Source organism: Flavobacterium sp. 83, from assembly GCF_000744835.1.
Lineage (GTDB): Bacteria > Bacteroidota > Bacteroidia > Flavobacteriales > Flavobacteriaceae > Flavobacterium.
The window spans coordinates 1,384,117-1,441,787 of record NZ_JQMS01000001.1 but is presented as its reverse complement, the minus strand read 5'-3'; the positions used below and the strand labels follow the sequence as shown (position 1 = coordinate 1,441,787).

At 32.9% G+C, this 57,671-nt stretch carries 56 protein-coding genes (2 of these 56 only partly in view); 28 read left to right on the top strand and 28 right to left on the bottom strand.

The window, feature by feature from the left end:
• Together T410_RS06310 and T410_RS06305 are read left to right on the top strand one after the other, a co-directional pair.
• A protein-coding gene (locus T410_RS06310; protein WP_035669602.1) for a 1-deoxy-D-xylulose-5-phosphate synthase crosses the window boundary here: on the top strand, positions 1–431 show its 3' portion. The gene continues 1,351 nt to the left of window position 1, outside the view; the window shows 431 of its 1,782 coding nt (coding positions 1,352–1,782); its start codon lies beyond the left edge, outside the window; it ends in the stop codon at positions 429–431.
• Between the two features lie 38 nt (positions 432–469).
• Positions 470–1,498, top strand: coding sequence for a DUF3078 domain-containing protein (locus tag T410_RS06305; protein ID WP_035669600.1), 1,029 nt, complete (start codon positions 470–472; stop codon positions 1,496–1,498).
• A 3-nt stretch (positions 1,499–1,501) separates the two neighbouring features.
• On the opposite strand, the gene dgt is transcribed toward T410_RS06305, so the two are convergent.
• From dgt to T410_RS06265, 8 genes are all read right to left on the bottom strand, one after another.
• Entirely contained in the window at positions 1,502–2,848 is a 1,347-nt protein-coding gene (gene dgt / locus T410_RS06300; protein ID WP_035674185.1) for a dGTP triphosphohydrolase, read from the bottom strand.
• A gap of 87 nt (positions 2,849–2,935) precedes the next feature.
• Positions 2,936–3,433 (bottom strand): RDD family protein, encoded by a 498-nt coding sequence (locus tag T410_RS06295; RefSeq protein WP_035669597.1) that lies wholly within the window; start codon positions 3,431–3,433, stop codon positions 2,936–2,938.
• A 42-nt stretch (positions 3,434–3,475) separates the two neighbouring features.
• Positions 3,476–4,318 carry a DNA damage-inducible protein D gene (gene dinD / locus T410_RS06290; RefSeq protein WP_035669596.1) on the bottom strand — a complete coding sequence of 281 codons (843 nt, stop codon included), beginning with the start codon at positions 4,316–4,318 and terminating at the stop codon, positions 3,476–3,478.
• Positions 4,319–4,350: 32 nt separating this feature from the next.
• A complete protein-coding gene (locus T410_RS06285; RefSeq protein WP_152556934.1) occupies positions 4,351–5,364 on the bottom strand; it encodes a hypothetical protein in 1,014 nt (337 codons plus the stop codon).
• Between the two features lie 55 nt (positions 5,365–5,419).
• Positions 5,420–6,046: a hypothetical protein gene (locus T410_RS06280; protein ID WP_035669592.1), complete on the bottom strand. Its 627-nt coding sequence runs from the start codon at positions 6,044–6,046 to the stop codon at positions 5,420–5,422.
• 20 nt (positions 6,047–6,066) lie between these two features.
• Complete coding sequence (locus tag T410_RS06275; RefSeq protein WP_035669589.1) at positions 6,067–8,481, bottom strand: ribonucleoside-diphosphate reductase subunit alpha; 2,415 nt, start codon at positions 8,479–8,481, stop codon at positions 6,067–6,069.
• 327 nt (positions 8,482–8,808) lie between these two features.
• Positions 8,809–9,786: a ribonucleotide-diphosphate reductase subunit beta gene (locus tag T410_RS06270; protein ID WP_035669586.1), complete on the bottom strand. Its 978-nt coding sequence runs from the start codon at positions 9,784–9,786 to the stop codon at positions 8,809–8,811.
• A gap of 249 nt (positions 9,787–10,035) precedes the next feature.
• Positions 10,036–10,602: a DUF3109 family protein gene (locus T410_RS06265; protein WP_035669584.1), complete on the bottom strand. Its 567-nt coding sequence runs from the start codon at positions 10,600–10,602 to the stop codon at positions 10,036–10,038.
• A gap of 257 nt (positions 10,603–10,859) precedes the next feature.
• Between T410_RS06265 and T410_RS06260 the strand changes: the two genes are divergently transcribed.
• The 3 genes from T410_RS06260 (at position 10,860) to T410_RS06250 (ending at position 12,372) form a co-directional block, all read left to right on the top strand.
• Positions 10,860–11,438 (top strand): MarC family protein, encoded by a 579-nt coding sequence (locus T410_RS06260; protein WP_035669581.1) that lies wholly within the window; start codon positions 10,860–10,862, stop codon positions 11,436–11,438.
• A 123-nt stretch (positions 11,439–11,561) separates the two neighbouring features.
• A complete protein-coding gene (locus tag T410_RS06255; RefSeq protein WP_035669579.1) occupies positions 11,562–11,765 on the top strand; it encodes a hypothetical protein in 204 nt (67 codons plus the stop codon).
• Between the two features lies 1 nt (position 11,766).
• Complete coding sequence (locus tag T410_RS06250; protein ID WP_035669577.1) at positions 11,767–12,372, top strand: FAD-dependent oxidoreductase; 606 nt, start codon at positions 11,767–11,769, stop codon at positions 12,370–12,372.
• A 20-nt stretch (positions 12,373–12,392) separates the two neighbouring features.
• Here the strand turns inward: T410_RS06250 and T410_RS06245 are convergent, their stop codons facing one another.
• The 3 genes from T410_RS06245 to T410_RS06235 are packed head-to-tail and all read right to left on the bottom strand — an operon-like array spanning position 12,393 to position 15,000.
• On the bottom strand, positions 12,393–13,967 hold the full coding sequence (locus T410_RS06245) for a S41 family peptidase (protein WP_035669576.1): 1,575 nt from the start codon (positions 13,965–13,967) through the stop codon (positions 12,393–12,395).
• A gap of 1 nt (position 13,968) precedes the next feature.
• Positions 13,969–14,400, bottom strand: coding sequence for a dCMP deaminase family protein (locus T410_RS06240; protein WP_035669575.1), 432 nt, complete (start codon positions 14,398–14,400; stop codon positions 13,969–13,971).
• 6 nt (positions 14,401–14,406) lie between these two features.
• Positions 14,407–15,000 carry a HupE/UreJ family protein gene (locus T410_RS06235; protein ID WP_035669573.1) on the bottom strand — a complete coding sequence of 198 codons (594 nt, stop codon included), beginning with the start codon at positions 14,998–15,000 and terminating at the stop codon, positions 14,407–14,409.
• A gap of 189 nt (positions 15,001–15,189) precedes the next feature.
• On the opposite strand from T410_RS06235, the gene T410_RS06230 reads away from it, so the two are divergent.
• Positions 15,190–15,621 carry a TerB family tellurite resistance protein gene (locus T410_RS06230; RefSeq protein WP_035669570.1) on the top strand — a complete coding sequence of 144 codons (432 nt, stop codon included), beginning with the start codon at positions 15,190–15,192 and terminating at the stop codon, positions 15,619–15,621.
• A 46-nt stretch (positions 15,622–15,667) separates the two neighbouring features.
• On the opposite strand, the gene fbp is transcribed toward T410_RS06230, so the two are convergent.
• The gene (gene fbp / locus T410_RS06225) at positions 15,668–16,687 is read right to left on the bottom strand and encodes a class 1 fructose-bisphosphatase (RefSeq protein WP_035669567.1); all 1,020 of its coding nucleotides are present in this window, start codon (positions 16,685–16,687) and stop codon (positions 15,668–15,670) included.
• Positions 16,688–16,857: 170 nt separating this feature from the next.
• On the opposite strand from fbp, the gene T410_RS06220 reads away from it, so the two are divergent.
• The 5 genes from T410_RS06220 to T410_RS06200 all read left to right on the top strand — a co-directional run bounded on the left by T410_RS06220 (position 16,858) and on the right by T410_RS06200 (position 24,123).
• On the top strand, positions 16,858–17,334 hold the full coding sequence (locus T410_RS06220) for a GNAT family N-acetyltransferase (RefSeq protein WP_035669563.1): 477 nt from the start codon (positions 16,858–16,860) through the stop codon (positions 17,332–17,334).
• A gap of 79 nt (positions 17,335–17,413) precedes the next feature.
• On the top strand, positions 17,414–18,670 hold the full coding sequence (locus T410_RS06215) for an aspartate kinase (RefSeq protein WP_035669561.1): 1,257 nt from the start codon (positions 17,414–17,416) through the stop codon (positions 18,668–18,670).
• Positions 18,671–18,754: 84 nt separating this feature from the next.
• On the top strand, positions 18,755–22,186 hold the full coding sequence (locus tag T410_RS06210; RefSeq protein ID WP_035669559.1) for a hypothetical protein: 3,432 nt from the start codon (positions 18,755–18,757) through the stop codon (positions 22,184–22,186).
• An 86-nt stretch (positions 22,187–22,272) separates the two neighbouring features.
• Positions 22,273–22,881, top strand: coding sequence for a hypothetical protein (locus T410_RS06205; RefSeq protein ID WP_035669557.1), 609 nt, complete (start codon positions 22,273–22,275; stop codon positions 22,879–22,881).
• A 177-nt stretch (positions 22,882–23,058) separates the two neighbouring features.
• Positions 23,059–24,123 (top strand): glycosyltransferase, encoded by a 1,065-nt coding sequence (locus T410_RS06200; RefSeq protein WP_035669555.1) that lies wholly within the window; start codon positions 23,059–23,061, stop codon positions 24,121–24,123.
• 100 nt (positions 24,124–24,223) lie between these two features.
• Here T410_RS06200 and phoU read toward each other — a convergent pair whose 3' ends face one another.
• From phoU to T410_RS06155, 9 genes are all read right to left on the bottom strand, one after another.
• Positions 24,224–24,901, bottom strand: coding sequence for a phosphate signaling complex protein PhoU (gene phoU, locus T410_RS06195; protein WP_035669553.1), 678 nt, complete (start codon positions 24,899–24,901; stop codon positions 24,224–24,226).
• Positions 24,902–24,982: 81 nt separating this feature from the next.
• Entirely contained in the window at positions 24,983–25,741 is a 759-nt protein-coding gene (gene pstB / locus T410_RS06190) for a phosphate ABC transporter ATP-binding protein PstB (protein ID WP_035669552.1), read from the bottom strand.
• A 48-nt stretch (positions 25,742–25,789) separates the two neighbouring features.
• A complete protein-coding gene (pstA, locus tag T410_RS06185) occupies positions 25,790–26,734 on the bottom strand; it encodes a phosphate ABC transporter permease PstA (RefSeq protein WP_081897813.1) in 945 nt (314 codons plus the stop codon).
• Positions 26,735–26,737: 3 nt separating this feature from the next.
• Complete coding sequence (gene pstC, locus T410_RS06180) at positions 26,738–27,955, bottom strand: phosphate ABC transporter permease subunit PstC (protein ID WP_035669550.1); 1,218 nt, start codon at positions 27,953–27,955, stop codon at positions 26,738–26,740.
• Positions 27,956–28,032: 77 nt separating this feature from the next.
• Positions 28,033–28,866, bottom strand: coding sequence for a phosphate ABC transporter substrate-binding protein (locus T410_RS06175; RefSeq protein ID WP_035669548.1), 834 nt, complete (start codon positions 28,864–28,866; stop codon positions 28,033–28,035).
• 174 nt (positions 28,867–29,040) lie between these two features.
• A complete protein-coding gene (locus tag T410_RS06170; RefSeq protein ID WP_035669545.1) occupies positions 29,041–29,874 on the bottom strand; it encodes a phosphate ABC transporter substrate-binding protein in 834 nt (277 codons plus the stop codon).
• Positions 29,875–29,914: 40 nt separating this feature from the next.
• Positions 29,915–31,270 carry a hypothetical protein gene (locus tag T410_RS06165; RefSeq protein ID WP_035669542.1) on the bottom strand — a complete coding sequence of 452 codons (1,356 nt, stop codon included), beginning with the start codon at positions 31,268–31,270 and terminating at the stop codon, positions 29,915–29,917.
• Positions 31,271–31,416: 146 nt separating this feature from the next.
• Complete coding sequence (locus T410_RS06160) at positions 31,417–32,541, bottom strand: cell wall metabolism sensor histidine kinase WalK (protein WP_051929365.1); 1,125 nt, start codon at positions 32,539–32,541, stop codon at positions 31,417–31,419.
• A gap of 69 nt (positions 32,542–32,610) precedes the next feature.
• A complete protein-coding gene (locus tag T410_RS06155; protein WP_035669540.1) occupies positions 32,611–33,294 on the bottom strand; it encodes a response regulator transcription factor in 684 nt (227 codons plus the stop codon).
• A 225-nt stretch (positions 33,295–33,519) separates the two neighbouring features.
• Between T410_RS06155 and T410_RS06150 the strand changes: the two genes are divergently transcribed.
• The 4 genes from T410_RS06150 to T410_RS06135 all read left to right on the top strand — a co-directional run bounded on the left by T410_RS06150 (position 33,520) and on the right by T410_RS06135 (position 39,296).
• Entirely contained in the window at positions 33,520–36,321 is a 2,802-nt protein-coding gene (locus T410_RS06150) for a TonB-dependent receptor (RefSeq protein ID WP_035669538.1), read from the top strand.
• Between the two features lie 199 nt (positions 36,322–36,520).
• A complete protein-coding gene (locus T410_RS06145; RefSeq protein ID WP_035669537.1) occupies positions 36,521–37,711 on the top strand; it encodes a hypothetical protein in 1,191 nt (396 codons plus the stop codon).
• 118 nt (positions 37,712–37,829) lie between these two features.
• Positions 37,830–38,168 carry a T9SS type A sorting domain-containing protein gene (locus T410_RS06140; protein WP_035669535.1) on the top strand — a complete coding sequence of 113 codons (339 nt, stop codon included), beginning with the start codon at positions 37,830–37,832 and terminating at the stop codon, positions 38,166–38,168.
• Positions 38,169–38,315: 147 nt separating this feature from the next.
• Positions 38,316–39,296 carry an acyltransferase gene (locus T410_RS06135; RefSeq protein ID WP_035674175.1) on the top strand — a complete coding sequence of 327 codons (981 nt, stop codon included), beginning with the start codon at positions 38,316–38,318 and terminating at the stop codon, positions 39,294–39,296.
• 57 nt (positions 39,297–39,353) lie between these two features.
• Here the strand turns inward: T410_RS06135 and tyrS are convergent, their stop codons facing one another.
• Complete coding sequence (gene tyrS / locus T410_RS06130; protein ID WP_035669534.1) at positions 39,354–40,652, bottom strand: tyrosine--tRNA ligase; 1,299 nt, start codon at positions 40,650–40,652, stop codon at positions 39,354–39,356.
• A gap of 91 nt (positions 40,653–40,743) precedes the next feature.
• On the opposite strand from tyrS, the gene T410_RS06125 reads away from it, so the two are divergent.
• A complete protein-coding gene (locus T410_RS06125) occupies positions 40,744–41,739 on the top strand; it encodes an NAD-dependent epimerase/dehydratase family protein (protein ID WP_035669532.1) in 996 nt (331 codons plus the stop codon).
• Here the strand turns inward: T410_RS06125 and T410_RS06120 are convergent.
• From T410_RS06120 to T410_RS06110, 3 genes are read right to left on the bottom strand one after another with little or no spacing between them, the layout of a single operon-like run.
• Positions 41,736–42,182, bottom strand: coding sequence for a DUF4296 domain-containing protein (locus tag T410_RS06120; RefSeq protein ID WP_035669531.1), 447 nt, complete (start codon positions 42,180–42,182; stop codon positions 41,736–41,738). The genes T410_RS06125 and T410_RS06120 overlap by 4 nt on opposite strands.
• Positions 42,183–42,193: 11 nt before the next feature.
• Entirely contained in the window at positions 42,194–43,534 is a 1,341-nt protein-coding gene (locus T410_RS06115; protein WP_035669529.1) for a dihydroorotase, read from the bottom strand.
• A 12-nt stretch (positions 43,535–43,546) separates the two neighbouring features.
• Positions 43,547–44,272, bottom strand: coding sequence for a polyprenol monophosphomannose synthase (locus T410_RS06110; protein WP_035669527.1), 726 nt, complete (start codon positions 44,270–44,272; stop codon positions 43,547–43,549).
• Between the two features lie 105 nt (positions 44,273–44,377).
• Between T410_RS06110 and T410_RS06105 the strand changes: the two genes are divergently transcribed.
• From T410_RS06105 to T410_RS06090, 4 genes are all read left to right on the top strand, one after another.
• Entirely contained in the window at positions 44,378–45,049 is a 672-nt protein-coding gene (locus T410_RS06105; RefSeq protein WP_035669525.1) for a DUF4271 domain-containing protein, read from the top strand.
• A gap of 13 nt (positions 45,050–45,062) precedes the next feature.
• Complete coding sequence (locus T410_RS06100; protein ID WP_035669523.1) at positions 45,063–45,812, top strand: uroporphyrinogen-III synthase; 750 nt, start codon at positions 45,063–45,065, stop codon at positions 45,810–45,812.
• A 349-nt stretch (positions 45,813–46,161) separates the two neighbouring features.
• Positions 46,162–46,362, top strand: a complete 201-nt coding sequence (locus T410_RS17320) for a hypothetical protein (protein WP_369793014.1) — start codon at positions 46,162–46,164, stop codon at positions 46,360–46,362.
• 40 nt (positions 46,363–46,402) lie between these two features.
• Positions 46,403–46,759 (top strand): hypothetical protein, encoded by a 357-nt coding sequence (locus T410_RS06090; RefSeq protein ID WP_035669521.1) that lies wholly within the window; start codon positions 46,403–46,405, stop codon positions 46,757–46,759.
• A 41-nt stretch (positions 46,760–46,800) separates the two neighbouring features.
• Here T410_RS06090 and T410_RS06085 read toward each other — a convergent pair whose 3' ends face one another.
• Together T410_RS06085 and leuS are read right to left on the bottom strand one after the other, a co-directional pair.
• Entirely contained in the window at positions 46,801–47,490 is a 690-nt protein-coding gene (locus T410_RS06085) for a zinc metallopeptidase (protein ID WP_152556933.1), read from the bottom strand.
• 195 nt (positions 47,491–47,685) lie between these two features.
• A complete protein-coding gene (gene leuS / locus T410_RS06080; protein ID WP_035669519.1) occupies positions 47,686–50,577 on the bottom strand; it encodes a leucine--tRNA ligase in 2,892 nt (963 codons plus the stop codon).
• Positions 50,578–50,799: 222 nt separating this feature from the next.
• Here leuS and T410_RS06075 point away from each other — a divergent pair, with 222 nt between their 5' ends.
• From T410_RS06075 to truB, 4 genes are read left to right on the top strand one after another with little or no spacing between them, the layout of a single operon-like run.
• Entirely contained in the window at positions 50,800–51,675 is an 876-nt protein-coding gene (locus T410_RS06075; RefSeq protein WP_035669516.1) for an ABC transporter permease, read from the top strand.
• 46 nt (positions 51,676–51,721) lie between these two features.
• Complete coding sequence (locus T410_RS06070) at positions 51,722–51,964, top strand: DUF3098 domain-containing protein (RefSeq protein ID WP_035669513.1); 243 nt, start codon at positions 51,722–51,724, stop codon at positions 51,962–51,964.
• Positions 51,965–52,765, top strand: coding sequence for an undecaprenyl-diphosphate phosphatase (locus T410_RS06065; RefSeq protein WP_035669509.1), 801 nt, complete (start codon positions 51,965–51,967; stop codon positions 52,763–52,765).
• On the top strand, positions 52,765–53,463 hold the full coding sequence (gene truB, locus T410_RS06060) for a tRNA pseudouridine(55) synthase TruB (RefSeq protein ID WP_035669506.1): 699 nt from the start codon (positions 52,765–52,767) through the stop codon (positions 53,461–53,463). Before T410_RS06065 ends, truB begins: the two co-directional genes overlap by 1 nt.
• Before the next feature lie 368 nt (positions 53,464–53,831).
• Here the strand turns inward: truB and T410_RS06055 are convergent, their stop codons facing one another.
• Complete coding sequence (locus T410_RS06055; protein WP_035669503.1) at positions 53,832–54,434, bottom strand: thioredoxin family protein; 603 nt, start codon at positions 54,432–54,434, stop codon at positions 53,832–53,834.
• 106 nt (positions 54,435–54,540) lie between these two features.
• Between T410_RS06055 and T410_RS06050 the strand changes: the two genes are divergently transcribed.
• The 4 genes from T410_RS06050 to T410_RS06035 form a co-directional block, all read left to right on the top strand.
• Positions 54,541–55,320 (top strand): patatin-like phospholipase family protein, encoded by a 780-nt coding sequence (locus T410_RS06050; RefSeq protein ID WP_035669500.1) that lies wholly within the window; start codon positions 54,541–54,543, stop codon positions 55,318–55,320.
• A gap of 68 nt (positions 55,321–55,388) precedes the next feature.
• On the top strand, positions 55,389–56,096 hold the full coding sequence (gene pyrH, locus T410_RS06045) for a UMP kinase (RefSeq protein WP_035669498.1): 708 nt from the start codon (positions 55,389–55,391) through the stop codon (positions 56,094–56,096).
• Between the two features lie 49 nt (positions 56,097–56,145).
• The gene (frr, locus tag T410_RS06040) at positions 56,146–56,709 is read left to right on the top strand and encodes a ribosome recycling factor (RefSeq protein WP_035669496.1); all 564 of its coding nucleotides are present in this window, start codon (positions 56,146–56,148) and stop codon (positions 56,707–56,709) included.
• A 116-nt stretch (positions 56,710–56,825) separates the two neighbouring features.
• A protein-coding gene (locus T410_RS06035; RefSeq protein ID WP_035669494.1) for a DUF5686 family protein crosses the window boundary here: on the top strand, positions 56,826–57,671 show its start. 1,653 nt of this gene lie beyond the right edge of the window; 846 of the gene's 2,499 nt are visible here — the first part of the coding sequence; it begins with the start codon at positions 56,826–56,828; the stop codon falls past the right edge of the window.

Here is a 57,671-nt window from a genome sequence, read left to right as displayed (position 1 = left end):
ATTGGCAAAGTCAATATTTGGGGAGCTATGAAAAAATAAAAATCGGAAAAAGTATTTGCATAAAAGAAGGCACGAAAGTAGCCGTATTATCCAACGGCACAATTGGAAACAATGTTACTTTGGCTATTGCCAAAATAATTCATCCTGAAAACATTGCGCATTACGACTTCCCTTTCGTTAAACCATTAGATGAAAACACATTACATTTCATTTTTACTAAATTTGAAAACATAATAACAATTGAAGATAGTGTTATCAAAGGCGGTTTTGGAAGTGCGATTCTGGAGTTTGCAGCCGAGAATAATTATACCTCAAAAACAACAGTTCTTGGTGTTCCAGATGAATTTATAGAACAGGGAACTGTTACTGAATTACAACAATATTGCAAAATTGACGTTAAAAGTCTTGAAATACTTTTTTCAAGCTATTAAAATAATTATTTTGCAGCCTTAAATTTAAAACCCTCATAATGAAATTACTATCCTACTTTATTTTTTCCTTTATAGTTACAATTTCTACTAATAGTTTTTCTCAAGAAACAACAATACCAGAACTCACAGCTGCTTCAACACTCGTAAAAGTGACTCCATATACTCCATTAGCTGTGGCATTAAAAATACAAACAAAAACATATTATCTTCCTTTGTCACATTGGATAAAAAAAAACACTTTGAGCTTTGACATATCAGAAATTGCTTTTGTCAATTGGAGTGCTGGGGGTACAAGTTCAATATCAGGGCTTTTTAAAGGTAATTTTTTAAGGGTTTATAATCGAGAAAACTACAAATGGTCCAATGAACTTATTGTTCGCTATGGTTTAAATAAGCAAGACGGAATTGAAGTTAGAAAAACTGATGATGCAATTCAATTCAGTTCTACATTTGGTTATCGCCAAGATACCATGTCTAACTGGTATCACTCTGCAAAGTTTAATTTCAATAGCCAATTTACCAATGGATATTCCTATCCCAACAAGGAAATTGCTATTTCAAAACCATTTGCACCAGCTTACATTTTTATGGGAGTAGGAGCTGAAAATGTAAACAAAGAGAAAAAAAGAACATTTTACGTTTCGCCTTTTACATTTAAAACAACTTTGGTTTTAGATCAAAGATTGGCAAATCAAGGAGCTTTTGGAGTTACAAAAGCTATCTATGACGCAAACGGTGTTTTAATTAGTGAAGGTAAAAAATCCAAAACGGAACTTGGTTTTTTAATGACTAGTTTTTATAAAAAAGAAATTGCCAAAAATATCAATTTAGAAAATCGCTTGAGTTTATACTCTGATTATATTAATAATTTTGGTAATGTCGATGTGGATTGCGATTTACTATTAGACTTAGTTGTAAATCAATACGTAAAAGCGAATATAGGAACGCGTATTGTTTATGATGACGATATAAAATCAAAAAAAGAAGTCGATGGCGCACAAGTTACACAAGGTGCTAAAGCCCAACTAAAACAGCTGTTGGGCGTTGGAATCGTTTATATTTTTTAAAAATTAAGCCTTCTTTCTACCATTGATGGTTTCAAATAATTCGAGCGCATTCCCATCTGTCAAAAGCGATACATAATGACAAATATGAAGCAACCTTCCATAAAGGTTTTCCTTTTCTAAGTGATGTTTCTCGGGTAACATTTTGAGGATTAAGGAATCATAGTTAGAAGCATTTCCGTCGAATTTATTATTGAAAGCGGTGATGAATTTATCTAATAAAGTTTGTATAATTTGATACCCAACGATTTCTTTCTCGATAACTTCTCTACTTTGGTAAATATTTTTGACGCTGATTTTTATAATGTCGTCCATCTGCGCTTTGTATTTACTCTTGTCCATAATTGCAAAAGGAAATTTACCTTCCAGAATTAATGCTTCATTTTCGATGAAAACTTTGACCGCATCATTAATTAAACTCCCAATTGCCAAAGCACGTAAATAACTTATTCGGTCTTCTTTCGTCTCTAATGTTTTATATTTAGAAGTATCAATGCTGTCTTTTACCAATTTTATCAAATATTCCAACGCGAAATCTTCGGAAACTAATCCTAAATTGATTCCATCTTCAAAATCAATAATGGTGTAGCAAATATCATCTGCAGCTTCGACTAAATAAGCCAAAGGATGTCTTTCGAAACCTATATTATCTCCAGATTTATTTGGAATCAAACCCATATCAGAAGCCACATTTTGAAAAAAAGCTTTGTCCGTTTGAAAAAAACCATATTTTTTATCGGCAATAGCTGCGGTTGGTTTTTTCGGTAAGCTTTCTTTTGGGTATTTCATAAAAGCACCGAGAGTGGCAAACGAAATTCGAAGCCCGCCGTCAATTCCGGGACGACTTGCCGTAAGTACCGAAAATCCATTGGCATTCCCTTCAAAATCAATTAAATCCTGCCATTCTTTTGCCGTAAGCTGGTCTTTGTATTGCTGTCCTTTCCCAATTGAAAAATATTCTCCAATCGCTTTTTCACCAGAATGCCCAAAAGGAGGATTCCCAATATCATGAGCTAATGATGCTGCAGCAACAATAGCACCAAAATCATTCATGTGATAGCCATGAACCTCTTTCAAGTGTGGATATTTTTCTATAATTTTTTTACCTACCAATCGTCCTAAAGAACGACCTACAACCGATACTTCTAAACTGTGCGTCAATCGGGTATGTACAAAATCAGTTTTTGATAAGGGAATAACTTGTGTTTTATCCTGTAAACTTCTAAAAGCGGATGAAAAGATAATACGGTCATAATCAACTTCAAAACCCAAACGGGTATCGTCTTGTTCTACACGCAATCTTTTGCCTTTGTCGCCTTGTCGTCTTAGTGATAAAAGTTGTTCCCAGTTCATCATTTTATTTTTGGTATTTAGAAGGAGCGAATATAAAGAAAATGATGTGTTTAAAAACAAAAAAGCAGTCTAAAAATGACCGCTTATTTATCTTTTCTTATTTCCATATTCCACAGAAAACATTTTCTTTTTAGCAACAAACTCATGCTTTTTCACAACATAAGTTGCGGATAAGGTATCATGCAATCCTCTTTCTGTTTTACCTAAAAATGAAAAAGGATCAATAGGATTTAAACGGGATACGGTTCGTATCATAAAATTTTTGGTGTTTGGTTTCGAACCATCGACTCTTATCACAATAGTTTTAGTAAAATACTTAGCGAATGTTCTGGAGAAATACATCTCTGTAAATAAATAGTAAAAAAACAAAATGATAAGTCCAAAGAACAAATTTTCAATCAAACTCAAGGATTTAATCCAGTTCGACGCCCCATAACTATTGGTTGTATCTCCAATTATATTAATGGTGGCAACAATGCTTATTGCAATAATATAGATAATTAACACATCGATTATGAAATTCAGCAGACGCTGGCTTTTGGAAGCTAATAAATCATCTGTAACAGTAAATTTTTTATTTTCCATGATAGTGATTTTATAATGATAACTATCTCAAATATAGCAAAATTAGGTCAATTTATCAGGATTTTTACTTATACTTTTTGTCTCAGAGTTTACTCTTCTTTCTAATTTTTTAATATCTTCTTCTGGCGGAAGATTTTCAGGTACAATCTTTCTGTCCAATAATAATTTTCTTACTCCCAAATTATTTTTAACATGCTCAGAAGAAATACTTCTTTCTGACGACAACCCTTTATATTTTGTATTAAAAACGGTAATTTCAGTAGCAAAATCTTTTGCTTTTATGACGATTGTTGGAAGAAAATCAGCAAGTGGTCTGCTTTCCGGTACACCAAGTCTCTTTTTCATTTGTGAAGTGTTTTTCCCTCCAAATAATGCTTGATCTCCTTTACTCCTGATTATACCAAAATTTTTATCATTCCCTGTTTTTTCAAAAATAAGTTCCGATAATTCCTTTTCAGATAAAGTTAATTTTTGCCTAGCATTTAACCTTTCCCAATCATCAATTCTTTTAGCTATCAACTCAAATTTTCTTGTTTGAATTGCAAAATAATTTTGAGCAAAAGCAATTTGTTCTTTTCTCGGATCACCATTTTGAGCGATTAAATAACAAGCATAACGAGTAAGCATTATGTCATCAATTTCTCTTTCTGTTCCAGAACCAATTACAACCATTTTGTTGACGTCAACAAAATGGTCTAATATAAGATTATCAGAGACTTCACAAGAAGTTTTTGCTTTAGAAATTACTTTATTGAAATTCCTCCATTCTGAATATCCTAAAAGATGTTGAATATCTCTCGCAAACCAAAATTCAATTCCATTTTCGGTGGTTTGTGAATAGTCTTCAAAATCATTCGTCAAACTTTTTATTAACTCGTTTTTCATAAGCCATATGATTTAATAAATTGAAAATTTCTTTATCTAACTTCGTTCAACATCCCTTTAAACATTGAAAATAAAGGTCTGATTATATAAAGCAAAATAAGCGAACCTAGAAAAGCAAAAACCACATTAAATTTGATATTATAAAAATTCAACTCTTTTAATTCAAATTCAAGTTTTGTTTTTTTGATTCCATCTTCAGAAAATACTTTTACATAGTCAATTATCATATTGTTTAAATCCTCTGAACTTGATTCGCTGTAAATTAATTGTTTAACATTTCTTTCTATTTGTGTCTTTCTATTAATACTGAACCTAACATTATATATTTCCTTTAAAACATTATCAACTACTTTTTGAAAATCTTTATAATATCCACTTAAATCCAAGTTTAATTTTCTGGTAGATTTTTTTATTTTGATACCATATTCATCAACATTCCCTTTTAATATATCTCGAGCTCCTGATAAATCGAGAGGAGGTCTTTCCCCTTTTAATATTGTTCCGTCAGAAGGTGGAACAAAATTATTGCTTCGAATTTCTGAATCTTTTTCTAAAACTTCATAATTCTGTTCCCAAGGTTTTTTTGAGTCATTATTTAATATTTCATATACAAATGGAGGTCTTTTATTCAACTCTTCTTTAAGTATGTCAAATGAATTATTAATCTCTGAAATTTGATTTTCTAACCGTTTTTTTCTAATTTCAGAATACTCATTTTTACCATATGAAAACAAAATCGTTCCGGCTATAATAGAAACGAAAAAAAAGAGAACATATAATTCTTTTTTTGCCTTTTTCTTGTAAACATTGGATTCTAAGGAACTCATTGCCTCTAAATATTTGCATACAAAATAAAATGATATTGTAGGAACGATAAGGTAAATTAGAAATCTAAAATAGCTCATTGTACCATAACCATCAGACATTATACTTGAATGAAAAGTGTAGTTGTCATTGTTTTGGTAAGGAACAAAATAAACACAAATCAATACGATTATTGAGATGTAAACTAGAAATGCAATTTTTTGAAAGATATTGAGTTTCATAAGATTTGGGTTTAAAAAAAAGCTACCATTTATATGATAGCTTTTCAATTAAAAGTTATTGATTTAAAAAATCATCTAAATCGTCTTTTTTTTTCAATTCTAGTCTTCTTCTATTTAGTAATTCTAAAATAGTTACTCCAAGTTGAATATTCTCTTCGGAAATTCCCTTATTTATTTCATTTTTTCCAAATTCTAAATAATTCTTTAAAATTTCCTTTTGTTTATTAAATAAAATCTTCTTTTCAGGAATTAATTCGTTTTCTTTTTTTTCTTCTTCTCCCCAATATATTGTTGTTGGTAATTCAACTTCAATTCTGTCTTTATTAAAAGTACCTATAATATGACTATCAATTTTAAAATCTACTGGTTTTTTAAATAATAAATCTTTTGCACCTGATGAAGATACTTTTAACGAAATAGTAATATAGCCATTTAGATCACTATCACTTCTACCTTCAGAGAGAAAAAGGAATTTTGGTACGGGCTTGGTGTTATTAATACTAATTTCACTACTGTTGATGTCAAATTCTAAAGCCTTAAATTCATAATCATTGAAAATTTTCTTTTGGTGTAATAATATATTATCTTCAGTTATGGATGTTAATTTTTCAATGTCACTGGTGATTTTTTTTATTAGTTCATTAGTTACATCTACACTTTCTTTACTAAACAATATTTCCATTTTTTCCTTTTTTAAAATCTTTATGACCCACACATTTCACATTCGTCTGGACCTGCGTTTTTAGCCAATTCAATCATTGCTCTATATTCTTCAGCCGTCATTTCTACTTGTTCCGCTACTACAGGAACTGCGATTGGCTGCTCTTTAATCTCGATTGGCTCCGCTTTTTTGTCGTTGTTCAATGTGAATTTAATCGCATCCACCGCAGCTTTTGTTCTTAAATAATACATTCCCGTTTTCAATCCGGATTGCCAAGCGTAGAAATGCATCGATGTCAATTTAGAATAATTGGCATTTTGCATGAATAAGTTCAACGATTGTGATTGATCCACAAAATAACCACGTTGACGAGACATATCAATAATGTCTTTCATAGACATTTCCCAAACAGTTTTGTACAATTCTTTCAAGTCTTGCGGAATGTTTAAGGCTTGAACAGAACCATTATTTCGCATTAATTCTTGTTTCAAAGTTTCGTTCCACAAACCACGCTCCACTAAATCGTGTAATAAATGCTTGTTTACCACAATAAATTCACCCGAAAGTACTCTTCTGGTGTAAATATTAGAAGTGTATGGTTCGAATGCTTCATTGTTACCCAAGATTTGAGAAGTTGAAGCCGTTGGCATTGGCGCCACTAACAATGAGTTTCTCACTCCATGTTCCATTACTTCTTTTCTTAAAGAAGCCCAGTCCCAACGCCCTGATAAATCCTCATCTTTCATTCCCCACAAATTGAACTGAAATTCTCCTTGTGACATTGGCGAACCTTGGAAAGTAGAATAAGGCCCTTCTTCTTTAGCCATTTCCATTGAAGCGGTAACGGCTGCAAAATATAAGGTTTCGAAAATTTCTTGGTTCAGCTTTTTAGCTTCGTCACTTGTAAATGGCAAACGCAACATAATGAAAGCATCGGCTAATCCTTGTACTCCAAGACCAACTGGTCTGTGACGCATATTTGAATTTTCGGCTTCTTTTACCGGATAATAATTTCTGTCAATAACTTTATTCAAGTTTCTGGTCACGCGTTTTGTAACGGTGTACAGCAAATCGTGATTGAATTTTTTGTTTTCCACAAACATTGGCAACGAAAGTGAAGCCAGGTTACAAACCGCAATTTCATCTTTCGAAGTGTATTCCATAATTTCGGTACACAAATTCGAAGAACGAATTGTACCAAGATTTTTTTGGTTTGATTTTCTGTTGGCTGCATCTTTGTACAACATATAAGGCGTTCCAGTTTCAATTTGTGATTCCAGAATTTTTTCCCACAATTCGTGTGCTTTGATGGTTTTTCTACCTTTTCCTCGTTTTTCATAATCAATGTACATGGCTTCAAATTCTTCGCCATACACATCATACAATCCTGGACATTCATTAGGACACATTAACGTCCAATAACTATCTTCCTGCACTCGTTTCATAAATAAATCCGAAGTCCACATCGCAAAAAATAAATCTCTTGCACGCATTTCTTCTTTTCCGGTATTCTTTTTCAAGTCTAGGAATTCGAAAATATCCGCATGCCAAGTTTCGATGTAAATAGCAAAACTACCTTTACGTTTTCCTCCACCTTGGTCTACATAACGTGCAGTATCATTAAAAACACGCAACATAGGAACAATTCCGTTAGACGTACCGTTTGTTCCACGAATGTAAGAACCAGTAGCACGAACATTATGAATAGAAAGCCCAACTCCACCAGCTGACTGGGAAATTTTAGCAGTTTGTTTCAACGTGTCATAAATCCCGTCAATACTGTCGTCTTGCATGGCCAAAAGGAAGCAAGAAGACATTTGCGGTTTTGGAGTTCCAGCGTTAAACAATGTTGGTGTCGCATGTGTAAAGAACTTTTTCGACATTAAGTCGTATGTTTCTATCACTGATTTCAAATCATCTAAGTGAATCCCAACAGACACACGCATTAACATATGTTGCGGACGTTCTACGATTTTACCGTTTATTTTTAGCAAATACGATCTTTCCAAGGTTTTAAAACCAAAATAATCGTAGTTGAAATCTCTATTGTATATAACATGTGAGTCTAAAAACTCAGCATTTTCCATAATTACTTTATGTACTTCTTCCGAAAGTAACGGAGCATATTGACCGTTTCTTGGATTTACATAATTGAACATATCATTCATCGTTTCCGAGAAAGATTTTTTTGTATTCGAATGTAAATTTGAGATTGCAATACGAGCTGCTAATTGAGCATAATCTGGATGCGCAATTGTCATTGAAGCAGCAGTTTCGGCAGCAAGATTATCTAATTCAGATGTTGAAACACCATCGTAAAGCCCCTCAATTACTCGCATTGCCACTTTCACAGCATCAACCAAATCATTCAAACCATAACATAGTTTTTTAATTCTATCTGTGATTTTGTCGAACATTACCGGCTCTTTGTGGCCATCTCTTTTTACTACGTACATACTTTTGTTTGTTTTTTAAAACAGAGAATCCCTTCACTGTTTTTCGTTATTTGTAATTTATGCTAAAGTTATTTCAGCATCTTTTTTTGGAAGCTATTTACTTCGTCAGTTCGCTGCGCTCGTGTCCAGATATCCATTGCAAATGAAATTCACTGAACTCTTATGGAAATAAAAGCAAAGTGAGGTAATCTTTTTATTTTTTAAAGAAAAAAATAAAAAGGATTTCCACTACTATCTGGGCTATTACATCAGAAGCATGAAGAAATTCAATGTAATTCAAACCACAATGGCAAAATAAATCGCGATGGTTCGAGAAAAATTAAAATATTAAAAATCAGCGTCAAAACTAATTTTCTGAGCATCCTCATCCGTATTCATAACTCCTGACTTTTGATATTCAGCAACTTTCTTTTCAAAGAAATTTGTTTTCCCTTGAAGCGAAATCATATCCATAAAATCAAACGGATTTGAAGTATTGTATTCTCTGTCGCAACCTAATTCCACTAATAAACGATCAGCAACAAATTCCAAATATTGTGTCATTAACACTGCATTCATTCCTATTAAACTCACAGGAAGTGATTCAGTGATAAATTCTCTTTCAATATTTAAAGCATCAACGATAATTTCGCGGATTCTTTCTTTTGAAACTTTATTAACTAAGTGGTGGTTGTGTAAATGCACTGCAAAATCACAGTGAACACCTTCATCACGAGAAATCAATTCGTTAGAGAATGTCAAACCTGGCATTAACCCACGTTTTTTCAACCAATAAATAGAACAAAAAGCTCCCGAAAAGAAAATTCCTTCCACAGCTGCAAAAGCAATCAATCGCTCCGCAAACGAATCAGACTCAATCCATTTCAAAGCCCAGTCTGCTTTTTTCTTAATCGCCGGAAAAACTTCTAAAGCATTGAATAATTCATCTTTCTCTGCTTCATCTTTCACATAAGTATCAATCAATAAAGAATACGTTTCGCTATGAATGTTTTCCATCATGATTTGAAAACCATAAAAGAATTTTGCCTCAGCATATTGCACTTCGTTCACAAAGTTTTCAGCCAAATTCTCGTTTACAATTCCATCTGAAGCAGCAAAAAAAGCAAGAATATGTTTTACAAAATAACGCTCTTCATCTGAAAGTTTATTATTCCAGTCATTTAAATCTTGCGATAAATCAATTTCTTCAGCAGTCCAGAAACTAGCTTCCATACTTTTATAAAATTCCCAAATATCGTGGTGTTTGATAGGGAAAATCACAAAACGATTTTTATTTTCTTGTAAAATTGGTTCAACTTGCGCCATTATAGTAGTTTATTTTTTGAGATTTTATGCTTTATGTGGATTACAAAGATTGTGAAATATTGCCGATATTAAAAGTCAAACTTATTCACAATCGGACCTAGTTTTTAACAAATAGAAAAAATAAGGATAATTTTATTTAAATTTTAAAAAACTGTATATCAGCTATTTAAAATTTATAAAATACCGTAAACCACCGTAAAATATAGGGTTTTAAAAATAGAAAACAAGAAGTTTTTATTCTATTTTGAATTATTTTTTTAGTTCTTGTGCGACTATTTCAAGCTCCGCATACCAGTCCTCACCAAACTTTCTAACCAAAGCTTCTTTGACAAATTTATATACTGGCACTTCAAGTTCTTGGCCTAAAGAACAGGCTGGATCGCAAATGTCCCATTTGTCATAATTAACCGCAGCAAATTCAGTAAAATCTTTCACTCGAATAGGATACAAATGACAAGAAACTGGTTTTTTCCAGTCAATTATACCTTGGTTGTACGCTTGTTCGATTCCACAAAGCGCAGTTTTGCCGTCAAAAATTACATAAGCACAATCTTTATTGTCAATCAGCGGTGTTTCTAAGTCGCCATCAGTTCCTTTTACCCAAGTTCCTTGAGCTTCGATAGCGGCAATTCCTTGTTTACGAAGAAACGGTTTTACCTTAGGATAGATTTCTTCCAATATCTTAGTTTCCTCTTCGCTTAATGGAGCTCCGGCATCACCATCTACGCAACAAGCCCCTTTACAAGCTGACAAATTGCAAACAAAATCTTTTTCTAGTATGTCTTCTGAGACGATGGTTTTTCCTAATTGAAACATTATTTTGGGGTACTGAGATTATAAAGCGCAAAGGTAGTTAAAGTAATTTGTAATTTTTTAGATAAAAACCAACTTTAACTTTCAAACCAAACAAACCGTTATATTGACAACAACAAGCTAAAAGTGAATACAATAGAAATAAAAAAGACAAAATATTAGTTTTTTTATAATCGAAAAAAGTGTCGAAAAAAAATCTTAATACAGTGCTCTTTTAAACAATAATATAACAAAAAGTTTAACTTTGTAAATAAAAAGCTATGATAGGATTTGACATCAGAGAAATTGTTACCGTAAGTATGGTGCTTTTTGCAGTAATTGACATCATAGGTACTATTCCAATTATCATCGATTTAAGAGCAAAATTTGGTCATATTGAATCCGAAAAAGCATCTTTGGCTTCAGGAGCAATTATGATTGTCTTTCTTTTTATAGGGGAAGAATTTTTAAATCTGATTGGCATTGATGTTCACTCCTTTGCGGTAGCAGGATCCTTTGTCTTGTTTTTTCTGGCACTAGAAATGATTTTAGGCATCCGATTGTATCGAGATGAAGCAGCCAGCTCAGCTTCAATAGTCCCAATAGCCTTCCCACTTGTTGCCGGAGCAGGAACCATGACCACTTTATTATCATTAAAAGCTGAATTTCAAACTGTCAATATTATCGTTGCTATTATTTTAAATATTACTTTAGTTTACATTGTTTTGAAATCCTCTGCAAGAATTGAAAGACTTTTAGGAGAAAATGGCCTTGGAGTGATCAGAAAGACATTTGGAGTTGTACTTCTGGCTATAGCTGTTAAATTATTCGCTGCTAATGTTAAAGGTTTGTTTGTCTAAAATAAATTTTCATAAATTTACCCCATAACGCAATAATATAAAATAATTTGATTTTATTTGGGACTTGATTTCTAAAATCAATAGTTCTAAACGTAATTTTTTATATTAAAAACAAAACATATCATGAAAATCTTTACTAACATACTGGTGTTTTTAGCAATCGCTTTAATCATATTTAATGTTACCTTGCTTGATTTCAGAAATCCGTTTAAAGGAGACAGTGTTGTCGCTTTTATTGGGATTGCAGCCTCTTTTTGTGCTGTTTTGATTCTTCTTATCTTTAGAATGTCAAAAAAAATAGAAGAAAAATCAAACGATAAGTTCTAACATGCTTGATGTTCTAATTATTGGCGGTGGCGTTTCCGGAATGTCATGTGCACTTGTATTGGGTTCTGCAAAAAACAAACCCTTTGCCATTGATAAAAAAATTGGTGTTTTCACCCATCAAAAAGCATCGGCACTTCAAGACGCATTGTTTAATAATGCTTACGGAATAATTCCAGGCAAATTAGGTTCCGAATTATTAACGGAAAGCATTCAACATCTTTCAGAAACCTATCCACACATTACACAAATTCCGAATGAAAAAGTGCTGAAAATTGAAGGCATTTTTCCTGAATTTACCGTGACTACAAACAAGGGCTCTTACAAAACTAAAATAATCGTCATAGGCATTGGGTCTGCAAACACTTTTGCAATAGATGGATTAATGCATTATGTAGAGCCACACCAAAAAGCACTTCCTGAGAAACAACGAATCCAACTCAAAAATAGCGACCACAAAGTTACTGACGGGATTTATGTCATAGGAACTTTAGCGGGCTGGAGAAGCCAACTGGCCATTGCTGCCGGAAGTGGTGCAGCCGTTGCAACTGACATCCTAACTTTATGGAATGGTGGGACACAAACACATTGCCACGATAGTATTAGGTAATTAGAGTTTTAAATTTGTTTCTACTTCTGATTTAAAACCGCTTTAATCATCGCATCTTCTTTCAAAGCAATTTCATAATAAAATTTTTCACCATACAATTGTCTTGCAAATTCTGCGGCAAGGTATCGTTTTGCTAATGATTTGCTTTTTCCAAATTTAAGATCCAATCCGTTATCAAAAATATACTTTTGGAAAGCATTGAAGTATAGGTCTGTTTCGTCCATTTTAGCTGTGAATTGTTGAAAAGTCAATCCGTTAAATACACTTCTATTTTTATCTAATTGTTCAAATACAAAATGTCCAACAACACCCGATTGTAATAAATAAGCAGTAGTTTCATTTCCATGTTCTACTTCAAGCGGCACAAAAACATCCGGTACAATTCCGCCGCCGCCGTAAACAATTTTACCTTTTTTGGTTTTAAATTTTAAAGATTCCGAAACTTTTATACTGTCTTTTTCATACAACTCCCCGTTTACAAAACGCGTGTCTGATTCTTTGAAATAAGCATCATTCCCTTTCGAATATGGCTTTTGGATCGAGCGACCCGTTGGCGTATAATACCTTGCAATTGTTAACCGAACGGCTGAACCATCTTCAAAATCCATTTCACGTTGGACTAATCCTTTCCCAAAAGAACGGCGACCCACAATAGTTCCTCTGTCATTATCTTGAATAGCTCCCGCCAGAATTTCACTTGCAGATGCACTATTTTCATTAATTAACACAAACACATTTCCGCTTTCAAAACTCCCTCTTTCAGTTGCAAAAGTTTTATCTATATTCCCTTTTTTATTTTTGGTGAAAACAATTAATTGTTTGTCTTTTAGTAATTCATCGGCAATTGCAATTGCTTCTTCCATATAACCGCCACCATTATCCCGAAGATCTATAATTAATGATTTAGCACCTTGCTTTTTCAAGGCATCTAAACCTGTTTTAAACTCTCCATAAGTAGTTTCGGCAAATCGATTTATTTTTATATAACCGGTATTATTTTTTAAAAGCATGGAAATATCAACGCTTTTCAAAGGAATAACATCCCGTTTTACTTTTAATTTAATTTTTTTTCGTTCTGATTTTCTGTAAAGCGTAAGTTCAATCTCGGAACCTACAGACCCTTTTAATTTAGAAAACAAACTGTCATTTGGCAATTTCCGGCCAAACAATTTGGTTTTGTCAGCATATAAAATTCGGTCACCAGCTTTTATCCCAGCTTTTGCCGAAGGGCCATTTTCAACTGGTTTTATTATCGCCACAGAATCGTTGTACATATAGAAATTGACACCTATACCCACAAAATCTCCTTTCATGCTTTCAACTACTTCTGCTTGCTCACTTGGTGGAATGTAAACAGAATGAGGATCCAATTTTGCCAAAATATTATCAACAGTCAGACTTACAATAGAATCTGTATTAATATTATCAACATATTCATCATCAATAAAATCAATTAATTTATTAAGTTTATTCTTTGAACTATTTTTAGCAAAAAATTGGCTTTGATTTGGAGCATTCAACAACCCGCCCAGAACAACTCCCAGACCAAGAGCTACACTGATAAATATAGGCAAGTATTTATTATCGATTTTCATTTTATTCTTCTAATACTGGAATATGTTCTACTTCAACTCCTGCTTTTATCAAAAACTGAATTCCGGAATCATCGCGATATCCATTGTGGTACACCACTCTTTTTATCCCGGATTGATGAATTAATTTACTGCATTCTTTACAAGGCGAAAGTGTTATATATAAAGTAGCTCCTTCACAAGACTGTGTGGATCGAGCTACTTTTAGAATAGCATTTGCTTCAGCATGCAACACATCCCAACGTGTTAACCCTTCTTCATCTTCACAGCAGTTTTCAAATCCTGAAGGTGTACCATTATACCCGTCAGAAATAATCATACGGTCTCTTACAATAATTGCACCCACTTGTTTTCTTTTACAATAAGACAAAAGTCCCCATTCAGTGGCGATTCTAAGATATGCTTTATCGTATTTATTTAATTTTTTTGATTCCATTATTTTTTATCTAATCCAGATTTCATTTTCAATAATCATTGGCAAAACTACTCCTATTATAAATGCTGACATCACTAAAGTCCAATCACGTTTAGAAAATCTAAAAACAGATTGAACAATATAAGATAATACCAACACTACAAAAACAACAATAATTTGAGCCGCTTCTATTCCTAATGCAAATTCGCCCAAAGGCAATAATTTAGAGGTTGCACTTCCGCCCAAAATGGATTTAAAATAGTTTGAAAAACCCAAACCATGAATAATTCCAAAGAAAAGTGTTATAAAAAAAACTAAATTTATACTTTCTTTTTTACTGGATTTACCAGCCGTAAAAAGATTAAACAGCGCCGTTATCAATATTGTTATTGGTATTAACAACTCCACAACATTTACTTTTATTGCAATTATTCCAAAAACAGAAAGTACTAAAGCCACAGTATGTCCAATTGTAAATAGCGTTATCAAGAGAACTATCCGCTGCCAATCCTTGAAAGAGAAAGGAACGGCTAATGCTATTAAAAACAAAACATGGTCATATGCATGAATATCTAAAACATGCTTTAATCCTATTTGAAAGTAAATCCAAAAATCTGACATAGGCTATTTATTAAATTGATATGGGGTTGTAAACTTACGATTAATTTTGAAAATGAATGTTTTGAAAATATAAATCATTCTTTAAACAAGGATTTAAAATACTTTGATTAACAAATCAAAATTTTAAATAAAATTAAAATCAATAATTTAAAAATAGATTTATCTTTGTAAGATAAAAAATTAATAATTATGTCATTTTCAGATTTATTTGATAGCGAATTCAAACAAAGAAATAAAGGTCATTTTTCAGCCATAGTTCGTGTCGCGCTTGCCGATGAAAAGTTTGCTCCAGAAGAAAAATTATTTTTAGACAAACTGGCCGTTAGACTAGAAATTTCTCCAGAAGAATATGCGGAAATTTTAGAAAACCCATTAAAATATCCTATTAATGCTCCTTATTTGCACGAGCAAAGATTAGAACGTTTGTTTGATCTAGCCAGAATGGTTCATGTGGATCATCATTTAGGAGACAAACAAGAATTATTGTTAAGAAAAATTGGAGTAGCATTAGGTTTTAATTCCGATAACGTGAATTATATTATTTCGAAAGCATTATCACTAGTAGATAAAAAAGTAGATTTAGACACTTTCCTTTTCGAAATGCAAAACATGCATAAATAAAATCATAAAAAGCTCCCAAATCGGGAGCTTTTTTTATAGTTATTTTTTAGTACTTGCTCAATTTTGCTTTGTACATGAAATCTTCTGCTTTCTCAACCATATTATAACTACCGCAGAAAAAAGGAACGCGTTGGTGTAATTCAGTAGGCTCAATTTCCATTATACGTCCAAAACCATCAGAGGCCTTACCTCCTGCTTGTTCTACAATAAATGCCATTGGATTACATTCATATAACAGGCGTAATTTTCCTTTTGGCGCTTTGGAACTAGTTGGGTAAATATAAATTCCGCCTTTTATCATATTTCTATGAATATCAGAAACTAAACTCCCTATATAGCGTGAAGTATAAGGTCTGTCTTCCTCTTCAAGCTGGCAATATTTAATATAGTCTTTAACTCCTTGCGGAAAATGAACATAGTTTCCTTCATTGATGGAATAAATATTTCCATCCTTAGAAAACTGCATATTGGGATGCGATAAATAAAAAGTTCCTATTGCAGGATTTAAAGTAAACCCATTTACACCATGACCTGTAGTATAAACCAGCATTGTTGACGTTCCATAAATTACATAACCTGCCGCAACCTGATTCGTTCCTGACTGTAAAAAATCCTCAATTGTAACCGGAGTACCTATTGGAGTTACACGTCTATACACAGAGAATATTGTCCCTACGGAAACATTCACATCAATATTTGAAGATCCATCTAGCGGATCCATCAAAACCACATATTTATTGTTGTGGCTTTTGTCACTACCTTCCACTGTAATAAAGTCATCATTTTCTTCTGAAGCGATACCGCATACAATTTCACGGTTGATTAAAGTTTGAATAAAAATGTCATTGGCATATACATCTAGTTTTTGTTGGTCTTCTCCCTGTATATTTTGCTCTCCTGCGGCTCCAATTATGTCTACTAGTCCCGCTTTGTTTACTTTGTAGTTCACTACTTTTGCAGCCAACCGAATTGAGTTAATAATCCGGGATAATTCACCTGACGAATATTGAAAAGCATTTTGGTTTTCGATGATAAATTCACCTAAAGTTCTGTTGAGTTTTTCCATTACGAAATCGTTGTAGTTAATTTGAAGTCACAAATATCGCTCTTTTTGTGAAAATGATTTGAATAATATTTACTTAGTTTAGCTCTATTGTATATTTGCTTATAAAATAGTTGAATAATGAATGAAAAATGCTTTATTTTGAGCAATTCAATCATTTAAAATAAGAATATATGAATATTAGAAAAGGAAATCACGAAGACATGGAAGCGGTTTTAGGACTAATTCAAGAATTGGCAGACTTTGAAAAAGAACCTGATGCAGTTCTTATCACTGTTGATGATTTAGTTCGCGATGGTTTTGGCACAACTCCTTTATTTCATGTTTTTGTAGCCGAGGTGGAATCGGAAATTGTGGGTATCGCTTTGTATTATTATCGCTATTCTACCTGGAAAGGAAAAATAATTCATCTGGAGGATTTAGTGGTAAAAGATAAAATGCGCGGAACCGGACTAGGCTATGCCTTATATTCTGAAATCATCAAACAAGGTAAAAGAGATAATGTCCGAAGAATTGACTGGCATGTCCTTGACTGGAATACTCCAGCAGTTGATTTTTATGAAAAATCAGGAGCAAAAGTATTAAGAGATTGGGATGTTGTTCAAATGGATGAAGCAGGAATTGACGCGTTCTTAGAAAAAAATAAATAACAATAAATAACAATAAATAATAATTTCAAATTTCAAATATTTAAACTGAAATCTGAAAAACTGAAATCTGAATTTTAAAATGAGAGTATTCAAATTTGGTGGTGCTTCTGTAAAAGATGCTGCAGGAATAAAAAACGTATATGACGTTTTGCAAAAAGCAGGTTATGAGGATGTATTATTAGTTGTTTCTGCAATGGGAAAAACTACTAACGCACTTGAAACCGTTATAAAAAATTATTTTGACAAATCGGCTGAATTAAATTCATCCGTTCAAGAAGTAAAAAAATACCACAATCAAATTCTTATGGATTTGTTTGAAGAAGAAAAGCACGAAGTGTTTACTGCGGTAAATAATCAATTTTCTGAATTAGAATATTTTTTAGCGCATAATAAATCGCCAAATTATAATTTCGTTTACGATCAAATTGTAAGTTATGGCGAATTGATATCTACCACTATTCTGAGCCATTTTATGAGCTTTATGGGAATAAAAACACAATGGTTAGATGTGCGAAATTATATAAAAACAGATGCTACTTATAGAGATGCAGAAGTTGACTGGGAATTAACACAGAAGAATATTGCCAAAAATGTAAAAAGAAAAATATTAAACATTACTCAAGGATTTTTAGGTTCTGACGAAAATAACTTCACCACTACTTTAGGTCGTGAAGGTTCTGATTATACTGCTGCAATTTTTGCTTATTGCCTAAATGCCGAAAGTGTAACCATCTGGAAAGATGTTCCAGGTGTCATGAATGCTGACCCAAGGTATTTCGAAAATGCAAGTTTACTTAACCAAATTTCCTACCGTGAAGCGATTGAATTAGCTTTTTATGGCGCTACAGTTATACACCCAAAAACATTACAGCCTTTGCAAAAAAAGGAGATTCCTTTATTTGTAAAATCGTTTATTAATCCTTTACTACCGGGAACTCGTGTTGCAAAAGGAGCCGATTTAGAACCGTATTTGCCTTGTTTTATTGTCAAAAGAAACCAACTCTTGATTTCGCTTTCGTCAATAGATTTCTCTTTTATAATGGAAGAAAACATTAGTGAAATTTTTGCTTTGTTTCACCAATTTAAAATAAAAGTAAATTTAATTCAAAATTCAGCAATTAGTTTTTCTGTTTGCGTTGAGGATAAATTTGAAAATTTCAAAGATTTGAACGCCATTCTTTCGAAAAAATTCAAAGTGGAATTTGATGAAAATGTCACCTTATATACCATTCGACATTTCAATGATAAAGCAGCAGCAACAGTTGAGGAAAACAAAACCGTATTATTGAAACAAGTGAGCCGTGAGACCATGCAGGTAGTAACCAAAGAAAATTAGAAAATCTTTTCATCCTAAAGACCTGACTTGTACTTATTGTTTTACAGAATACACTACTTTTGATGCATAGACGTTATACTATCTATGTTGAAAAAAGTAGTGTTTTTGTTTTTAATAATGTTTTTTTCCGGACTACAAGCCCAGGAAATCAAATCGTTATATCAAATAAAAAAAATCGCTGCTACTCGTGACACTATCCATATTGAAAATGAAAATATCAATTCTAGTTTCTTCAAAGTGCTTGACGCCAATGAGAATACTATTGACACCACTTTTTATAAAGTAAATTTTCAAAGAGCCTTCTTGATTTTTAAAAATAATTTCACTCAACCAACTGATTCCATAACGATTCAATATCTGAAATTCCCTGAAATTCTAACCAAAGAATATCATATTTATGATTCAAGCCGCATAGTAAGCAATGAAGCAACTTCTGGAAATTTATATAAAATTGAAACCGATCCAGTCAAAAAAAATATCCCTTTTGACGGATTAAACACTTCTGGAAGTATTACGCGTGGAGTTACTGTTGGCAACAATCAAAACACGGTTTTAAATTCAAATCTGGATCTACAAATTACAGGCAAGTTATCTGATAAAGTCAGCCTTAGGGCTTCCTTACAAGACAGCAATATTCCGTTGCAAGACGGAGGTTATTCTCAAAAGTTAGATCAATTTGATAATATTTTTATGGAACTTTATAGTGACAAATGGAATATTAGAGCCGGCGATGTCTTTCTTGAAAACAAAAAAACACAGTTTCTCAACTTCAATAAAAAGGTTCAGGGACTTGCCACTAATTTCGATTTTGGAACTGAAGACAGTAAAACCAATATTTTTGCATCGGTAGCTTTAGTGAAAGGACAATATGCCAAAAGTAATTTTGTTGGTCAGGAAGGCAATCAGGGACCCTATAAATTAAAAGGCCAAAATGGTGAATTGTATGTTCTTGTGATTTCAGGTTCGGAACGGGTTTATGTGAACGGAGTTTTATTGAAACGAGGAGAAAATAATGATTACACCATAGATTATAATGCTGGAGAAATTGTATTTACACCGCTATTCACCATTACTTCGGAAATGCGAATCGCTATAGAATACCAATATTCAGACAGAAATTACTCTCGATTTGTAGCCTATGCCGGAGCTTCACACGAGAATGAAAAATGGAGTTTTGGTGGGTATTTGTACTCCGAAAGCGATTTGAAAAATCAGCCTTTACAACAAAATCTTTCTCAAGAACAAGCCCAGATTTTAGTGAATGCCGGAGATAATCCAGATTTGATGACAGCGCCTTCCGCTTATGCAGATTCCTATTCGGATAACAAAGTGTTGTACCGAAAAACAACATTTAATTCGGCAGAAATTTTCGAATATTCGAACAATTCAGATGACGAACTTTTCAATGTTCGTTTTAGTTTAGTGGGAACAAATAAAGGAAATTACATCTTGAAAAACACATCGGCTAATGGTCGAATTTATGAGTTTCTCCAGCCAATTAATGCTGTTCCACAAGGAAATTATGAGCCAGTTATACCATTAGTTGCTCCAACAAAAATTCAAGTGGCAACATTTTTAGGAAAATATAAACCCACCGAAAAAACAGCTTTTGATTATGAAATAGGAATTAGCAACAATGACAAAAATCTTTTCTCCACAACAGACGATGCTGATAACCGTGGATTAGCCGCCAAAATAAATGCTAAACAACGCTTATTTTCAAAAAAATGGAATATTGATGCTTTTGCCAGTTATCAATTTATCCAGAAAAATTTTAAATCTGTGGAACGTCTTTATAACATTGAATTTGACCGAGATTGGAATTTAAACACGACAGCAATAGGAAATCAAAGTTTATTAATTTCTGGCCTTCATTTCGAATTAAATCCAAAAGAAAATCCTCAAAACAAAGCACTATTCAACTATCAATTTGAAAAATTGGATTTTTCAGAAAGCATTTCGGGAAACCGGCATAGAATTGATGGAGCACTTATATTGAAAAATTGGTCGATTCAAAATCACGGCAGTTTCTTAAAAAGCAATGGAATTGAATCGGCTTCTAAATTTTATAGAAACCAAACTCAAGCTAGATTTCATTTTAATAAAAACTGGATTGGGACACACCTTCGATTAGAAGATAATCAGGAGAAATTTAAAAGCACCAATCAATTTTCGGCTTTAAGCCAAAGATTCACTGAATATGGCTTTTTTACAGGACGAGGAGACAGCACCAGAGTTTTTGTTGAATTAGGTTATCTTAAAAGAGCAAACGACAGTTTACAAAATGGATTCGTTCGGCATGTAAATACCTCACAAACCTATTACTTAAAATCAAAACTAATCCAAACAAAGAAAAGTGACTTAACCGCTTATGTGAATTATAGAGTGCTTGATTTTGCTGATGTGACAAAGAAAAAAGAATCCTCAATGAATTCCAGAATAATGTATTCCGATCGTTTTTTCAATCAATTAATTCAAAGTACAACTGTTTATGAAACTAATTCTGGGAGTATTTCTCAACAGGAATTCACCTATCTTGAAGTTCCGGCTGGCCAAGGAATTTATACATGGAATGACTATAATAATAATCGAATTCAGGAATTACAAGAATTTGAAATCGCACCATTTATCGACCAGGCAAAATACATTCGGATATTCTTACCGAACCGAATTTACATAAAAACACACCAAAATAAGTTCTCTCAATCAGTAACCATAAATCCAAATCAATGGCAAAACCAACTTGGATTAAAAAAATTACTGTCCTATTTTTATAATCAGACTTCATTTATAATGGATCGAAAAATAAAAAATGAAGGCGACAATTTTGAATTAAATCCTTTTAGCACGTCTAAAGAAAATGTGCTGGGATTAAATTCCAGTTTAAGGAATAGTTTGTTTTATAATCGAGGAAAACAAAAACATTCTGTAACCTACACTTATTTACAAAATAAAACAAAAAATTTATTGTCTATAGGATCACAAGAAGCAAAAAACAGTTCACATCAACTACAATATACCAACTTATACAGGAAAAGTTGGTTATTCAATTTTTTTGCAAAAACAATCCAAACCGCTATTGAATCTGAAAATTTTACTGAAAAAAATTATAATATTAACGGATACCAATTGGCTCCAAAAATCAGTTATTTATTCTCCAAAAATACTAGCTGGGATTTATTTTATGAATTACAAAACAAAGAAAATCAGATTGGGATTTTCGAGAAATTGACACAAAATCGTTTTGGAACTTCATTTTCTTACTCAAGTGATAAAAAATTGACACTAAATGGAGAAGTTTCATTTTATCAGAATAAATTCACCGGAAATGAATTTTCTTCGGTTGGATTCCAAATGTTAGAAGGACTACAAACGGGGCAAAATATGACTTGGAGATTATTGTTGCAAAAAAATCTGACACAATTTTTAGATATAAACTTAAATTATCAAGGAAGAAAAAGCGAATCAAGCAAGACCATACATACAGGAAACATACAATTAAGAGCTTATTTTTAAGGATTTAGCTCAATTATTAGAAATAAAATCACTAAATTTATTATAAAATTATCTCATAATAATCCAAACTTTAAATTAACATCATCATGAAAAAATTAGTGTTATTCTGTTTAGTATTTATTCTATCTGGAACCTTTTATGCGCAAGAAACTGCAGCTGAAAAGAAAATTGCAAAAGCAAAAACAAAAACCGAAAAAGGTGTAAAAGCAACAAATGAAGCCAAAGAAAAAATGGCTAAAGCTAAAGCAACTAAAACCGAAACAGATGCAAAAGACAAAGCAGCCAAAGTAAAAAACGATGCAAAAGACAAAGCAGCAAAAACTGAAACAGAAGCTAAAAATAAAGCTACTAAATTAAAAAGTGATGCTAAAGACAAAGCGGTCAAAACTGAAACAGAAGCTAAAAACAAAGCCACTAAAGTAAAAAGTGAAGCTAAAGCAACTAAAACAGAGAAAGACATTAAAAACAAAATTACAGAGACCGATAAAAAAATAGAAAAGGCTAAGAAAGAAACTTCATCAGCAAAAATGGCAACCAAAAAAGCTGCTTCAAAAGTTAAAGAAACTAATGAAAAAGCACCTAAAGTAGCTGATAAAATTACCGGAGAATACAACGGTAAAAAAGTGTATACAGGTCCTAGAGGAGGGAAATATTATATCAATAAAAACGGAAACAAAACCTATATTGAAGAGTAATATTTTCCATTTAATACAAAAACAAGAGGCTGTTCTTTTTTGAACAGCCTCTTTCTATTTAATAAATAGTAAAGTATATTTACCATAATAAATTAATAGTTTGGTAATATGCTCGAAATATAAAAACCCACTTCATTGAGTAACTTTCAAATTTAAATAACGAACGTATATCGCCAAATGGATTTGAATACTAACAATAAAACTATTTTGATTGCGCCTTTAAATTGGGGGTTGGGACATGCTACGCGTTGCATCCCTATCATTAAGGCACTACAAGACAATAATTACATTCCAATAATAGCTTCTGATGGGATTGCACTAGAATTATTACGAAAAGAATTTCCATATCTAAAAACTTTGGAATTGCCTTCATACGAAATAGAATATTCTAAAAACGGCAAAAATTTCAAATGGAAATTATTACAAAATTGTCCAAAAATGATTGAAGCAATTTGGGCTGAAAAAAAATTAGTGAAAAAGTGGGTTAAGAAATATTCCATTGATGGCGTACTATCTGATAATAGGCTTGGCGTATTTAGTAAAAAAGTACCATCCGTGTTTATTACACATCAATTAAATGTGATGACAGGCAATACCACTTGGATTACCAGTATGCTGCATCAGCATATTATAAAAAAATATGCAGAATGCTGGATTCCGGATTTGGAAGGAACTTCAAATTTGACAGGTAAACTAGGACATATAAAAAAGGCTGATTTTGTCACAAAATATATTGGTCCACTGAGCCGATTACATAAACGCGAAACTGCAAAAAAATATGATTTGATGGTTATTTTATCGGGACCAGAACCACAACGGGGTATGTTGGAAGAAAAATTAAAGACTGAAGTATGTAAATATAATGGGAATGTAGTTTTTATAAAAGGAATTGTAGAAAAAGACCAAATTAAGGAACAAATTGACCATGTTACCTATTATAATTTCATGAATACGAGACAACTTGAACAAACTTTTAACGAAAGTGATACCGTATTATGCAGATCAGGATATACAACCGTTATGGATTTAGCTAAACTCAATAAAAAAGCTTTTTTCATTCCTACTCCGGGTCAATATGAACAGGAATATTTAGCAAAAAAACTAAAAAAAGAAGGGTTAGTTCCTTATGCTGACCAAAATGATTTTAAAATAGAAAACCTCGAAGAGATTAAGCTATACAAAGGACTGCCACAATTAGATACCGCATTAAACTGGAAAACATTGTTTCAGATTTTTGAATAGCGTCTTAAAAATCTAAAAACACCCTAATTATATACTTTCAAATTATATAATTAGGGTGTTTATGTAAAATCTATAACTTAATTAGATTCTCAGCGTCAGATTAATCCTCTGATTTTTTCTCACCAAATTTTTCGTGTTTGATTATTTTGGCATTAATCATAAAATAAACATACTCCGCAATATTAGTACAATGTTCAGAAATACGTTCTAAATGTTTTAAAACAATCACAAGATTTGTTCCTGACACTACCGTCTTAGAATTTGACTTCATTTCATTGATTATATCATGTATTGCGTCATCACATTCATTTTTTATGGTATTGTTCAAAACGAAAATCTCCCCAATCGTACTTTCATTACGAGTCAAGAAACATTCATTCGTTTTTACAGTAATAACCTCAACATGTCTGGATACATCGGCAATATTAAATTTAACAATTAAATCATGTTTGTCTTTAATATTCTTAGATTTTTTTATAATGCTTATCGCCAAATCTCCTATTCTTTCAATCTCATTACTAATTTGCATAGCAGACATAATAAAACGCAAATCAGAAGCGACTGGCTGTTGCAAAGCAAAAATGCTTTGGCAAATTTCATCAATTTTTATATCTAATTTATCAATCTTATCTTCTGTCTTTTTTACTTCTTTAGCTTCAACAAAAGGTCCTGAAAGCAAAGCGTTCATTGATTCTCCTACTTGACTCTCAGCTAAAACACCTATTTTTTGGATAATATTTTTAAGTTTTTCTAATTCTATTTCAAAGTGTGATGCCATATTTTTATGTTTAAAATTAAAGATTTATAAAATTCACAAAACTAAAACTAGACTAAATGCCTACTTTTATTTTTTTTGATTTTAACCAAATCTTCCTGTGATATAATCTTCCGTTTGTTTTTGCTCTGGTTTAGTAAATATAGCATTAGTTTTACCAATTTCGATCAATTCACCCATGTAAAAGAACGCGGTATAATCACTCGTTCTTGCTGCTTGCTGCATATTATGGGTTACAATAATTATAGTGTACTGTTCTTTCAATTCATGAACTAACTCTTCTATTTTTGACGTAGATATTGGATCTAATGCACTTGCAGGCTCATCCATAAGAATAATGTCTGGACTTACTGCCAAAGTTCTTGCAATACAAAGTCGTTGTTGTTGCCCTCCTGAAAGCCCTAATGCGGAATCCCCCAATCTATCTTTCACTTCTTCCCAAATAGCAGCTTGTCTTAATGAAGTTTCTACGATTTCGTCCAATTGAGTTTTATCTTTTATCCCATTAATTTTTGGACCATAAGCAATATTCTCATAAATAGATTTTGGAAATGGGTTTGATTTTTGAAAAACCATTCCAATTTTTTTTCTGATATTAACAACATCAACATCTTTATTATAAATATCAACGCCTTCAACAAGCATATTTCCTGTTATTGTAACATCTGGAATAAGGTCATTCATTCTATTGATACATCTAAGAAAAGTAGACTTACCACAACCAGAAGGACCGATTAAAGCCGTTACTTTATTAGCTGGAATTTGCATTGAAATCTCCTTTAACGCTTTTTTTTCTCCATAGTACAATGACAAATCATTTACTTGTATTTTTATGTCTTTCATGTCTTTTTTATTATGTCTAAAATATAATTTATTAGGTAGATTTCAAAATTATTTTGCTTTTCTTCTAATTCTGGATCTAATAATTACTGCCACTAAGTTTAAGGATAAAGTAAGAATTAACAATACTAATGTTGTAGCAAATTGTATTGGCATTGTTTTTTCAACATCTGAAGATTGAGTTGACATGATATAAATATGATATCCCAAATTCATAAATTGATCGCTCAAAGAAGCTGGTAAAGTAGCTAAATAATATGCTGCTCCTGTAAACAAAATTGGAGCAACTTCACCAGCACCTCTACTAACAGCAAGAATTGTCCCTGTCATAATCCCAGAAATAGATCCAGGAAGCACTACATTTTTAATGGTTTGCCACTTTGTTGCACCTAAAGCTAAACTTGCTTCGCGCAGTTCGCGGGGAATTGTTTTCAAGGCTTCTTCAACTGAAACAATAATTACAGGTAAAGTAAGTAATGCCATAGTAAGACTTGCCCAAATAATATTAGGTTGTCCCCAATGCAATTGTCCGCCATTAAATGTTTTATCAATTCCTCCTCCTACAAATTGAATAAAAAATCCAAGTCCAAATAAACCAAAAATAATTGACGGCACAACTGCTAATGTTCGAATAGAAAATCGAACTGCGGCTGCAATTTTTGAATTTTCTTTAGCATATTCTGTTAAATAAATAGCCGTAATAGTGCCAAAAGGAACGGCTGCTATTGACATAACAATAACCAATATAAACGTACCGATTAAAGCAGGAAATATCCCTCCTTCTGTCATTCCATTCGTAGGAAATGAACTAATGAACTCCCATGAAAACTTTTCACGCCCTTCATAAATAATAATCCCTAATATTACAAAAAGAACAGCTATAATTAACAGAACTGCAATTTGAGTTATTCCAACAATAAATTTTCCTTTTAAATCTAAAACCTTTTTTTTATTTAAAAAAAACTGGTCTTCTGTTTCGTTAATGCTTGTATTCATGATTTATTTACCTTGAAATTTTTTGATTAATTTACCTTTAACATAAAACTCTGCAACGGCATTTAATGCAAATGAAAAAATGAAAAGCAATGATCCTATGAAAAACAAAACACTGTAATGCGTTTCACCAAATACCGTTTCCGCCATTTCGGAACCAATTGTAGCTGCAAAAGTACGCACACTCTCAAAAGGATTTGCTGATAATAGTGCTGCATTTCCGGTTGCCATAAGTGCAATCATAGTTTCTCCAAAAACGCGTCCAACTCCTAAAAGTAAAGCAGCAAAAATCCCAGGCGTAGCTGCTGGTAATATTACAAAAAAAGCAGTTTGCCACTTACTAGCACCTAGTGCTAAACTTGCCTCAGTAAATGTTTTAGGTATTGCTGAAAGTGCATCTTCTGATATTGTATAAATGATTGGAATTGCAGCCAAAGCCATAGCAACACCACCAATAAAAGCATTTAATCTTGATTCATATCCAAATATATCCTGAAAGAATGTAGCTAAAACCATCAATGCAAAAAACCCAATAACTACTGATGGAAATGCTGCTAGCATCTCAATGATAGGTTTAATAATCTCTTTGGTTCTTTTTGATGCGAAACAAGATGTATAAACTGCTGCTAATACTGCAATAGGTCCTGCGATTAACATTGCTATTATGGTCACTTTCAAAGTTCCAATAAGCAAACCTAACAACCCAAATCTGGGATGTTCCGATACAGGTACCCATTCAGTAGTAAAAAAGGTACTCCATGTTTTATCAGCACCTTCATTATTACTCCCAACAACTTCTTTCATATCATCTGAAGAGTCAGCAATAGTAGTTTCAGCTTTTACATCGCCATAAGTCTCCGGTTGCAGACCCTCATTTGTGACAGGTTCTGAACCATAGGTTTCAGGCTTTAAGTCTTCATTAGCAACCGCTTCTGAACCGTATGTCTCAGGTTTCAATTCATCTGTAGGTTCAGCCCCATAAGATTTAGGTTTTGCTACTGAACTGGAGGTAACCTCAACTTCTGTTTTAGCTTTCTCGAGTGTACCAAAATTAAAAATAGGTAGGGACTCTTTAAAAACAAAAACAAAAATAAGGATAATTATAGCTATTGATAAAAAAGCAACCGATGAGATGATTTTTTCAGCCAGAAACTCAGAAAGTCTAAATTGTTTTTTTAAACTTTCTTTAGTGAAATTTTGTTTATTTGGAAATTCGGAATTCATTTATTTTATTTAAGAATTCATAAGTTATTTGTTAAAAAAAGCTCATGCAAAAACGATGAACAATGCAAAAATACGTATTATTTTAAAGGATAATACCCAACTTCTTCAATCATTTTTTGTCCTTCCTGACTTAAAATCCAATCAATAAAAGCTTTGGCTTCTCCAGTTGGCTGTGATTTCAAGTACATATATAAATATCTTGAAATGGGATAGGTTTTATCTTTAATAGTCTCTGCAGTCGGCAAAACCCCTTCACTTTTAGCATCTACTTTTATTTTACAATCTTTTACACCTTCTGCATAAGCAGCACCGCCGTATCCAATACTATATTTATCTTTTTTAACTGCATTTACAATTGCAGCTGTACCAGGCAAAGTCTGACATGATTTTGAAAAGTCGGTTTTTACTACATGTTCTTTAAAAAACTCAAAAGTACCTGAACTGCTTTCTCTACCATACAATTGAATTTTTTCATCATCACCACCTACTTCTTTCCAATTAGTTATTTTTCCCGAAAAAATACTACTTAATTGTTCTAAAGTAAGTTCTGCAACTGGATTTTCTTTGTTTAAAAAAACGGATAAACCATCTTTGGCACAAGCGATTTCTAACCCACTTGTTTGATATTTTTCTTTTAATTTATCTATTTCAGAAGGTTTCATAGGACGACTTGCATTTGCAATATCCGTTGAACCGTTGATTAGTGCCGCAATACCTACACCTGAACCTCCTCCTGTCACCTGAATAGTGGTTTTAGGATTTTTTTTCATAAATGCTTCTGCCCACTTTTGAGATAGAATCACCATAGTATCAGAACCTTTTACGGTAATCTTTTTCGATTCATTAGAACTACATCCTACTGTCATTATAACTAATAAGATTACTGCAATTTTTAACTTACTTGTTTTCATAATCATTATATTAATACGGTAAATATTAAACCTATATTCTTTTCTATCTTATCCTTAACTTTTAATCACCTTTAAATGGGCAACTTATATTAATCTATTTAAGAATTCAAATATTACTTAAATACAAAAAGTATCCCCTATTGGAAAAACCAATAAGGGATACTAAAAGCATAATTATTTTACAGGAAAGTATCCTACTGAAGTAATGATTTTTTGACCTTCTGGACTTAAGATCCAATCAACAAAAGCTTTTGTTTCACCTGTTGGTCTTGATTTTAAATACATGTATAAATATCTTGTAATAGGATATGTTTTATTTTTTATTGTCTCTGCAGTTGGAGCAATACCAGGGCTTTTATCGTCTTTTTTTACTTTACAATCTTTCACACCTTCTGCATAAGCAGCACCACCATATCCAATTCCTAATTTATCTTTCTTAACTGCATTTACAATTGCTGCTGTTCCTGGTAATGTTTGACAAGATGGAGAATAATCTGTTTTGACTACATTATCTTTAAAAAAAGCAAAAGTCCCTGAGCTACTTTCTCTACCATACAATCTAATATTTGCATCTATACCACCAACTTCTTTCCAGTTTGTAATTTTCCCAGCAAAGATTTGACCAATTTGTTTTACTGTAAGTTCTGAAACACCATTTGCTTTGTTTAAATAAACAGACAATCCGTCTTTTGCACAAGGAATCTCAACACCTAAAGTATTATATCTTGCTTTTAATTTTTCAACTTCAGTAGCTTTGATAGGACGGCTTGAATTTGCAATATCAGTTGATCCGTTTATTAAAGCTGCAAGACCTACTCCTGACCCACCACCAGTAACCTGAATTGTTGTTCCTGGATTTTTTTGCATGTACACTTCAGCCCATTTTTGGGACAAAATAACCATGGTATCAGAACCTTTAACTGTTATTTTATTTAATGAAGTAAAAGAAAATCCTACTGCCATAACAACTAATAAAATAGCCGCTAATTTAATTTTTGTTGTTTTCATTTTATTTATTTATTATTGTATTAAAATCTAATTTATTGTATTAAAAACCTGCTTGAATTCTAATTGTAAACGTGTTATCTAATTTGTCTTTTATATAATCACCCCCTACTGTGGTACTTTTTTCATTGATTGGCAAACTATATCCTGCAACAATTTTTACATTATCATCATAAAAATATTGCCATGAGAATGACCAGTTATTATATTTTAAATCTTCTTTAATAGTCACTGTATTTCCTGCTAAATGTCTGTTTGGATCCCAACTATCATATCGTACTGCGATTTGATTACTCTTTCCAATGTTTTTAACCAAAGTCGCGTAATACCCTGAAAAATCTCTTATCCCATTAAAATTAAAACTAGGATTGCTATTCGCTACAGGTAATGCTGTAGTTGACTTTTCCCCTGATATGGTTCCCGAAATATATTCTCCTTTAAGAGACATTCCACCAAGAAAATCATAATAAACTCTCATTTCACCACCAAACCATCTTTTTTGGAAACTGTCCCCTACTTTAGCTGTGAAATTATTATTATTAGCGTCACTGAAAGTTCCGGCTTGTAAAACAGCCGTGTTACCTAAATAAGTATGTGCACCTATATCAATTCCCAATCCTTTAGAAGGAAACTTGAAAGCGTAAACACCTCTTACCATAACATCTTTCTTGTTATCGACGTCTCTAAGATTATTTGTCAAAGAACCTTCACCATAATTTCCGTTAAAAACGGCTAACTGAAATTTAAATGGAATCTCATATTTAGTCTCTAAATCCATTTCGATTTTTGCTCCTAAGTCTCTTTCTTGCGGATACAAAATTCCAGACATTCTACTTCTTTCTAATAATTCTCTTGAACGAGAAGAAAACTCTACTTCGTAACTTGTTCTGTTGAATTGCCCTAAAAACAATTTAAATGTTTGCAACCATTTATCATTTAACTGAACATAAGCATCTCTTAAAGTAACTTTATCAAAAGCATAATCCGGTTGAATTACAAATACCGCACCAGTAACTGGCTCATAAGTCAATTTAACACGAGCTCTTCTGATAAAAAAAGTATTTGTTATCGGCACCGCTGTAGTAGATGGCCCAGGCCCAATATTATCTTGATAATTATACATTTCGTATTGTGCTTGTAAGTAACCTGAAAATTTAATCTTAGTTAATTTACCAAGATCACTATCCATAGCCGCAAGTCTTTCATCAAGACCACTAAATTTCATAGTATGCTCATCAAGAGATTCTTTCAAAGATTCTATACTTACCGTCTTAACTGAATCAATACTTGTTGTTTCTATAGAATCAACAGGCACTGCTTTAATAGTATCACTCTTAATATCTTGTGCATTAGCCAAAACTGAAGTCATAACTAAAACTGCAAATAAAATTTTTTTCATTGTTGTTATCTGATTAATTTTTTTGCAAAGATGAATCAGTTATGTTAAGCTAATGTTAACACAATATTATGTTGATGATAAGTTAGTGTTTCCTTAATGTTTTCAATCTTTTTTATAGGATTTTCTTATACTCTCTATTAGACCTATTATTTATTTAATTTATTGATTTTAAGACTTTTACTATAAATTTGCTCAGCATCCAATTCCACTTTTCTTAATGCGGCCTTCTCAATCGTAAAGGAAAACTCAGAACCAATTCCAAATTCACTTTCCACATATATTTTCTCTTTATGGGCTTCGATAATGTGCTTTACAATTGCTAACCCTAAACCTGACCCTCCTTCAGAACGAGAACCGCTTTTATCTACCCTGTAAAAACGCTCAAAAAGTCTTGAAATATTTTGCTTTTCAATTCCTTCTCCATTATCAGTTATTCGAACCAAAACCTTTTTTTTAGTCAAATTAATGACGGCTACTTCCGTAAAACCTCCTTCTCGACCATATTTTATGGAGTTCACAATGAGATTCTCAACAACTTGCTGTATCTTATCTTTGTCTCCTTGCACAAAAATGGGCTGTATATGATAATTTTCAAAAGACAAGGTAATTTTCTTTTTATCAGCTTTCATTTCCAATAAATCGAAAACATTTTGTATTAATTCCACAATATCAAATTCTGAAAACTCTAGATTCAAATCCCCTGATTCTAATTTAGTAATCATATCTAAATCCTCCACGATATAAATTAATCGCTCTACACCTTTCTCTGCACGCTTTAAATATTTTTTCCTAATGTTTTTATCATCCATTGCTCCATCCAGCAAAGTAGAAATATAACCTTGAACAGTAAACAAAGGCGTTTTTAGCTCGTGTGAAACATTCCCAAGAAACTCTCTTCGGTATTCTTCACGAATTTGCAGCATTTCAATTTCTAATTTTTTATCAGTGGCAAACTTCTTAACTTCTCGTGTCAAAGTTTCCATATCAGTTGTAATGGGTTGATTTATAAAAGTACTGGATTCTAATAGCGAAACGTCATCGTATATTTTTTTTACACGTCTATAAATGAATCGTTCTACACGATATTGCAAAACCAAAAAAGAGAATATATATATAATCAAAAGACAAACAATTCCAAAAAGCAGTATATTTTTAATTTTGGAATCAAAAAATAATAACACCATTAAAATAACAAATCCAGTAGCAAAAAGGCTAATGAATAAGGCTGACTTTATAGCAAACTTGTAGGTTTTTTTAAAATTTATTTTCATTGATTTCACATCTCACCATTACAGCGATTTGATTTGCATTTTGTTATTCTAATAAAAAAGTGAGTTTAATTATACTTCAAACTTATACCCTACTCCTTTTATTGTTTTGAATAAATCTTCACCAATTTTTTCTCGTAATTTTCTAATATGAACATCTATGGTTCTCCCCCCAACAACGACTTCGTTACCCCAGACCTTATCTAAAATCTCATCACGTTTAAATACTTTTCCAGGCTTTGAAGCTAACAAATAAAATAATTCAAATTCTTTTCGTGGCAAAGCAATCTCTACATTATCTTTTCTAATTTTATATTCTTCCCGATTGATTTCAATTCCACCTACGTTAAGGGTTTCACTATTTTGCTCCTGCTCTTTCAAGCGTCTTAGCAATGCTTTAACTTTACTTACTAATAATTTTGGCTTGATTGGTTTTGTAATATAATCATCAGCGCCGGCATCAAAGCCTGCAACTTGAGAATAATCTTCGCTTCTTGCTGTAAGAAAAGTGATGATTACATTATTCAATTCCGGTATTTTTCTAATATTTTCACAAGCTTCCATTCCATCCATTTCCGGCATCATTACATCCATTATAATAAGATCAGGCAACTCTTTTTTGGCCTTTATAATAGCTTCTTTTCCGTTGGCCGCCGTAAATATCTGATACCCTTCCTGGGTAAGATTATACCCCACTATTTCTAAAATATCCGGCTCGTCATCTACCAGTAAAATCTTTGTATTTCTTTTTTTCATAAATAGAAAAATTATATTATTCTAAAGGAATTTACTCCTGAAATACTCAGTGATATTCAATTCCGATTGTAAATATAACAATAAAAGAATCGTTTAAAAATCACATTAACCGTAATTTAATATGTTAACGATTTATTAATATTCAAGAAACTAAATGGTAATAACTAACTAACATTTAATTTACAAAGCGGCCATTACTTTGCATAAAAATAAAACAGATAAAAAATGAAATTTAAAATATTGTTTATAGCATTATTAATCACAAGTTTTTCTTTTTCACAGAATAAAGGTACCATTTCAGGGATCCTTACTGATAAAGACGCTAACAATCAATCATTACCTTTTGCAAACGTACTTATAAAAGGAACTAATGTAGGAGCAAATACTGATATTGATGGTAAATACACTATCGCTGTTGCACCTGGAACCTATATAGTTCAATTCAGCTTTGTAGGTTATGAATCTATAGATGTTCCGGTAACAGTAGTTGCCAATGAAACATCAACGATAAATCAAGCGATTGGTTCAGGAAGCTACAAACTGGAAGATGTAGTAATAAAGAACACGACAAGCAGAGAAAAAGAAACGGTTTTATTACTTGACCAAAAGAAAGCTGTTGTAATAAAGCAAAGTATTGGTGCGCAAGAAATGGCTCGTAAAGGAGTTAGTGATGTAGAAGAAGGGCTTACCAAAATAACAGGAATTACTAAAGTAGGCTCAAGAGGTTTATTTGTTCGTGGATTAGAAGACCGATACAATAACTTATTGATAAATGACCTTGCTGCTCCAACTAACAATCCTTTCAAAAAAATCATTCCCTTAGACTTATTTTCTACTGACATTGTAGGTGTAATAGAAGTATACAAAACATTTAACCCAAACATTTATGGGGATTTTGCTGGAGGTACTTTTAACATCCAAACCTCTAAAGGTTCAAAAAGCGTAACCAAATTAAATATTGGATTAGGCTACACTATGAATAACAATTTAGAAGACTTCTTAATTTCCAAAGATGCTAATTCTACCAAAGGATTATTTGGCTTGACTGGAAACGACAGAAAAATTCCTAAACTTTTAGGAAATACTCCTTCAAGTTATACACTTACCCCTGATCAATCTTTAAAATCTTTTAAAAGTGGATTTGATGTTTCAAAAATAAACAGCCCTTTAAACACTAGTGTAGGTTTTCTTCATTCAGAGAAATTCAACCTGAAAGATGACAAGACTTTTTCTTACTTACTTTCCATCAATTTTGATAATAATTATTCTATTAGAAACGGAGTGGAAAGAACATTTACAAATAACCCTTCTGGCTTTACCTACAGAAATGATTTTGACAATACAGAATACCGCTATAAAACATCATTGTCTTCTTTAGTTGGATTAAATTACACCACTGATAGATTAAAACTTTCGTACAACACCCTTTTCATTAGAACTACTGAAAATTTGGTTAAAGATCAATTTGGTGTAGCTGATTCAAACTCAAGCAACAATAACACTTTAATAAGAACGAATCAATTAGACGAATCTAATTATTTGAACAACCAGTTATTGGGAGAATATGCATTGAATGAAGACAAAACTCAAAATATAAAAGCAGCCGTTTCGTATGCAATCACTAAATATGCGCAACCGGACAGAAAGTTCTTTTCAGGAACAAGATCAGGAACAGACGATATATTAGTTTCTGTTGCAGGAAACAATTTCATCAAACAGTATTTGGATATTTCTGGTGATTCTTACTTTTCTGGTTTAGGAGAATACAGTTTGAAATTTGGTAAAAACGAAAAAAATAACATTTTCACCGCTGGATATAATGGAAACATGTCTAATATGAATTCAACTTATCGTTTTATTACCCCGATAAACAATAGTGCTCCGAACAGTTTTACAGCACCATTAAATTCATTGGACACTCAATTAAATAGTTATCTTGGGTCAAATGCTATTAGTTTCAGAGAAAGTTCTAATGCAACTTATCAGGCAAAATTAAAAGAAACTGCTAATGCGGGTTATGCTAACTTACTTTACAAGTTTGGAGAAAAATGGGAAGTAAACGGAGGAATTCGTTTAGAAAGTACAATGAGGGAAACAAAATACAGAACACAAGGTTCATTCTCAGATCCATTCAAAACTTTAAAATACGACAACTTGTATGTTTTACCTGCTTTAAATGTGAAATATGGCTTAAATGAAAATTCGAATCTACGTTTTGCTACTGGAAAAACATACACAAGACCTGTTGTTATGGAATCATATCCTATCGAGTACATCAATGCTGACGGAACCTCAACAAAAGGAAATCCATTTTTAGAAAACAGCAACAATTATAATGTTGATTTAAAATATGAATTATTCCCAACATCAAAAGAAGTTTTTGTACTTGGATTATTCGGTAAAAAAATTGATCAGCCTATCGAAAGAACATTCATCTCTAATGCCGCAAATTCAACTATTACCACTTATTTGAATTCTGATAATGCCGTTTTATACGGAGCTGAAATCGAGTTTATCTTTGACTTTGCAAGAATCAACAAAAGTTTATCTGATTTCTCTTTTGGATTCAACACTTCATTAATGCATACAAAAGTAGCTGTAAAACCAACCACAACTGACAGTGACGGAAACGTAACAACATCAATTGAAACTTTTAAAAACAGAGAACTTCAGGGAGCTTCAAAATGGTTAATCAACTCTGATTTAAAATACCAATTTGATTTAAGTGAATCTTGGAGCAATACGATTTCGTTAGTTTATTCAGTATTTGGAAAAAGAATTTATGCAGTAGGAACAGGAGGATTAGACCATATTTATGAACTACCTGTTCAACAATTAGATTTTATTTGGAGCAGCAAATTATCAGATCATTTTGATTTAAAATTCAGCGCTGATAATCTACTTGATCCAATGCGAAAATCCGAACAAGGAAATAACGGAACTTCATCTATTGTTGAGCAATCAAACATAACGAATAGTTATAAAAAAGGAAGAGGGTTCTCAATTAATTTAGGATACACTTTTTAACACACACAATAGAAAACACTGAAAAGGCCCTATTCATTTAGGGCTTTTTTAATACTTAAAACTTATGTTATGACCTTAACATTCGCTTCACATTTAAGTGTTTTTTTAGTAACATTATTGTAATGTTCAGCTAACACATTTTGTAAAGTTATCCCATAATTTTGACAAAAATAAAAAACAATAAATAATACAATAAACTATGAAAACTAAATTTTTTGCTTTAGCACTTGCTACAGGGTTATTTCTAAATTCTTGCTCAAGTAGTGACAGTCCAACTCCTGTTACACCAGCGGCAACAGGCGAAATTACAGGTACAATAACTGCAAATAAAACTTTTGCATACGGAAATTATACTTTAAAAGGTATTGTTAAAGTTGCTTCAGGAGTAACAGTAACTTTCGAAGCAGGTTCTACAATTACAGCTAATAAAACTACCGGAGACAACGCATTAGTTGTTTTAAACGGAGGAAAATTGAACATTAACGGTACAGCTGACAAACCAGTAGTATTTACTGAAGCATCTGCAACTCCAGGTTCTTGGGGAGGAATCATCATCTATGGTGATGCACCTATAAAAGCAATTGGTGGTGTAACTACATCTACTTCTGAAGATGGGAATGCATTACCTTATGGAGGAACAAATGCTACTCACAACGGAGGTTCATTAACCTATGCAAGAGTTGAATATGCTGGAGCAAAATTAGCTGATGGAACAAAAGAAAATAATGGATTCACATTTTATTCAGTAGGTTCAGGAACAACATTAGACCACTTAGTTTCTTACAAAGGTGCTGATGATGGATATGAATTTTTTGGAGGAACTGTAAGCATGACAAATGCTATCTCTTACGGTAACTACGATGATGCTTTTGACTGGCAAGATGGATGGCAAGGTCAAAACAACTCTAACTGGTATGCTTACCAAACGGGTAAAGGAAACTTCGGAATGGAAATTGAATGTTCTAACAACAATAATGCCTTCTTTCCAAAAGTTACTAACATCACTTTAAAAAGAGAAGCAGGATGTACACCAGAAACTGCTGGTGATATTCAAGTTGATGCTTTCCAATTCAAAAAAGAAGGTAATGGAGATTATAGCAATATCATTATCTCAGGATACGGAGACTATACTGAAGGGACAACTGTTTACCAAGGTGCTGCGGTAAAAATTCAAGATGCTACTACAAACACAAATCAAGTTAATGGTTCAAAATTAAAATTAACTAATGTGACTATCTCTTCAACTTCACAAATTATACCTGTGGGAGCAACTTCAAGTATTGTAGTTAATTTCCCAGTTGGAAATTTTGTACCAAGTACAACTGCAACCGGTGCTTCATTAACTGCTGGTGCTTGGGCAACCGTTGGTGGCACAAGCTTAATCAAGTAGTTCTTAGTCTAAAAACACTAATAAATAAAAGATGAACACTTCTCTTTATGAGAGGTGTTTTTTTTTGTGGTACAATATTTGAAATATTTTTTATATATTTACGTAACAAATCTAAATCATGGCGAAAAACTACTTTTATATTACTATCTTATTGGTTTTTTTCTTTTCAGTGAGCCTTTCCGCTCAAGAAAACAAACAACAGCCAAGAACACAAGAAACTGCTTCGATAGAAGGCTTAAGCTTGTATCCGAACCCCGTGAGTAATGGAAAAGTTTACATTACTTCAAAAAATGACTTGGATAAAGAAATAATTATCTTTGATGTTTTAGGAAAAAAAGTACTCCAAACAATGCTGAGTTCAAGAGAACTAAATGTTTCAAATCTTACTTCTGGCGTTTACATCATTAAAATCAATGAGAATGATGCAACTGCAACCAGAAAATTGATTATCCGATAATATCAAAATTTAAACATTAAAGCTCCAATAGTATTTGGAGCTTTTTTTATGTAGAATCATAACGCAATAGCCTCCAAAAAACATATTATTCCTGTTTTGTGAATGAAATACCAATAATTTTTTTAGTTACTTTTGCAAAAAAAATCCTTGATTACATCCTCCGATATATTTGCTATTTCTAGTCAAAAACAATTTGAGAAAATTGCCTTAAAAGTATTTCGTTTCCAATACGAAAACAATACCGTCTATCATGAATTTTGCAATTTTTTAAAAACAGACCCTCATAAAGTAAAATCTTTAGGGCAAATTCCCTTTTTACCGATTCAGTTCTTTAAGAGCCATGAAGTGGTTTCTAATACCGATACAATTGAAGAAACCTTCACCAGCAGTGGAACCACCGGAATGATTACTAGTAAGCATTTAGTCACAGACGCTTCCATCTACGAAGAAAGTTACCGCAAAGGATTCTCTCAGTTTTATGGCAACATCGAAGATTATGTTGTTTTGGCTTTGTTGCCTTCTTATTTGGAAAGAGAAGGTTCTTCTTTGATTTATATGGTTGAAGATTTGATAACACTTTCCAATCATCCAGAAAGTGGCTTTTATCTACACAACCATGATGAACTTATAGCGAAACTAATTGCTCTGGATCAAGCCGGTCAAAATGTCATTCTGATTGGTGTCACTTATGCATTGCTAGATTTGATTGAAAAACATGACTTTAAACTGCAAAACACCATAATCATGGAAACAGGCGGAATGAAAGGCAAACGAAAAGAAATGATTCGGGAAGAATTACACGAACAACTGTGTGCAGGATTTGGCGTTTCAGCGATTCATTCAGAATACGGGATGACCGAATTACTTTCACAAGCGTATTCTTTAGGAAATGGCGTATTTGAATGCCCTTCTTGGATGCAAATCCTCATTCGTGATACCGAAGATGCTTTGACCTACATTCCAGACGGAAAAACGGGGGGCATCAACGTAATTGATTTAGCCAATATCAATTCCTGCTCTTTTATTGCCACTCAGGATTTAGGCAAAAAAAATCCCAACAACTCTTTCGAGGTATTGGGACGTTTTGATAATTCTGATATTCGAGGTTGTAACTTGATGGTTTTATAAAGTTTAATCGTTGATTTGTTTAATTAGTATTGATTAAACAAATAACCAATTAAGCTGTTAAACAATTCTTACTACAAAATAATTTTTCTTTCCGCTTTGCAACAACACAAATTGGTTGTTAATCAAATCTTTGGTCGAAAGCACAAATTCTTCTGTAACTTTTTCTTTATTGACAGATATTGAATTTGCAGTCAAAGCACGTCTTGCCTCACCATTTGACTTCATAAACGCTGTTTTTTCATTCAAAACGGTTACAATATCAAGTCCGACTTCGATTTCATTTCTGGCAATTTCAGCTTGAGGAACACCTTCAAAAACTTCTAGGAAAGTAGCCTCGTCTAATTGTTTCAAATCATCGGCAGTTGCATTTCCAAACAAAATATTAGAAGCTTTAATAGCTTTTTCTAAATCTTCTTTTGAATGAACAAAAACCGTTAACTCTTCGGCCAGTCTTCTTTGTAAAACTCTTAAATGCGGAGCCGTTTTATGTTCTTCAATAAGTTTATCTATTGTCTCTTTGTCTAAAAAAGTAAAAATCTTAATGTATTTCTCTGCATCAACATCAGTAGTATTCAACCAAAACTGGTAAAATTTATAAACCGAAGTTTTATCAGCAGTTAACCAAACATTCCCTCCTTCTGATTTACCAAATTTAGAACCATCCGCTTTTGTTATTAAAGGACAAGTCATCGCGAATGCTTTAGCCTCTTCACCTACATTCATACGACGAACTAATTCAGTTCCAGTAGTAATATTTCCCCATTGGTCAGAACCTCCCATTTGCAACAAACAGTTGTATTCTTTATGCAAATGGTAAAAATCATATCCTTGAATTAATTGGTACGTAAACTCTGTAAATGACATCCCTTCACCTTCGCCTGACAATCTTTTCTTTACAGAATCTTTGGCCATCATATAATTTACGGTGATTCTTTTACCCACGTCACGAGCGAAATTAATGAATGACAAATTCTTCATCCAATCATAATTATTTACCAGAACTGCCGCGTTTATTTCATTCGAATTAAAATCTAAAAAACGAGATAAAACACTTTTTATCCCATCTACATTATGATTCAAAGTAGCTTCATCCAAAAGATTTCTCTCATCAGATTTACCGGATGGATCCCCGATCATTCCTGTAGCTCCACCAACCAATGCAATAGGTTTGTGACCAAAATTTTTCAAATGAACCAAAAGAATTATAGGAACCAAACTTCCAATATGTAAGGAATCAGATGTTGGATCAAATCCTATATAAGTAGTCGTCATTTCTTTTAGAAGTTGCTCTTCGGTCCCAGGCATAATGTCATGAACTAAACCACGCCATTGTAATTCGGAAATAATATTTTTCATTTTATAAAAATCAATTTGCACAAAGATAGTTTTAATTGCATAATTTGAAAATCTATCTATATAAAATCGAACAATCTATTATCTTTACCAAATGATTTTAGTCACAGGAGGAACAGGTTTAGTAGGTGCGCATGTATTGCTTCATTTAATTGAAAATGGAGAAAATGTACGTGCCATTTATCGCACTACAAGAAGTATAGAAAAGACTAAAAATCTATTTCATTTATACAAAAAATCGAACTTGTTTGATACTATCGAGTGGATTCAATCAGACATAACAGACATTCCTACATTAGAAATTGCATTCGTGGGAATCGATTATGTTTATCATTGTGCAGCTTTGATATCTTTCGATCCAAAAGACGAAAATTTAATTCGGAAAACTAATATTGAGGGAACTGCAAATATTGTCAATTTTTGTATTGCCAATACTATAAAAAAATTGTGTTTTGTAAGCTCTATTGCTGCGCTTGGAGATTTAGCAGCCCATGAAAATCTAATTACGGAAGAAACTGAATGGAATCCCGAAAAGCCGCACAGCGATTATGCTATTTCTAAATATGGCGCCGAAATGGAGATTTGGCGTGGACAACAGGAAGGATTGCAAGTTATAATTGTAAATCCCGGTGTTATTATTGGTCCTGGTTTTTGGGAACAGGGAAGCGGTCAACTTTTTACGAAAGTAAAAAAAGGATTATCATTTTACACCTTGGGAAGTTCTGGGTTTGTCGCCGTGACAGATGTAGTCCGAATTGCAGCTCAATTAATGAAAAGCGAAATTCACAATGAACGATTTACATTAATTGCAAAAAACATCGTTTTCCGAGAAGTCTTGAACAGTATTGCTGATTCGCTACTTGTAAAAAGACCTAACATTCATATAAACCCGTTTTTTATAAATGTTTTTTGTCGAATAGACTGGGTTCTATCAAATATTTTTATGCAAAAGAGAAAATTGCCTAGCTCAACTGCAGAAGCATCATATTCTACAAACAAGTATTCCAATGAAAAAATCACAGCTATTTTAAAAACAGATTTTTTAGAAATCCATCAATACATTAGAGAAATTTCAACTTTATATAATTAAAGCCTTTTTCTTTGTTGTATCTCTAAAGAATCTATCATTTTACTAGTAGGCGAAACTGTCTTTACAACTGAATTTTTCTTCTTTTTCTTTTTCTCTTCAGCCTTAATTGTGGCATTAACAGCAATTTTATTTTTAGTCAACCTATCATTAACTTGACCTACAATACCTGAATACTCTTCATAATTAGAAGCATAATACGTATTGCTTTTAGAAAATTGTAGACTGTCAATCTTATATTTTTTATAAATATATACTTTAGGATTTATTTTAAAAGTATCTAAAGAAATAGGATTTTGGTATTTTATAGCTTCTAAAAGTGATAAATCATACATAATATCAATCATTTTGTCTTTTTCTATAAGTCGACTTGGTTTTTTTAAAACCGCATCCTTACAGCTTACAAGAACTGCAACAATCACTAAAAATGCTATTACTTTCTTCATATACTCCTTATTTACCTATCAAACAACAATCGTTTTCCGGCACGAATTTCTTTTACTTTGAAAGCGGTATACACTAATTGTCCGTTTACAAAAGTATGCGTTATTCTTGATTTAAACGTAAATCCTTCAAATGGAGACCATCCACATTTAGCAAGAATATTTTCTTTCTTTACACTCCACGGCAAACCTGAATTGATAATAACCAAATCCGCATAATAGCCTTCTTTTATAAAACCACGTTTTTCAATTTTGAAAATCTTAGCCGGATTATGGCACATTTTTTCAACAATTTTCTCAATGCTGATTTTACCTTGGTGATGCGCTTCAAACATAGCCACAACAGCATGCTGAACTAATGGACCGCCTGAAGGAGCCTTTAGATAGGGTAGCTTTTTCTCTTCTAGTGTATGCGGAGCGTGATCAGTGGCAACCACATCAATACGGTCGTCAAGCAATGCTTCCCAAAGCACTTTTCTATCATTAGCAGTTTTTACGGCTGGATTCCATTTGATTAAATTGCCTTTGGTTGCATAATCATCATTGGTAAACCATAAATGATGAACACAAACTTCAGCAGTGATTTTCTTGTCTTCCAATGGAATTTTATTGGTAAACAAATCCATTTCTTTAGCAGTCGAAAGATGAAATATATGCAAACGTGCGCCGGTTTTCTTAGCCAAAGCAATTGCTTTTGAAGAGGAAATATAGCACGCTTCTTCGCTTCTGATCAGGTGATGAACCGTTACAGGAACATCTTCTCCAAACTCTTCTTTGTACTTTTCAAGATTATTTTTGATGGTCGTTTCGTCCTCACAATGAACAGCGATAAGCATAGGCGTGCTGGAGAATATTTTCTCTAAAGTAGCTTCGTTATCGACCAACATATTTCCGGTTGATGAACCTAAAAATATTTTTATTCCTGCAACATTCTTTGGATTTGTTTTTAGAACTTCTTCTAAATTATCATTTGTAGCACCCATCATAAAAGAATAGTTCGCATAGGATTTCTCGGCAGCGATTTGATATTTTTCTTCTAAAATTTCTTGGGTTACCGCGTTTGGAACCGTGTTTGGCTGCTCAATGTAAGATGTAATTCCTCCAGCAACTGCAGCTTTAGATTCTGATTCAATATCTCCTTTGTAGGTTAGACCTGGCTCTCTAAAATGAACTTGATCATCAATCGCTCCAGGAATTAAGTAATTTCCTTCGGCATCGATTATTTTACATTGAGAAGATTTAGCGCTAATGCTTTCCGCAATTTCAACAATTAAGTCATCTTCAATTAATACATCGCCTTCAAAAATCGTTCCTTCATTTACTATTTTGGCATTCTTAATTAAAATCCTATTCATCGTATCTTCTTCTTATAATGTGTTGACTAATTTTTTTAATCTAAGTGAAATAACTCCCAAAATTGCTTCTTTAATAATTAAATTACTCATTTTGGATTGCCCTTTAGTCCTATCCGTAAAAATGATAGGTACCTCAACAATTTGAAATTTTTTACAGTAGGTTCTGTATTTCATTTCAATTTGAAAAGCATACCCTACAAATTTTATTTTATTTAAATCAATGCTTTCCAATACTTGTCTTTTGTAACAAACAAAACCTGCAGTTGCATCATGAATTTTCATTCCAGTTATAAAGCGTACATAAACAGAGGCAAAATAGGATAGTAAAACACGACTCAAAGGCCAGTTCACTACATTTACACCTGTTACATACCTGGAACCAATTGCTAAATCAGCATCTCCTAAATGACAGGCATTATACAATTTCTCTAAATCACTTGGATTATGTGAGAAATCCGCATCCATTTCAAAAATAAAATCATATTTACGCTCTAAAGCCCATTTAAAACCATGTACATACGCAGTTCCTAATCCTGCTTTTTTTGCTCTTTTTTCCAAAAACAACCTGCCTTTAAATTCAGACTGAAGCATAACTACTCTATCCGCAGTACCATCAGGCGAATTATCATCAATAATAAGAACATGAAAAAGCTTGTGTTGAGAAAGCACTGTTCTGATAATGCTTTCGATATTTTCAATTTCGTTATAGGTAGGAATTATAACAATACAATCGTTCATCTTTTGAGTAATTTCAACGCAAAAGTAAACTTTTTATGCCATTTGATTCATAATAAATTTATAATAAAAAAGAATGATGCAAAAAAATAGTAATTTTGCGTCGCTATGATTGAACACGTACTTCATCCAAGGATAATCGGAAATAAAGATTGGGCTACACTTTTATTTGTGTTGTCTTTAGCTATTATTGCTATTACTAAATCAGTTTTTGAAAACCGTTTTGGCGATTTCTCCAAATTAATTTTTTCAGATAAATACACTAAAATTTATAAAGACAGCAGCCATCTTAAAAGTGGCTTTACCATTGCATTGTTTTTTGTTCAAGTTGTTTCATTTGCATTTTTCATTCAGATTTCATTAAGTCAGTTTGGATATGCTACAAAAACAGATTGGATTTTATATATTCAAATAATCACATTTCTTATCTTTTTTATTTTATCGAAATATCTCATAGAAAAAATTATCGGTACAGCATTCAATATGGAGGAATTTGTAGAACAATTTAACCTCCAAAAAGTAACTTACAGAACCTATATTGGATTATTTATACTACCAATCAATATTATTCTGTTCTATTACGACACAATATCAAGAAATATTCCATTATTTATTATCGCTACTGTATTGATAATAAATGTTTTAACATATTCAATTTCAATAAAAAACTATCAAAACTTAATATTCGGTAAGTTGTTTTATTTTATTTTATATCTTTGCGCTCTTGAAATAGCCCCCTATTATTTTATGTATTATTGGCTCACAAAAGGGAGTGCGTAGAAAATGTTAAAATATGAAAGTGAAAACAATTTTGGTGTCACAGCCCGAACCTAAAGTGGAAAATTCCCCTTATTTTGAGCTTCAACAAAAGCATAAAGTTAAAATTGATTTCAGACCTTTTATTCATGTAGAAGGCGTTAATGCAAAAGAGATTAGACTTCAAAAAATCGATCTCAATCATTACACAGCAATTATTTTGACAAGCAAAAATGCTGTAGATCATTTCTTTAGAGTTGCTGATGAAATGCGGTTTAAAGTTCCTGAAGGACTGAAATATTTCTGCCAGTCAGAAGCAATTGCATTTTACCTGCAAAAATACGTTGTGTATAGAAAACGTAAAATTTACGTAGGACCTAAAGATTTTGCTGATTTATCACCATTGATAAAAAAATACAAAGACGAAAAATTCTTATTACCAGCTTCAGATCAATTGAATGCCGATGCGCCAATAACGCTGAATGCTTTGAAGGTAGACTGGACACCAGCCGTGTTTTATAAAACGGTGATGAGTGACCTGTCTGACTTAGCTGATGTCTATTATGATGTTCTGGCTTTCTTTAGTCCAACCGGGATAAAATCATTGTTTAAAAACTTCCCTGACTTCAAGCAAAACAACACTCGTATTGCCGTTTTTGGAAGTACTACACAAAAAGAAGCATTGGATCATGGGCTTAGAGTGGATATTCTAGCACCAACGCCAGCAACACCATCGATGACAATGGCTTTAGAAAAATACATTATCGAAGCTAATAAAGGAAAATAAAATAGTACTTTTTAGATAAAACTACAAAGCCATTCGCAATCCGAATGGCTTTTTTTATTTCTAACAATTAGAAAAATACCACTACACTCATTTTACTAATCGCTTTTTACTTAAATTTGATTTAGAATTAAAACTAAATACTACATTTTAGTTCAAATAATAACTCATGAAAATAAATTCCCTCTTAGTAAAAACAGACGGCATCGATAAAGAATTTTCAGAAACCTATTGAACGATACCGGAAAGTCAATTCTTCAAATCGCAACCAAAATAGGAGTTTCGGGATCAAAGTTTACTTTTTAGGTTATGACACGATTACTTATGTTGGGATTTTCTTAGATAAAGCTGGATGAAATCCAGAAGTAGTAAGGGAATTATAGAAAATTTACAAAGTATTGAAATGCCATTACACACGGAAAACTGGTTTATTTTAATCAAAATCATTTGCCTCGACGACGCAAACATTAATACATTTACTAAATACCAAAATCAAGGCTATAAAGGTATTTCCAGAACAGAAACCTCCATATCCTTAGACAAAACAAATTGAAAGAAAAACTTAACTTTAAAAGCAAAAAAAATAAAACCGTATGAGAAAAATAAAACTTACCCTTGTAATACTTCCTTTCGCTATTGTTTTAATGAACTGCAACTCCACAAAAAAAGGAACTGAATATACCGCAGTACAAAAAGAATTAAGCTACAATAAGGATATCAAACCAATTATCGAAACTAGTTGTACACCATGTCATATTCCTCCTCAAGGAAGAAAAGAACCTTTAGAAAACTATATCCATGTGAAGGAAAATATCGGGGCAATAATTGACCGTGTTAAATTGCCTCAAGAAGATCGAAAATTTATGCCTCCTAGAAATAAAAAACCAGCATTAAATGACAGTCTAATTGCAGTTTTAGTAAAATGGCAGCAACAAAATATGCCTGAATAATACTTTTCTAAAAAATCCGTCTAAATAGACGGATTTTTTTTTTAATTTCTTCTGTTTCCTCCCATATAAATAGAAACATAGTACAGCAACGTAGCAATTGACCCTAAAGCAGCCACTACATAGGTTCTCGCTGCCCATTTAAGCGAATCTTTTGCTCCTGCCTGCTCTTGTGGTGTCAACATTCTTTTATTTTCTAACCAAGCCAATGCACGATTGCTCGCATCATATTCTACCGGTAAAGTAACAATCGAAAACAAAGTTGTTGCGGCAAAAATCACGATTCCCACTAATAACAATTGAGGAAAAGTTTTCATCATTAAGATTCCTGCGAGCAAAATCCACTGCATGTATGTTGAAGCCACATTTACGATTGGAACTAATTGCGATCGCATCGTCAACCATTGATATCCTACAGCATGTTGCACCGCGTGACCACATTCGTGAGCAGCAACAGCAGCAGCAGCAGCATTTCGTTGGTTGTAAACCGCTTCACTTAAATTCACCGTTTTATCAACTGGATTGTAATGATCCGTTAATTGTCCCGCAACCGAAATTACTCTCACATCGCGAATTCCATTATCAGCAAGCATTTTTTCGGCGATTTCAGCTCCGCTCATTCCGTTTTGTAATTGTAATTTAGAATAATGTTCAAATTTGCTTTTCAGTCTTGAACTAACTAACCAGCTAAATAGCATAATTGCTCCAGCAAGAATCAAATAACTCATTCCCATATTTTTGTTTATTTTTTTAAATGTTTAAAATAAAACATCAAATTTTGAACCAATTATTTACAGTGTCAATTTGGCATTGGAAAAATGGAACGCGGATAAAATGGATTTGCAAGGATTTTATGAATTGAAACAAAAAATCCAAATTCCAAAAATGATTTTGGAATTTGGATTTTAATATATTTATTGAAGAAGGTATTACCCCACCAAATTGATTATTTTTCCTGGAACAATAATCACCTTATTTGGCGTTCTTCCTTCTAATTGCTTGATGGTTCTTTCATCTTTCATTACGATTTCCTCGATTTCTTCCTTGGTTAAATCCAAAGGTAAAACCATCGTGAAACGCATTTTTCCGTTGAAAGAAACCGGATATTCCTTGCTACTTTCTACCAAATGCTGTGCATCGAATACTGGAAAAGCAACTGTTGCAATCGAACCTGAATTCCCTAACAACGACCATAACTCTTCAGCGATGTGTGGCGCATAGGGCGAAATCACAATTGCCAATGGTTCCAAAATTGCACGAGAATGACAGTTTTGAGTGGACAATTCATTCACACAAATCATAAACTGAGAAACCGATGTATTAAAAGAGAAACCCTCGATATCTTCCGCTACTTTTTTGATGGTTTTGTGCAATGATTTCAAGTTGTCTTTCGTAGGCGCTTCATTATTCACAATCAAACCATTATCATCAAAATACAAACGACACAGTTTTTTCAAGAAACCAAAAACTCCCGAAATTCCTGCAGTGTTCCAAGGTTTTGCTTGCTCCAATGGTCCTAAGAACATTTCATACAAACGCAACGTATCCGCTCCATATTCATTACAAATATCATCTGGAGTAACCACATTGTATTTGGATTTTGACATTTTTTCGATTTCGCGACCTACAATGTATTTTCCGTTTTCTTCGGTGATGAATTCTGCATCAGCATAATCCTCTCTCCAACTTTTGAATCTTGCAATATCTAATTCATCAGATGAATTTACCATTGAAACATCAACATGAATAGGCTGCACTTTTTGTCCATCGATTTTATTTTTAGAAACATACGCATTTGTTCCGTCTAATCTATACACAAAAGCACTCATTCCCAAAATCATTCCCTGATTAATCAGTTTTTTGAACGGTTCTTCCGTTGGTGCAAAACCTTTGTCTTTTAGGAATTTGTTCCAAAAACGGGAATACAATAAGTGACCTGTTGCGTGTTCGCTTCCGCCAATGTATAAATCTACGCTTTCCCAATACGCAAGCGCGTCTTTACTCGCAAATTCATTTTCATCGTGTGCATCCATATAACGCATCCAATACCAAGAACTTCCTGCCCAACCCGGCATCGTGTTCAATTCTAAAGCAAATATCGTTTGACCCTCGACTGCGCTCGAGTTGACAAGATCGGTAGAAACAACTTTGTTTTTTACACTGTCCCAAGCCCAGACCAAAGCATTTCCTAAAGGTGGCAAACCATCTTCAGTTGGCAAATACTTCTCTACTTCTGGCAAGATGATTGGCAAATGTTTCGCATCAATCATTTGCGGCAAGCCATTCACATAATATACCGGAAACGGTTCTCCCCAATAACGCTGACGAGAGAAAACAGCATCACGCAAACGGTAATTCGTTTTTCCTTTTCCTTGGTTTATTTTTTCTAATTCTTCAATTACTTTTTGAGTTCCTTTTTTATAATCTAATCCATTTAGGAAATCAGAATCTACCAGTTGAAAACCTTCTTTGGCTCCAAAAGCAGCCTCAGATATATCTTTGTCAAAAATGTTCTTGATTTCCTGCATTCCGTTTTGCCCTTTGAAGAAATTCGCAAACGCATAATCTCTTTCGTCACCACAAGGAACCGCCATAACAGCGCCTGTTCCGTAACCTGCCAAAACATAATCCCCAATCCAAACCGGAATTGGTTCTTTCGTAAACGGATGTTCTGCATACGCTCCGGTGAATACTCCCGAAATGGTTTTCACATCAGCCATACGCTCTCTTTCGGAACGTTTTGATGTTTTTTCTATATAAGCTTCTACATCCGCTTTTTGTTCTGCAGTTGTAATTTGTGAAACCAATTCATGTTCTGGAGCCAAAGTCATAAACGTAACCCCAAAAATAGTATCAGGTCTTGTCGTGAAAACCGCAATTTTAGGAGAAGTTCCCTCGACTGCGCTCGGGATGACATTGAATTCTACAGTAGCCCCAACGGATTTACCAATCCAGTTTCTTTGACTTTCTTTGATGCTTTCGCTCCAATCAATAACGTTCAAACCTTGCAACAAACGTTCTGCATAAGCCGAAATTCTCATGCTCCATTGCGTCATTTTCTTGCGCACCACCGTAAAACCGCCACGCTCCGAAACGCCATTTACAATTTCGTCATTTGCCAAAACCGTTCCTAATCCCGGACACCAATTCACCTCAGTCTCGGCTAAATACGTCAATCTGTATTGCAACAAAATTCTCTCCTGCTGTTCTTTTGCGAAAGCGTTCCATTTATTGGCAGAAAATGCTTCAATATTTTCATCGCAAACCGCATTGACATTTGCATTTCCTTCTGTTGAAAAAATGGAAACCAAAGTCGAAATATCTTCGGCTTTATCGCTGTTTTTATTGTACCAAGAATTGAATAATTGGATGAAAATCCATTGGGTGTGTTTGTAATAATCCGGATTTGAGGTACGGACTTCTCTGCTCCAATCGAAAGAGAATCCAATTTTGTCCAATTGCTTTCTGTAACCCGCAATTTTATTTCCTTCTTTATCTGTTCCTCCGTCAATATTTACCGAAGTCGTATCTTCCGGACGTTGTCCCGTTTGAATAGCGTATTGTTCCGCAGGCAAACCAAAACTGTCGTAGCCCATTGGGTGTAAGACATTAAAACCTTGGTGTCTTTTGTATCTGGAATACACATCGGAAGCGATGTATCCCAGCGGATGTCCTACGTGCAATCCCGCTCCAGATGGATAAGGAAACATATCTAGGACATAATATTTAGGTTTTGTTGAGTTGTTTTCAGCTTTAAAAGTTGCGTTATCTAACCAATATTTCTGCCATTTGGCCTCTATTTCGTTCGGATTGTATTTCATTCTACTTTCTTAATTGTTCTTTTAATGGATTCATGCTATCGCATACTCAAGTCATTTTTTTAAGGTTGTGAGTAACTGAGTAACTAAGGTTCTAAGTTTTATTGCGATGACTATTTTCAGGTGCCAAATTTACGTTTATTGTACGAAAGTTAAAACTTTGAGCGTTATTAACTTTAAATAAAGAAATTCTTTATTATTTTTACCCCATAATTTAAATAAACTATGAGTTCTTCCTTTGATAAATTTCAAAAACGCAGGTTAATTTCTTCTTATTTTTCAGTAGTATTAAGTGTATTCTTAGTGCTATTCCTATTAGGAATGTTAGGGTTTTTCATTATAAATTCTAAAAAACTGGCCGATGATTTCAAGGAAAAAATTGCCATGACAGTGTTTTTCAAAAACGATGCTAATGACAGTATCCTGAAAGCTTTTGGAACTGAATTAAAAACAGCTCCTTTTGCAAAATCATCTGTTTACGTTACCAAAGAAGCTGCTGCAAAGCAACATACTGATATTATAGGTGAGGATTTTATGGAATTTCTTGGCGAAAACCCTTTGCAAAACTCCTACGATATTCACTTAAAAGCAGATTATGTAATCAAGGATAGTATTGCAAAAATAGAAACTCGTTTACGCAAAAACGCTATGATTTCGGATATTGTTTATGACAAACAATTAGTAAATCTTGTCAATGATAATATCAAAAAAGTGAGTATGTGGATTTTAATTATTAGCGGATTTTTCACCGTTATTGCCGTTTTATTAATCAACAGCTCTTTACGTTTATCCATACATTCGAATCGATTTATCATCAAAACCATGCAAATGGTAGGAGCTACAAAAGCATTTATCAGAAAGCCATTTGTGATGCGAAGCATAAAACTGGGGATGATTGGTGCAGGTTTAGCCATTTTAGCATTGATTGGCGTTTTGGTTTACGTTCAAACTAATTTTCCCGACCTTGGTATTCTTGACGACAAATTATTAGTTAGCTTAGTTTTATTAGGTGTTTTAGGCATTGGTATTGTAATTACTTGGCTAAGTACATATTTTGCAACACAACGATTTTTAAACTTAAGAACGGACGATCTTTATTAATTTAAGATTACAGATATAAAAAAAACAGCATTATAATTCAGCATAAATGAAAGATAACAATCAAAAACAAGAATTCCTTTTTGATAAAATAAATTATAAAATCCTATTAATTGGGATTGGAGTAATTGCTTTAGGATTTATTCTAATGTCAGGTGGTGGAAGTAATGATCCAAAAGTGTTTAGCGAAGCAATCTTCGATTTCAGAAGAATTCGTCTTGCTCCAACAACTGTTTTAATCGGTTTTGGAATCACCGTTTATGCCATTCTTAAAAACCCAAAAAAAGCATAAATGAATACTTTACAAGCAATTATTCTTGCCATTATTGAAGGAATCACTGAATTTCTACCTGTTTCTTCTACCGGTCACATGATTATCGCATCTTCTTTTTTTGGAATTGCACATGATGATTTTACGAAACTTTTTACTATTGTTATTCAATTGGGGGCTATTCTTTCGGTTGTCGTTTTATATTTTAAAAGATTCTTTCAATCCTTTGATTTTTATTTCAAATTACTGGTTGCTTTTATTCCCGCAGTTGTTTTTGGATTGCTTTTCAGCAAAAAAATAGACGCTTTACTGGAAAGTCCGGTTACTGTTGCCGTTTCTCTTTTGATAGGAGGAATCATTTTACTAAAAGTAGATGATTGGTTTGCAGTTCCAGAAGTTGGATATCCAGTAAGTAAGGAAATTACTTACCTGCAAGCATTTAAAATTGGAATGTTTCAATGTCTTGCCATGATTCCGGGTGTTTCACGAAGTGGTGCTAGTATCGTAGGCGGAATGTCTCAGAAACTATCTCGAACTACTGCCGCAGAATTCTCCTTTTTCCTTGCCGTTCCTACCATGTTAGGTGCTACCGCAAAAAAATGTTACGACTATTACAAAGACGGATATGTATTGACGCACGAGCAAATCAACTTTCTTATCATTGGCAATGTGGTGGCATTTATTGTCGCACTTTTAGCAATAAAATCATTCATAGGTTTTTTAAGCCGAAAAGGATTTAAGATTTTTGGTTATTACAGAATTATAGCTGGAATTATACTGTTAATAATCCACTTTTTCATTCATCCATTGACTATTATTTAATGACAACCGAAGATTTTTTAGAAGGACAGATTATACTCATTGACAAACCTTTGAATTGGACTTCTTTCCAGGCAGTGAATAAAATGAAATGGGCTTTGATAACCAAAATGGGACTTCCAAAAAAATTTAAGATTGGTCATGCTGGAACTTTAGATCCTTTGGCAACGGGATTGCTTTTAGTATGCACGGGAAAATTTACAAAAAGAATTACGGAACTTCAAGGTCAAGCCAAAGAATACACAGGGACTTTTCATATTGGAGCGACTACTCCTTCGTACGATTTAGAAACCGAAATTGACCAAACATTTCCAATTGAACATATTAACGAGGCTTTAATCACGGAAACCGTAAAACAATTTTTGGGGGAAATCGACCAGAAACCACCTATTTACTCTGCTATAAAAAAAGACGGCGTTCGCTTGTACGAGCATGCCAGAGCAGGAGAAACAGTAGAAATTGCAACTAGAAAAACAACTATACACGAATTTGAAATTACAAGAATTGAACTTCCTGAAGTCGATTTCAGAGTAGTTTGCAGCAAGGGAACCTACATTCGTTCACTGGCTTTCGATTTTGGAAAGGCCATGAATTCAGGTTCGCATTTAACCGCTTTACGCCGCACAAAAATCGGAGATTACAATGTAACTAACGGAATAAATGTTGAGGTATTTGAACAAAGTTTAGCTCCTCAATTGTAATCAAAAGCAAAAACACATGACAAATACAAAATTGAACTTGCGATGTGTCTTTTCTAAAAAGTTAAAGTAGTTTTAATCCATACTTTTTTGTTTACTGGGCTACGCCGTTGGTTTTAATAATGAGTTAAGTTTTTACCTCCAAATAGTAAACGCGATAAATAATCATAAAACCTTTCAAATAGTTTTTTCATAATGATGTTTTTTAAAATTGAAACAATATTTAAACACCTATAAAAAAAGCAAAGCGTAAATAAAATAGTAAATCTGGTTGGCTGTTACTAAATTACGATTTTTTTTTGATTCAACAAAAAATAAAAACATTTTTTTGATATAGAAAAAACACACATCACTAAACCTATTTTTTACCTTTAAATATTCTGTATCAAGTCAATCACTTCGTTTTGCGTTCTTAGACCTTTATCTTTTAAATACCACAATTGTAATTCTATTTTAACTTTTTCATCAATAACCCCAAATTTATTTTTGTAATCATTTATCAAATCCGTTGCACCTTTTGGTCTTGGCCCCCAACTGCCAATCAGACTTCCTGTTGCTTTATCAATTATGATTAATTTCGGAATCGCTTTCTTTTTATTCGTCAAAAATAAGTCCATCAACTCCTCGTTTTCATCACGCAAAACAATTCTCATTTCAATTTTATCTTCGGAAGCGATGACCATTTTATTAAGAACAGGCACTATTTGCGCTGTATCTCCACACCAGCCTTCGGAAATAACCAACCAAATGTAATGATTTTCTAAGTTTTTTAATTTCAAGATATTCTCATCTGGAATTCTTATTGTTTTATCCAAACGATCCATGCGCGTTTCATTCAAAGAACTGTAATGTGTCAAATTTTCGGATTGTTCATTCCCTGTTGATTTCCCTTCCAATAATAAATCAGAAACCAATTTTCTATATTCAGAATACGAATGACTGTGAAATAATGCTTTAGCTATAGTTGCTTTCATGATAAAATCTTTATTCACACAAAGTTACCATAAAAACGGGGTTTAAATATGACTTATATCAGTTACAATTCCACAAAAAGAGTAATTTTATAATAAATATGTAAGAATGGATTTAAAAACGAAATCAATAGGACTGGTATTATCTGGCGGAGGATCAAAAGGCATCGCACACGCAGGAGCCATTAAATTCTTGGAAGAAAAAAACATTTTCCCTTCTCGAATTGCTGGAACAAGTGCTGGTTCAATTGTTGGCGCCTTGTATGCGTGGGGGAAAACACCGGATGAAATCCTGGAATTTTTTAAGTCTATCTACCTTTTTCATTGGAAACATTTTACCTTCACAAAAGCCGGTCTGATTGATTCGGAATCATTCAAAAGCTATTTTCATGCTATTTTCAAAGATGCCTTGCTAGCGGACTTAAAGATTCCAATTCACATTACAGCAACTGATATGGTTAGAGGGAGACTAAAAATATTTGGTTCTGAAACAACCATTATTGATGCTATTTTAGCCTCATCAGCATTCCCCGGAATTTTGTCTCCGTACGAAATCAAAGGAAAACTGTATAGTGACGGTGGTATCTTAAATCATTTCCCCACAGATATCCTTCAAGGACAATGTGAAACCGTCATTGGTGTTTATGTAAGTCCAATTCAAAAAATTGAAGCTAAAGACTTGAGTTCCATAAAAGCTGTAACCACCCGTGCTTTTGATATCCTTTCGGCAAATTCAAATATGCATAAATTCAACGTTTGCGATTGGGTTATTGAGCCAAAGGATTTGTGCCTTTACAGCACTTTTGAAACAAATAAAATAAAAATGGATGCTATTTTCAATATTGGCTATGAAGCCACAAAAAAATCCTATGAAAAACTTAATTTATAAAATTTAGGGAACGCTTTTTTTAAAAAACAGAATATGCATATATTTGCACCAATCAACGCAACACAAAAATGAAATATAAAAGAATTCTTCTAAAACTAAGTGGCGAAGCTTTAATGGGCGATATGCACTACGGAATTGACCCAAAAAGATTAGCTGAATATGCTGACGAAATTAAGCAAATTCATGATAAAGGAGTAGAAATAGCCATTGTAATAGGTGGTGGAAATATTTTTAGAGGAGTTGCCGGAGCAAGTGCAGGAATGGACAGAGTGCAAGGAGATTATATGGGAATGTTAGCTACAGTAATTAACGGAATGGCTTTGCAAGGCGCATTAGAGGATAAAGGAATGAAAACTCGTTTGCAGACCGCCTTAAAAATGGAATCAATCGCCGAGCCTTATATCAAAAGAAGAGCCGTTCGTCATCTTGAAAAAGGAAGAATTGTGATTTTTGGTGCAGGAACAGGAAACCCTTATTTTACAACTGATACCGCTGCTGTTTTGCGTGGTGTAGAAATTGACTCTGATGTAATACTAAAAGGAACTCGTGTTGATGGTGTTTATGATTGTGATCCTGAGAAAAATGCTTCCGCTGTGAAATTTGACTTTATTTCTTTTGATGATGTCCTTAAAAAAGGACTGAACGTAATGGACACCACAGCATTCACATTAAGCCAGGAAAACAAACTACCCATTGTAGTTTTTGACATGAACAAATTAGGAAATCTATTGAAAATTTGCTCAGGAGAAAACATAGGAACAGTAGTAAATATATAAATAGATGGTTAGATAGTCCTAAATCTAAAAATCTAAGAAATCTAAAATTATGACTGAAGAAATTGAATTTATATTAGATAGCACTAAAGAATCGATGACTGGTTCTATTGCTCATTTAGAAAAAGAATTTTTAAATATTCGTGCCGGAAAAGCATCTCCTGCAATGTTAGGAAGTGTTTTTGTAGATTATTATGGCTCAGCAACACCTCTTTCACAAGTATCTAAAATCAGTGTTCCTGATGCAAGAACGATCACTTTGCAGCCATTTGAAAAAAACATGCTACAAGCAATCGAAAAAGCGATTATGATAGCAAACATTGGTTTTAATCCAATGAACAACGGTGATGTAATAATCATAAGCGTTCCTGCATTAACTGAAGAAAGAAGACGTGAACTTGCCAAACAAGCAAAAGTAGAAGCCGAAGATGCAAAAATTGGTATTCGTAACGCAAGAAAAGACGCCAATACTGAGATTAAAAAACTAGAAAAAGAGGGAACATCCGAAGACATTTGCAAAAGTGCCGAAGAAGAAGTTCAAAACTTAACCAATGGTTTTATCAGAAAAATAGATGAACTTCTAGTACTGAAAGAAGCTGAGATTATGAAGGTTTAAGTTCTCTATCAATCAATATTAAAAATCCGTCCCGTCAAAATTACGAGACGGATTTTTTATTCTTATTTTTACTATAACAAAATGAGGTTGTACCCGTTTTGTAATAAAATGTATTTATGAAGCAATTGTGTTTGTTGTTCTTTTTATTTACGATTTCGCTACATGCGCAATTTCAGGCAAATGGGATTGTAAAAGAAGCCTCCACAAATAAACCACTTCCTTTTGCCAGCATTACTGTAAATAACGGTACTAATACCATCACTGATGTTGATGGTAAATTCAGTATTTTATCTTCAATTCCCTTTTCAACTTTTGATGTTTCTTATATTGGTTTCACCAAAGCGACTGTTTTTATTCAAAAAAACAAAAACTATTATATCGTAGTGCTTTCTCAAAAATTGCACGACCTCAACGAGGTGGTTATTCCAAAAGAGAATCCGGCTTTGCTAATTATAAAGAAAGTAATTGAAAACAAAAACAACAATAATCCCCAAAAAAAACTACGCAGTTTTGAGTTTAAATCCTACAATAAATTAATTGTAACTGCTAATCCTGACTCTATTGATGGTAGAATTGATTCAGTTTTCATACAGAAATCCATTGGGAAAAAATTCTCCAAAATTGATTCCTCGGATTATAAGTTTAAAGAAATTATTCGAAAACAACATTTGTTTCAAACCGAAAAAGTGTCGCAATACCAATTCCATAATTCGAAATTAAAGGAAACGATTTTAGGTACTAAAATGGCTGGTTTCAAACAACCTATTTATGAAATCCTCGCTTTTAATTTGCAATCTTTCTCGATTTATGATTCGAGTTATGAACTTTTTGAAACCAAATACAATAGTCCAATTGCTAATGATGCTTTAAAAGACTACAACTACAAAATACTCGATTCTTTGACAATAGATGGTAGGAATACCTATATGATTTATTTCAAGAACAAGAAGAAAAGAAAAGCA

What these genes read in the sequence shown, in the direction of transcription:
- T410_RS06250 (WP_035669577.1), top strand. Translation starts at nt 11,767, where the DNA reads ATGCTTGATGTTCTAATTATTGGCGGTGGCGTTTCCGGAATGTCATGT.
- T410_RS06050 (WP_035669500.1), top strand. Translation starts at nt 54,541, where the DNA reads ATGGATTTAAAAACGAAATCAATAGGACTGGTATTATCTGGCGGAGGA.
- T410_RS06295 (WP_035669597.1), bottom strand. Translation starts at nt 3,433, where the DNA reads ATGGAAAATAAAAAATTTACTGTTACAGATGATTTATTAGCTTCCAAA.
- pstA (WP_081897813.1), bottom strand. Translation starts at nt 26,734, where the DNA reads ATGAATACAAGCATTAACGAAACAGAAGACCAGTTTTTTTTAAATAAA.
- fbp (WP_035669567.1), bottom strand. Translation starts at nt 16,687, where the DNA reads ATGGAAAAACTCAACAGAACTTTAGGTGAATTTATCATCGAAAACCAA.
- T410_RS06155 (WP_035669540.1), bottom strand. Translation starts at nt 33,294, where the DNA reads ATGAAAAAAAGAAATACAAAGATTTTACTGGTAGATGACGAGCCGGAT.
- phoU (WP_035669553.1), bottom strand. Translation starts at nt 24,901, where the DNA reads ATGGCATCACACTTTGAAATAGAATTAGAAAAACTTAAAAATATTATC.
- T410_RS06240 (WP_035669575.1), bottom strand. Translation starts at nt 14,400, where the DNA reads ATGGAATCAAAAAAATTAAATAAATACGATAAAGCATATCTTAGAATC.
- T410_RS06280 (WP_035669592.1), bottom strand. Translation starts at nt 6,046, where the DNA reads ATGGAAATATTGTTTAGTAAAGAAAGTGTAGATGTAACTAATGAACTA.
- T410_RS06090 (WP_035669521.1), top strand. Translation starts at nt 46,403, where the DNA reads ATGAGAAAAATAAAACTTACCCTTGTAATACTTCCTTTCGCTATTGTT.
- T410_RS06160 (WP_051929365.1), bottom strand. Translation starts at nt 32,541, where the DNA reads ATGAAAATAAATTTTAAAAAAACCTACAAGTTTGCTATAAAGTCAGCC.
- pyrH (WP_035669498.1), top strand. Translation starts at nt 55,389, where the DNA reads ATGAAATATAAAAGAATTCTTCTAAAACTAAGTGGCGAAGCTTTAATG.
- T410_RS06070 (WP_035669513.1), top strand. Translation starts at nt 51,722, where the DNA reads ATGAAAGATAACAATCAAAAACAAGAATTCCTTTTTGATAAAATAAAT.
- T410_RS06120 (WP_035669531.1), bottom strand. Translation starts at nt 42,182, where the DNA reads ATGAAGAAAGTAATAGCATTTTTAGTGATTGTTGCAGTTCTTGTAAGC.
- dinD (WP_035669596.1), bottom strand. Translation starts at nt 4,318, where the DNA reads ATGAAAAACGAGTTAATAAAAAGTTTGACGAATGATTTTGAAGACTAT.
- T410_RS06215 (WP_035669561.1), top strand. Translation starts at nt 17,414, where the DNA reads ATGAGAGTATTCAAATTTGGTGGTGCTTCTGTAAAAGATGCTGCAGGA.
- T410_RS06205 (WP_035669557.1), top strand. Translation starts at nt 22,273, where the DNA reads ATGAAAAAATTAGTGTTATTCTGTTTAGTATTTATTCTATCTGGAACC.
- T410_RS06110 (WP_035669527.1), bottom strand. Translation starts at nt 44,272, where the DNA reads ATGAACGATTGTATTGTTATAATTCCTACCTATAACGAAATTGAAAAT.
- T410_RS06305 (WP_035669600.1), top strand. Translation starts at nt 470, where the DNA reads ATGAAATTACTATCCTACTTTATTTTTTCCTTTATAGTTACAATTTCT.
- pstC (WP_035669550.1), bottom strand. Translation starts at nt 27,955, where the DNA reads ATGAATTCCGAATTTCCAAATAAACAAAATTTCACTAAAGAAAGTTTA.
- T410_RS06065 (WP_035669509.1), top strand. Translation starts at nt 51,965, where the DNA reads ATGAATACTTTACAAGCAATTATTCTTGCCATTATTGAAGGAATCACT.
- T410_RS06145 (WP_035669537.1), top strand. Translation starts at nt 36,521, where the DNA reads ATGAAAACTAAATTTTTTGCTTTAGCACTTGCTACAGGGTTATTTCTA.
- T410_RS06265 (WP_035669584.1), bottom strand. Translation starts at nt 10,602, where the DNA reads ATGTTTCAATTAGGAAAAACCATCGTCTCAGAAGACATACTAGAAAAA.
- T410_RS06125 (WP_035669532.1), top strand. Translation starts at nt 40,744, where the DNA reads ATGATTTTAGTCACAGGAGGAACAGGTTTAGTAGGTGCGCATGTATTG.
- T410_RS06230 (WP_035669570.1), top strand. Translation starts at nt 15,190, where the DNA reads ATGTCATTTTCAGATTTATTTGATAGCGAATTCAAACAAAGAAATAAA.
- T410_RS06200 (WP_035669555.1), top strand. Translation starts at nt 23,059, where the DNA reads ATGGATTTGAATACTAACAATAAAACTATTTTGATTGCGCCTTTAAAT.
- T410_RS06210 (WP_035669559.1), top strand. Translation starts at nt 18,755, where the DNA reads ATGTTGAAAAAAGTAGTGTTTTTGTTTTTAATAATGTTTTTTTCCGGA.
- T410_RS06165 (WP_035669542.1), bottom strand. Translation starts at nt 31,270, where the DNA reads ATGAAAAAAATTTTATTTGCAGTTTTAGTTATGACTTCAGTTTTGGCT.
- T410_RS06260 (WP_035669581.1), top strand. Translation starts at nt 10,860, where the DNA reads ATGATAGGATTTGACATCAGAGAAATTGTTACCGTAAGTATGGTGCTT.
- T410_RS06085 (WP_152556933.1), bottom strand. Translation starts at nt 47,490, where the DNA reads ATGGGAATGAGTTATTTGATTCTTGCTGGAGCAATTATGCTATTTAGC.
- T410_RS06270 (WP_035669586.1), bottom strand. Translation starts at nt 9,786, where the DNA reads ATGGCGCAAGTTGAACCAATTTTACAAGAAAATAAAAATCGTTTTGTG.
- T410_RS06105 (WP_035669525.1), top strand. Translation starts at nt 44,378, where the DNA reads ATGATTGAACACGTACTTCATCCAAGGATAATCGGAAATAAAGATTGG.
- tyrS (WP_035669534.1), bottom strand. Translation starts at nt 40,652, where the DNA reads ATGAAAAATATTATTTCCGAATTACAATGGCGTGGTTTAGTTCATGAC.
- T410_RS06055 (WP_035669503.1), bottom strand. Translation starts at nt 54,434, where the DNA reads ATGAAAGCAACTATAGCTAAAGCATTATTTCACAGTCATTCGTATTCT.
- T410_RS06220 (WP_035669563.1), top strand. Translation starts at nt 16,858, where the DNA reads ATGAATATTAGAAAAGGAAATCACGAAGACATGGAAGCGGTTTTAGGA.
- truB (WP_035669506.1), top strand. Translation starts at nt 52,765, where the DNA reads ATGACAACCGAAGATTTTTTAGAAGGACAGATTATACTCATTGACAAA.
- T410_RS17320 (WP_369793014.1), top strand. Translation starts at nt 46,162, where the DNA reads ATGAAATCCAGAAGTAGTAAGGGAATTATAGAAAATTTACAAAGTATT.
- T410_RS06140 (WP_035669535.1), top strand. Translation starts at nt 37,830, where the DNA reads ATGGCGAAAAACTACTTTTATATTACTATCTTATTGGTTTTTTTCTTT.
- dgt (WP_035674185.1), bottom strand. Translation starts at nt 2,848, where the DNA reads ATGAACTGGGAACAACTTTTATCACTAAGACGACAAGGCGACAAAGGC.
- T410_RS06175 (WP_035669548.1), bottom strand. Translation starts at nt 28,866, where the DNA reads ATGAAAACAAGTAAGTTAAAAATTGCAGTAATCTTATTAGTTATAATG.
- T410_RS06255 (WP_035669579.1), top strand. Translation starts at nt 11,562, where the DNA reads ATGAAAATCTTTACTAACATACTGGTGTTTTTAGCAATCGCTTTAATC.
- pstB (WP_035669552.1), bottom strand. Translation starts at nt 25,741, where the DNA reads ATGAAAGACATAAAAATACAAGTAAATGATTTGTCATTGTACTATGGA.
- T410_RS06285 (WP_152556934.1), bottom strand. Translation starts at nt 5,364, where the DNA reads ATGAAACTCAATATCTTTCAAAAAATTGCATTTCTAGTTTACATCTCA.
- T410_RS06100 (WP_035669523.1), top strand. Translation starts at nt 45,063, where the DNA reads ATGAAAGTGAAAACAATTTTGGTGTCACAGCCCGAACCTAAAGTGGAA.
- frr (WP_035669496.1), top strand. Translation starts at nt 56,146, where the DNA reads ATGACTGAAGAAATTGAATTTATATTAGATAGCACTAAAGAATCGATG.
- T410_RS06150 (WP_035669538.1), top strand. Translation starts at nt 33,520, where the DNA reads ATGAAATTTAAAATATTGTTTATAGCATTATTAATCACAAGTTTTTCT.
- T410_RS06170 (WP_035669545.1), bottom strand. Translation starts at nt 29,874, where the DNA reads ATGAAAACAACAAAAATTAAATTAGCGGCTATTTTATTAGTTGTTATG.
- leuS (WP_035669519.1), bottom strand. Translation starts at nt 50,577, where the DNA reads ATGAAATACAATCCGAACGAAATAGAGGCCAAATGGCAGAAATATTGG.
- T410_RS06075 (WP_035669516.1), top strand. Translation starts at nt 50,800, where the DNA reads ATGAGTTCTTCCTTTGATAAATTTCAAAAACGCAGGTTAATTTCTTCT.
- T410_RS06275 (WP_035669589.1), bottom strand. Translation starts at nt 8,481, where the DNA reads ATGTACGTAGTAAAAAGAGATGGCCACAAAGAGCCGGTAATGTTCGAC.
- T410_RS06115 (WP_035669529.1), bottom strand. Translation starts at nt 43,534, where the DNA reads ATGAATAGGATTTTAATTAAGAATGCCAAAATAGTAAATGAAGGAACG.
- T410_RS06235 (WP_035669573.1), bottom strand. Translation starts at nt 15,000, where the DNA reads ATGTCAGATTTTTGGATTTACTTTCAAATAGGATTAAAGCATGTTTTA.
- T410_RS06245 (WP_035669576.1), bottom strand. Translation starts at nt 13,967, where the DNA reads ATGAAAATCGATAATAAATACTTGCCTATATTTATCAGTGTAGCTCTT.